Genomic DNA, 57,401 nt, shown 5'->3' on the forward strand with positions numbered 1-57,401 from the left:
CACGCGGGTCCCCCCGACGCCCGTCCCCGACCGCCCGGCCACGCGGCTCCGAGTGTGCGGGGTCCGGCCGCCCCCGCCCGGCCTGTCAGACCCGAGTGCGTGAGGCCCGCCAGCACCCGTCCCCGTGCCCCGGCCCGCGCCTCCGCTCCCCGCTCGCGGGGCCCCAACGCCCCGATGCCCTCAGTGCGGGGGGAGGCGGCCGGCCTCGTGGCTCAGGGCTGCCAGGACCGGGGCGATCAGGGGGTGGGATTCCGCACCGCGGCGGGTTGCCGCGAAGACCCTTCGGGTGGGTGCCGAGCCCGCCACCGGGCGGACCTGGACCTCCTTGAGGTCCATGCCCCGCAGCGCCGAGCGCGGGACGAGGGCCACCCCCGCCCCGGCGCCCACCAGTGCCGTCACGGCGCGGAAGTCGTCCGACGAGTGCACGAACCGGGGCTGGAAGCCCGCCAGTTCGCAGGCCAGCAGGGTCACGTCGTGGCACGGGTTCCCGGGATACTGCCCCACCCAGTCCGCGTCGGACAGATCCGCCAGCGACACCTCGGGGAAGTCGGCCAGGGGGTGTCCCGAGGGGAGCACCGCGTCGAAGGGCTCCGCGTACAGCGGGAGGACCGAGAGCCGGCCGTCGTCGGCGCCCGGGGCGCCGCGGTACTCGACCGCGAGGGCGAGGTCGGCCTCGCCGTCCAGCAGCAGCGGCAGGCTCTGGTCGCCTTCCGCGTCCCGGACGCGCAGGCGGATGCCCGGGCGCTCCTGGGCCAGGCGGGCGATCGCCGGGGCGAGGACCTCGGCGATGCCGGTGGCGAAGGCGGCCACCGTGACCTCGCCCGCCGCACCGCCCGCGTAGGCCGCGAGCTCGGCTTCGGCACGCTCCAGCTGGGCGAGGACCTCGTGGGCGTGCCCGAGCAGGATTTCGCCGGCCGCCGTCAGCCGTACCCCCCGGCCGCTGCGGGTCAGCAGCACGTGCCCGGTCTCCTGCTCCAGCGCCGCGAGCTGCTGGGAGACGGCGGAAGGGGTGAGGTACAGGGCTGCGGCCGCGGCGGTCACCGTACGGTGGTCCGCCACGGCGCGCAGAATGCGCAGCCGGCGGGGGTCGATCACCCCACCATTCTCGCAGGCGGCGCGGGCCGCCCGGGCCGGCGGAGCCGGCGGGCTGCTCAGGCCTTCGCCAGCGCCGAGCGGGCGTCGGTGAAGGCCGCGATCGCGCGTTCCACGTCCGCCGTGGAGTGGGCCGCCGAGAGCTGGACGCGGATGCGGGCCGCGCCCATCGGGACCACCGGGTAGGAGAAGCCGATCACGTACACGCCGCGCTCCAGCAGCAGCTCCGCCATCCTGGCGGCCTCCGCCGCGTCGCCGATCATCACCGGGGCGATGGCGTGGTCGCCGGGGAGGATCTCGAAGCCGGCCTCGGTCATCTTCGTGCGGAAGAGCGAGGTGTTGGCTGCGAGGCGCTCGCGCAGGTCGCCGGCCGACTCCAGCAGGTCCAGGACCTTCAGGGAGGCGGCGGCGATGACCGGGGCGAGGGAGTTGGAGAACAGGTACGGGCGGGAGCGCTGGCGCAGCAGCTCGACGATCTCGGCGCGGGCCGCGACGTAGCCGCCGGACGCGCCGCCGAGGGCCTTGCCGAGGGTGCCGGTGATGATGTCGATGCGGTCCATGACCCCGTGCAGCTCCGGCGTGCCGCGGCCGCCGGGGCCGACGAAGCCGACGGCGTGCGAGTCGTCGACCATGACCATGGCGTCGTAGCGCTCGGCCAGGTCGCAGATCTCGGCGAGCGGGGCGACGTAGCCGTCCATGGAGAAGACGCCGTCGGTGACGATCAGCTTGCGCCGCGCGCCGCCCTCGGTGGCCTCCTTGAGGCGGGCCTCGAGCTCGGTCATGTCGCGGTTGGCGTACCGGAAGCGGCGGGCCTTGGACAGGCGGATGCCGTCGATGATCGAGGCGTGGTTGAGGGCGTCGGAGATCACCGCGTCCTCGGCGCCGAGCAGGGTCTCGAAGACGCCGCCGTTGGCGTCGAAGCAGGAGGAGTAGAGGATCGTGTCCTCCTGGCCGAGGAACGAGGACAGCCGCGCCTCGAGCTCCTTGTGCACCTCCTGCGTACCGCAGATGAAGCGGACGGAGGCCATGCCGTAGCCCCAGCGGTCCAGCGCGTCCTTGGCGGCGGCGACGACCTCGGGGTGGTCGGCCAGGCCCAGGTAGTTGTTGGCGCAGAAGTTGAGGACCTCACCGGGGGCGCCGCCGGCGGTCACCGCGACGGCCGCGTTCTGCGGGGTGCCGATGACGCGCTCGGGCTTGTGCAGGCCCGCGGCGCGGATCTCGTCGAGGGTGGTGCGGAGGTCTTCGCGTACGGACTCGAACATGGGCTTCGGCTTCTCCTTGTGCGGCGGACGAAGGGGGCCGGGCCCCGCGGAGGGGGGAGGGTGGGCGGGGCCCGGCCGGAGGGAGATGGTTCGGTGGGACGGAGTCGAGGGGAGACGGAGGGCGGTGTGCGCCCTCCGGTCCAGGGGCCGGGAGGGCCGTTACGCCGTCCAGTCCAGGATGATCTTGCCGCTGCGGGCGGTGGCCGCCTCGTCGAAGGCGGCCTCGAAGTCACGGTGCGAGTAGCGGCCGGTGATGACCGGGCTGAGGTCCAGGCCGCCCTCCAGCAGCACCGTCATCGCGTACCAGGTCTCGAACATCTCGCGGCCGTAGATGCCCTTGATCGTGATCATCGAGGTGACGACCTTCGCCCAGTCCACCGGGAACTCCTGCGCGGGCAGGCCCAGCATGGCGATCCGGCCGCCGTGCGTCATGTTGTCGATCATGTCGCGCATGGCCTCGGCGCGGCCGGACATCTCCAGGCCGATGTCGAAGCCCTCGCGCAGGCCCAGCCGCGCCTGCGCGTCGGCGATCGTCGCCTTCGAGACGTCGAGCGCGAGCGTGGCGCCGGCCTTCCGGGCGATCTCGAGGCGCTCGGGGCTGACGTCGGTGATGACGACATTGCGCGCACCTGCGTGCTTGGCCACGGCCGCCGCCATGATCCCGATCGGGCCCGCGCCGGTGATCAGTACGTCCTCGCCGACCAGCGGGAACGACAGCGCCGTGTGGACGGCGTTGCCGAACGGGTCGAAGATCGCCGCCACGTCCAGGTCCACGGCGGTCCGGTGCACCCATACGTTCTGCGCGGGCAGGACGACGTACTCGGCGAAGGCGCCGTCGCGCCCGACGCCGAGGCCGACCGTGCTGCGGCACAGGTGGCGGCGCCCGGCCAGGCAGTTGCGGCACTTGCCGCACACGAGGTGGCCCTCGCCGCTGACGAGCGCGCCGGTCTCGATGTCCTGGACGTCAGCGCCGACGGCGGCGACCTCGCCCACGAACTCGTGGCCGAGCACGAGGGGGGTCTTGACCGCGCCCTGCGCCCAGCCGTCCCAGGAGCGGATGTGCAGGTCGGTACCGCAGATGCCGGTGCGCAGCACCTTGATCAGCACGTCGCCGGGGCCGTACTCGGGCTCGGGTACGTCCATGAGCCACAGCCCGGGCTCGGCCTTGTGCTTGACGAGTGCCTTCATGGGGGTGGCTCCAGGCATGCGGAGGGGACGTTGCAACCACTGCGTCGGGTGCGACGTATCGACAAGGACCAATCTGCCGAGCGCGGAGGTGATCAGTCCATCGAGGATTTCTTAAGCGGGTCGACAGCCCAGCTTCACGCCTATGCTCCTCCCGTGAAGGGCTGTGGCCTGGGCAGGGGCCTGCGGCCGGGGCAGGGAATGGGGAGGTGAGGGGCGTGCCGAGTCTGCGCAGCAGAGCGCTGTCGGTCGCGCTGATCGCGGCGGGTCGGCGAAGACGGTTCGCGAGTGCCGAGGCGGTACGCGCGCGGGTGGCCGAGTCGGCCCGCCGGCCGGCGTCGCACCTGCCGCCGCGCTCGCTGGGCCGGGTCGCCGAGGTCTCCCGCACCTTCGTCGGTGCCTGGCCGGTGTACGACGCCTCGCCGCGCGGGGTCGAGCCCGCGGCCCAGGTGCTGTACGTGCACGGCGGCGGGTACATCAACGAGCTGGTCAGGCCGCACTGGTCGATGATCCGGACCCTGGTCACCGAGGCGCAGGCGCGTGTCGTCGTACCGGCGTACATCCTGGCCCCGCGCGGGACCGCGGACCGGACGGTTCCGGTGGCCGCGGACCTGCTCAGCGGGTTGATCGCGAGCGGCGGAGCGGGCGGCACGGTGCTCGTCGGGGACGCGGCGGGAGCCGGGATGGCGCTGGCCGCCGCCCAGCGGCTGCGCGACCGTACGGGGGCGCAGCCGTCGCGGATCGTGCTGATCTCGCCCTGGCTGGACCTGACCATGAGCCACCCGGACCAGGCGGCCATCGAGGCCGCCGACCCGGTGCAGGCGCGGCCGGGGCTGCTGGAGGCCGGCCGGCTGTACGCGGGCACCCTGGCCACCGACGATCCGCGGGTGAGCCCCCTGCACGGCTCCTTCGCGGGACTGGCGCCGCTGACGGTGTTCACCGGCACCCGGGACGTACTGACCACCGACAGCCGGGAGCTGCTGCGCCGGGCTCGTGCGGACGGGGTGGAGGTGGAGTTCCACGAGGAGCCGGGGCTGCCGCACGGGTACCCGCTGCTGCCGGTTCCGGAGGGGCGGGCGGCCCGGGACCGGATCGTGGAGCTGATCAGGTCGGCCGCCGAAGAGTGAAGGCCCGCCGGGCCGACGGGCGGGCCGGCGTGTGGACCGCCCTGTGGGCTGCCGGGTGGGCCGTCACGCCGTGCAGGTCATCAGTGAGCTGATCGGCCAGGCACGGTAGGCGGTCCAGTACGCCTCGTCGCGGGCGCCGTCGGCGGGCGGTGTCCGGTTGGGCTGCCAGCCGACCGTGGAGAAGCCGGCCTCGACGGCGGCCTCGGCGAAGTCGGCGTGCGCCCACTCGCGGAACTCGAAGTCGGCCGGGGGCTGCGTCAGGAACTGCGCCTTCAGCAGCGGCGCGTCGCCTTCGTGGACGCGGTCGACGATCCGTACCCCGTACGGCGACCAGTCGACGTTCGGGTACGCGCCGGCATTGGGCACGATGGCCAGCAGGCGGCCACCGTCGCGCAGGTTGGCCCGGATGGACCGGAACATGGCGTGCAGGGCGGACCGGTCGGTGGCGTAGTTGAACAGGTACACGGCGGTGGCCAGGTCGAACGGGCCCATCTGCGGCAGCTTGGCGGCGTCGGCGACCACGTATTCAATGGGTGCTGCTTCGATGGGTGCTGCTTCGATCGGTGCGGCTTCGAAGGGTGCGGCTTCCATCGATGCCCCTGCGACGGGTGTCCCCTCGGCACGTGCGGCCTCGGCGGGGGCCGACCCGGTGCCGGCGGCTGCTCCCGTGGCCGCCGCCGCACCCACCCCGCGTACGGGACGTACCGCGCCCACCGCACTCTCCAGCGCGCCCACACCGTCCGCGCCGATCACCCCGTGCGCGCGGGCCAGCCGGATCATCTCCTCCGAGATGTCCACGCCGACGGCCCGGCGGGCCCCGCCGCGTGCCAGCAGCCGCGTGTTGTAGCCGTATCCGCAGGCCAGGTCGAGGGTGTCGAGCCCGCGCACCCCGCCGAGCGCGTCGAGCGCCCCGAGCAGGGTGTGCGTGTCGGCCGCCGAGAAGGCCGCCGTGGTCTTCGACTCCACGAACCGCTCGCCGATGCTGTCGTACTGGAACCGCATGCTCTGCCTTCCGTGGCGGGGTGGGACGCCTGCGTATCGTGCCCCGGAGCGCGGCCCGCGAGGACGTGTGCGGCGGCCCGTCCCCCGGACGGGGGAGGCGTTCGGGTCAGTGCGTACGGCGTACGGGGTGTCCGGCGACCGCCGGGAGCAGTTCGCGGGCGCAGCCGCGCAGCCAGGCGTGGGCCGGGTCGGCGTCGTGGCGCGGGTGCCAGGCGATGCCGAACGGCAGGGTCGGCAGGTCGAGAGGGATCTCGAAGGCCTCCAGCCCCAGCTCGGCGGCGAGCGGCACGGCCTGTGAGGCGATCAGGCCGACGAGGTCGCTCTCGCGCAGGATGAACAGGGAGGCTGGGTAGGAGCCGACGCTGCCCACCACCCGTCGGGACAGACCCTGTTCGGCGAGGGCCGCGTCCACCGGGCCCTCCAGACGGCCGCGGCGGGACACGATGAGGTGCTCGGCGGCGGCGAACCGGCGCGGGGTGATCCGGCCCCGAAGCAGCGGGTGGCCGGCCCGGGCGACGCCCATCATGTGCTCGTCGAAGAGGTGCTCGACGCGCACCTCGGGCGACCGGCTGTCCACGACGCCGAGTTCGAGGTCGGCGATGCCCTCGCGCAGGGCCGGGACGTCCACGTGGCTCTCGGACAGGAAGCGCAGCCGGACACCGGGTGCCTCCTTGGCCACCCGGGAGAAGAGCGTGGCCCCGAAGGTGGCTGCGAAGGCGTCGTGGGCCAGCACCGTGAAGGTGCGGGTGAGGGTGGGGAGGTCGACCTGTCCGCCCGTCAGGAAGAGGGCCCGGGCCCGTTCCACGACGGCGCGGACCTCGCCGTGCACGGCGAGGGCGTGCGGGGTCGGGACCATGGTCCGCCCGGCACGGACCAGTACGGGGTCGCCGAGGGCCTTGCGGATCCGGCCGAGGGTGCGGCTCATGGCGGGCTCGGAGAGGTGCAGCCGGGCGGCCGCGCGGGACACGCTCGACTCCTCCAGGAGCACGTCCAGGGCGACGAGGAGGTTGAGGTCCAGCCCGGATTGCGTCACACGCATTCATCCCTTGCAGAACTTGCACTGGAAAGCAGGTCACGCCAACTCTACGGTGAGGCACAGGGGATGGCGCCGACCGCGCTGCCCTCCCCCACACCACTTCACCGTCACCGACTCCCAGGAGGAGCCGTGCTCCGCCATGCCCGCGAACGGGATGCCACCGATCCCGCCGCCGATCCGTCCGCCCCGGCGCCCGCCGCCCTCACCCGGCCCGCGCTGCTCGTCCTGTGCGCCTGCGTACTGGTCGCGCAGGCGATGGTCGCCGCCGTCAACCTGCTGATCCCGCAGCTCGCGGCGTCCGTCCTGCACCCGACCCCCGGCCAGCTGGTCTGGGCGGTCGACGCCTACGTCATCGTGTTCGCCGCGCTGCTGATCCCGGCGGGCGCCCTCGGCGACCGGTACGGCCGCAAGGGCGCGCTGCTGGCCGGGCTCGCTCTGTTCGCCGCGGGCGGGGCGGTCAGCGCGCTCGCCGCGACCCCGGCGGTGCTCATCGCCGGGCGCGGTCTGTGCGGGGCCGGCGCGGCGCTGATCATGCCCGCCACCATGTCCGTCCTGATCCACCTGAGCCCGCCCGAACGCCGCGGCCAGGCGCTGGCCACCTGGACGCTGTCCGCCGGCCTCGGGGGTCTGGCGGGCAACGTCGGGGGCGGCCTGGCCGGGGAGTACCTGACCTGGCGGGCGCTGTTCTGGGCGGTCGTCCCGCTGGGCGCGCTGCTCGCGCTCGCCGTCGCCCGCACGGTGCCGCGCACCCCGGCCCGCGCCGATGCCTCCGTCGACCCGTTCGGCGCGCTGCTGCTGGCCGGGGCGCTCCTCGCCGTCGTCTACGGGATCATCGAGGGGCCCACGTACGGCTGGACCTCGGCGGCGGTGCTGATCGCCTTCGGCACCGGCGCCGCGCTGCTGGCCGCCTTCACCGGCCATGCGCTGCGCGCCGCGCAGCCGCTGCTGGACCCGCGGATCTTCGCCTCGCGCAAGCTGCGCGCCGGGGCGCTCGGCATCGGCGCCGCGTTCTTCGGGCTCTTCTCCCTCTTCTTCGTCAACGCCCAGTACCTCCAGTACGCGAAGGGCTTCTCGCCCGCCGCGACGGGCCTGGCGATCGTCCCGCTCACCGTCGGCATGGCGGTCGTGCCGAAGCTGGGCGCGCGGCTCGCGGAGCGGACCGGGCCGCGGCTGCCGGTCGGTATCGGGCTGGGCCTGATCGGGGCCGGGCTGCTGCTGGTCTCCACCGCCGACGCGGACACCCCGTACGCCCTGTACGCCTGCCACCTGCTGGTGCTGTCGGTCGGCACGGGCCTGTGCGCGCCGTCGCTGACCCTGACGGTGGTCGCGGAACTGCCCGCGCACCAGGCCGGGCTGGGATCCGGGCTGAACACCGCGGCCCGGGAGATCGGCGCGGCGCTGGGGGTGGCGGTGGTCGGCACGGTGCTGGCCTCCCGGTTCCACGGCGATCCGCAGGATCCGGCGCAGATCGGCGCCTTCACGGACGCGATGGGGGTCGCGCTGCGCACGGTGGCCGCCGTGCTGCTGCTGGCGGCGATCGCGGTGGTGGCCGGCTACCGGGACGGCGGGTCCGGCCGCCGGGGCGCGGGGCGCGGGCGCCGGGATGCAGCGTCCGGCGTGGGGGGCGCATGCTGACTGTGTGACGGCGAGAGCGGACAGCGGCCCCGCCACCGACGCCACGGCCCGCGTGCTCGCACGGGCCTGCGTCGATGCGGTGCAGGCCGTCGGCGGGTTTGCGGGCGGTGTCTACCTGCGCTCCGGCGCCGAGGGACCGCTGCTGCTCGCCGTGCTGACGGGCCTGCCCGGAAAGCTGTTCCGCCCGTGGTGGCGGATGCACGTGAACCGCCCGTACCCGGTCGCCGAGGCGTATCGCTCCGGCCAGTCGGTGCACCTGCCCGACGCGGATACGGCCATGCAGCGCTTCCCGCAGATGATGGCCGGACTGCCGTTCCCCTTCGGCTCGCTCTACGAGCCCGTCATGGCCGGGGCGGAGCGGTTCGGGGTGCTGTTCGTCCTGCGGCCCGCGACCCCCGGCTCCTCGGTCGACGCCGCCGACCGGGAGCGGCTGCGCTCCGCCGCGGACGGGCTGGCCGACCGGCTGGCCGCGCTCACCGCGACCGGGGATCCGGTGCTCTGGAAGGGCGATCCGGTGTGCGTACCGCCTTCGGACACGGCGCAGGGCGCGCGCGAGGCGGTGGAGCGGCTCACGCTGTCGGTGCTTTCCGTGGACCGCGAGGGCAGGATCCGCTACGTCAACCACGCCGCCGCACGCCTGCTGACCCTGGGTGCGCCGGAGCTGCGCGGGCGGGTGGTGTGGGAGGCGGTGCCCTGGCTCGGGCAGCCCGCGTACGAGGACCACTTCCGCGGGGTGTTCATGTCCGGCGAGCCGGTGCGCTTCCCGGCCCGGCGCGGCCGACAGCCGGGCGGGGACTGGGTGACGGTGGATCTGTACCCGGGCCCGGACGGGGTGACCGTGACGATCGGCGCGGCCGACCCGCCCGTCTACGCGCCCGGGTCGGTGGTCCGGCCGGGCGCGGGGCTGGGTTCACCGGCCGACCGGGCCTCGGCGCTGTACCGGCCGGTGGCCCTGGCGATCGCGCTGACGGAGGCGGTCACGGCCCGCCAGGTGTCGGCGGTGGTCACCCAGGAGCTGCTGCCCGCCTTCGGCGGCCGCCAGCTGGCGATCTACCTGCTCAACGAGCGGCATCTGCACCTGGCGTGGGAGACGGGGTTCCCGCAGGGCTTCCTCGACCGGTTCGACGGGGTGGCGCTCGATGCCCGGCTGCCGGGCGTGGAGACGCTGACCACGGGCCGGCCGATGTTCTTCGAGTCGATGGAGCACCTGGCCGCCGCGTATCCGGGGATCCCGCTGGACGCGCACATAGGGGCCCGCGCGTTCCTGCCGCTGATCGCCTCGGGCCGGCCGGTGGGCTCGTGCATCCTCGGTTTCGACGCGCCGCGCGGGTTCAGCCCGGAGGAGCGCACGGTGCTGACCGCGCTGGCCGGGCTGATCGCGCAGGCCCTGGAGCGGGCGCAGCGCTACGACTCGGAGGCGGCGCTGGCCCGCGGACTGCAGGCGGCGCTGCTGCCGCACCGGCTGCCGGTGGGCGGGCAGGTGGAGACGGTGGCCCGGTATCTGCCCGGCACCCAGGGCATGGACGTCGGCGGCGACTGGTACGACGTGATCGAGACGAGCGAGGGTGTCCTGGCCCTGGTCATCGGGGACGTCCAGGGCCACGGGGTGGCGGCCGCCGCGACCATGGGCCAGCTGCGCAGCGCCGTACGGGCCTTCACGCTCGGCGGCAGTGCGCCGGAGCAGGTGATGGCGGGCACCAACCGGCTGCTGATCGACCTGGACCCCGGCCAGTTCGCCAGCTGCTGCTACGTGCTGCTCGATCCGGCGTCGGGCCGGGCGCGGGCCGTCCGGGCCGGGCATCCGCAGCCGCTGCTGCGCCACGCGGACGGGCGGGCGGAGGTGCTGGACCTGCCGGGTGGGGTGGTGCTCGGCATCGACGTGGACGCCGCGTACCCGGTGACGGAGCTGCGGCTGGCGCGGGGCTCGGTGCTCGCCCTGTACACGGACGGGCTGGTCGAGGAGGCGGGGGAGGACATCGACCTCGGCGTGGAGCGGCTGCGGGCGGCGCTGGCCGCGGCCCGGCCGTCGCCGCTGACGGAGGCGGCCGACCTGCTGGTGGGCGAGGCGGGGGACTCCGCGGACCGGCCGGACGACATCGCCCTGCTGCTGGCCTTGCGCACGTACGGCGGGCCTGCCGCGAGCGGCTGACCCTGACGGCGTCGCGGGAGCTCTGCCGGGAGCGTTGCGGGATCCCACTCCTTGGGCAGGTGGTGTCGCCCCGGGCACATGTCGGCAAAGCGGAAGAAAATTTGCCCGCGCTCCGCTGCGGTTCCCGCACCCGGACTCTGTGCAGCGTTTACGCGGTCTTAACACTGCCGTGGGGCTGCCGCAGTGCGGCGGGACGATGGAATCCGCAGGGGAACTGCTATTGACCTGCGGATCTCGCAGGGATTCGATGTCGGCCCGGGAGCCACTGAACCACTCTGCTCACCACCGCCTCGGAGGCGATACCGCTCCCGCACCTCAGCTCACCGCACCTGCCGATCGGAACCCCGCACCGATGTCTGAAACGATCAGCGCCCCTCAGGCCCTCGCCCCCGCCACCGGGCCCGTCCCCCAGAAGCTCAAGCGTTCCATCGGCGTCGTCGGCGGCACACTGCTGACGCTCTCGTGCGTGACGCCCGCTTCGACCCTGTTCGTCGTCGTGCCCGACCTGTTCGCCAGCCTCGGCACGTGGACCGCCCTCACGATCGCCATCGGCTCGCTGCTCTGCATCGGCGTCGCGTTCTGCTACTCCGAGCTCGGCACCCTGATCCCCAGCGCCGGCGGCGAGTACGCGATGGTGTCGACCCTCGCGGGCCGGCTGGCCGGATGGCTGGTGTTCGTACTCTCCCTGCTGGTCGTGATGATCGTGCCGCCCGTGATCGCCATGGGCACGGCCGACTACCTCGCGCCGATCGTGCACATACCGGCCCCGGTCGCGGGCGGCGGCGTGATGCTGCTCGCCACCCTCGCCGGCCTTCTCGACCTGCGGGCCAACGCCTGGATCACCGGTATCTTCCTGGTGCTCGAGGTCGTCGCCGCCGCGCTGGTCGCCGTACTGGGCTTCGCGCACAGCGAGCGGGGCACCGGTGCGCTGGTGCACGGCACGGTCGCGGCCGAGGGCGGCGGCACCTCCACGGTGACCGCGATGATGGTCGTCTCCGGGCTCGCCATCGCCCTGTTCATCACCCAGGGCTTCTCGACCGCCGTCTACCTCTCCGAGGAGCTGGAGAACCCGCGGCGCAACGTCGCCCGTACGGTGCTCGCCACCCTCGCCATCTCCACGGCCGTCATCCTGATCCCGGTCATCGCCATCACCGTGGGCGCGCCCGACCTCTCCGCTCTGGCCGAGGGTGACCTCGGCGGGATGGTGACCGCCTGGTCCAACTCGGCCGTCGGCACCTTCGTCAGCCTCTGCGTCGCCCTCGCCATCATCAACGCGGGCATCGTCATGGTGATCCAGAACTCCCGCGTGCTGTTCGCGTCCGCCCGCGACAAGGCCTGGCCCGCGCCGGTCAACCACGCGCTGTCCAAGCTCGGCCGCTTCGGCTCCCCGTGGGTGGCCACCCTCCTCGTGGGTGTCCCGGGCGCGGCGCTGTGCTTCGTCAACCTCGACACCCTGTACGGCGTCACCGGCGTCTCGGTGACCGGCATGTACCTGCTGGTCGCGGTGGCCGCGCTGTTCGCCCGGCGCGGGGCGCACCGCGAGGTGGCCGCCTGGCGGATGCCCCTGTGGCCGGCGGTGCCGATCGTGCTGATCGCCGTACTCGCGTACATCCTGACCCAGCAGGAGACCCAGTACCTGCTGTGGACCGGCGGGATCACCGCCGTGGCCACGCTGTACTGGGCGCTGTACCTGCGGCCGCGGCAGGACAGCCGCTGGCTGGTCAGCATCCCGGAGGACGGCGAGTCCGCCGCGGTCTGACCCGCTCCTCGGCGGGGTCGGCGGGATCAGTTCCCGTCGGCCCCGCCGATGCTGTTGACGGCGGGCCGGCCCAGGGTGATGGCCGTGTTGACCAGGCCGACGTGGCTGAACGCCTGCGGGAAGTTGCCGAGTTGGCGGCCGGACACCGGGTCGTACTCCTCCGCGAGCAGCCCCACGTCGTTGCGTACGGCCAGCAGCCGCTCGAACAGCTCCCGTGCCTCCTTCTCCCGCCCGGTCATGTGGAGCGCGTCGGCCAGCCAGAACGAGCAGGCCAGGAAGGCGCCTTCGTCGCCGGGCAGCCCGTCCACCGACGGGCCCTCGGTGCTGTAGCGGCGGACCAGGCCGCTGCTGCCGAGCTCGGCCCGGACCGCGTCGACCGTGCCGATCACGCGCGGGTCGTCGGGCGGCAGGAAGCCGACCCGCGGGATGAGCAGGGTGGCCGCGTCCAGCTCGCGGGAGCCGTAGTACTGCGTGAAGGTGCCCCGCACGGGGTCGAAGCCGTGCTCGATCACGTCCTGGTGCACCTGGTCCCGCATGGTCCGCCACCGCTGCACGTCGCCGAGCAGCGAGGAGTCGCTCTCCATCGTGCGCACGGCCCGGTCCGCGGCGACCCACGCCATCACCTTGGAGTGCACGAAGTGCCGGCGCGGCCCCCGCACCTCCCACAGACCCTCGTCCGGCCGGCGCCAGTTGCGCTCCAGGAAGTCGAGGAGCGCGAGCTGGATCCGCCAGGCGTGCCGCTCCGCGGGCAGTCCGTTCGACCTGGCCAGGTACAGGGAGTCGAGGACCTCCCCGTACACGTCGAGCTGGAGCTGGTCCACGGCCGCGTTGCCGACGCGGACCGGGGAGGAGGCTGCGTAGCCGCGCAGCCACGGCAGGTCGGATTCGGGGATCCGCCGCTCGCCGGCGATCCCGTACATGATCTGGAGGTCGGCGGGGTCGCCGGCGATGGCGCGCAGCAGCCATTCGCGCCAGGCGCGGGCCTCGTCCAGGAAGCCGGTCTCCAGGAGGGAGCCGAGGGTCAGGGTGGAGTCGCGCAGCCAGCAGTAGCGGTAGTCCCAGTTGCGGACGCCGCCGAGCTCCTCGGGCAGGGATGTGGTGGCGGCGGCCGCGATTCCGCCGGTCGGGGCGTACGTGAGGGCCTTGAGGGTGATCAGGGAGCGGGTCACGGCCTCCCGGTAGGGGCCCTCGTAGGTGCACTGGGCGCTCCACTCGCGCCAGTCGGCGAGGCCCTGCTCCAGCGCCTCGTGCGGGACGCAGGGCTCGGGGCGCGGCTCGTGCGAAGGGTGCCAGGTGAGGACGAAGGCGACCCGCTGGCCGGCGGTGACGGTGAACTCGGAGCGGGTGCTGTTGGCCTCGCCCCAGGTGTGGACGGGCGGCTCGCTGCGGAACCAGAGGGAGTCGGGCCCGGCGACGGCGACCCGGTCGCCGTCGGCGCGCCGGACCCAGGGGACGACGTGCCCGTAGTCGAAGCGCAGGCGCAGCACGCTGAGTACGGTGGCCTCGCCGGAGAGGCCCTCGACGACCCGGATCACATCGGGTGCGCTGTCGCGCTGCGGCATGAAGTCGATGACCTTGAACGAGGCACCGTCCGGGGTGTCCCAGTAGGACTCCAGGACCAGCGAGCCGTCGACGTAGGCGCGGCGGGTGCACTGCTCGCCGGCGGCGCCCCCGGCCGGGGCGATGCGCCAGTGGCCGTTCTCCTTGTCGCCGAGGAGTGCCGCGAAGCAGGCGGGAGAGTCGAAGCGCGGCAGGCACAGCCAGTCGATGGACCCGTCGCGGCCGACGAGCCCGCTGGTCATGAGGTCGCCGATGAGTGCGTAGTCTTCGATGGGTTGTGTCATTTGTGCGCTGTTCCCCCGAATGCCCGGGTCCAATCAGCGTAGGGCCCGGGCACCCTCGTGCGCGCGACTTGGCCGCTTAGTTGCGCACGAGGAGCAGCGCGCTCGCGATGATCACGCCGAGGGCGACGGCGAGGGCGCCGTGGGCCAGGCGGTGGCTGCGCAGGACGGGCAGGAAGCGGTCGGCGGCGTACCGGCCGGGGCCGGTGAGGGCGAGGGCGGCAGCGCCCACGGTCAGGAGGAGCTCGTACTCGATGCCCTTCGGGGCGAAGAACGACCCGGCGCCGTGGACTGCGATCGCGTTGATCATGGTGCCGACGACCGCGGCTCCGGCGAGCGGGGTGAGCAGCCCGAGCACGAGGCCGAGGCCGCCGAGGGTCTCGGTCAGGCCCGCGAGGACGGCCATGGCATCGCCCGACGGGTATCCGCTGGCGGTGAAGAACTGACCGGTGCCGCTGATGCCGCCGCCGCCGAACCAGCCGAAGAGCTTCTGGGTGCCGTGGCCGGCCATGGTGAGTCCGAGGACCACGCGCAGGAGGAGCAGGCCGGCGTCGTGGGCGGGGGTGGAGAGGGCGAGCGGAGCGGCCGGTACGGCAGCGGCCTGCGGCTTCGTCGCGGTGACGGAGGGGCTGGTCATGGGCGGGATCCTTCCGGTCGGGCGGTCCGGGGCGGGGACGGAGTAGTTCAAATTCGAACCGCCAGCCCCGACCCTAACCATTGATTCAAATTGGAACAACCCGTGTACCCTGGGCGCATGGCTGAAACGAGATGGCTGGACGAGCGCGAGATGCGCGCCTGGAGCGGCTTCCTGGCCGCATCCGCCCTGGTGAACCGCCGTCTCGACCAGCAGCTCAAGGACGATTCCGGGCTCTCGCACCCGCAGTACGAGATACTCGTGCGGCTCGCCGCGGCCCCGGACCGCGAGCTGCGGATGACGGAACTGGCCAATGGCCTGATCAATTCGAAGAGCGGGCTGACCTACCAGGTCACCCAGCTGGAGAAGGCGGGCCTGGTCCGCCGCCGCAGCTGCCCTTCCGACGTGCGCGGGGTCTTCGCCGTCCTCACGGACGCCGGCAGCGCCCGCCTGGAGGCGGCCGCGCCCGGTCATGTGGCCACCGTCCGGGAGGCACTGATCGACGTCCTCACCCCCGAGCAGCTCGAGGTGCTCGCGGACGGGCTGGGCGAGGTCAGCCGCCGACTGCGCGAGCACGGCTGACATCACGGCAGACATCACGGCGGATAGGCGGATATCGGCGCCCGACGGGGTATAGGGGTGACATGGACGGAACGGTCTGGCTGACGGTCGTCGCCGTCGTCGCCCTCGGGCTGGCGGTCGCGGCCGGCGTGCTGCTCGTACGCGTCTTCGCGGCGCGGCGCCTGCTGCTCGACGCGGGGATCCCGCTGCGCGACAAGGCGCTCTTCTGGGTCGCGGTGATCTACACCGTCTCGCCCGTGGACCTGGTCCCGGACCCGGTGTACCTCGACGACATCGGCGTACTGCTGCTGGCGCTGCGCTCCCTGCACGCGGCGGCAGGGGCGGTGCGACCCGGCGCGGGCCGTGCCACGTCCGCGGAACCCGTGACGGCCAAGGAGCCCGGCACCGCGTAGGAATCCGGGGACCGGGAGCCCGGCGTCGCCTTCGGCGGCCTGCTGCGACCGGGGACGTCCGAGCCGGCCGAGGGACGTCCGGCCGCGGCTCAGCGGACGCCGCGCGGGCGGAACTGGATGCTGATGCGCGGGCCTACCGCGCGGCCGGACTTGGGCACCGCGTGCTCCATGGTCCGCTGGCAGGAGCCACCCATCACGACGAGGTCGCCGTGCCCCAGGGGCAGGCGCAGCAGGGTGGGGCCGCCGTCGCGGGGGCGGAGGACGAGATCGCGGGGGTCGCCGACCGAGACGATCGCGACCATGGTGTCCTCGGTGGCGGACCGGCCGATGCGGTCCCCGTGCCAGGCGACGCTGTCCCGGCCGTCGCGGTAGAGGCAGAGCCCGGCGGTGGCGAAGGGTTCCCCGAGCTCGGCGGCGTAGTGCCGGGTCAGCGTGTCGCGGGCCTCGGTGAGTGCCGGGTGCGGCAGGGCCTCCCCCTCGTCGTAGAAGGCCAGCAGGCGGGGTACGTCGACCTCGCGCTCGTACATCTGGCGGCGCTCGGCCCGCCACGGCACGTCCTCGGCCAGCCGCTCGAACAGCGTGTCGGCGCCGGAGAGCCAGCCGGGCAGGTGATCGACCCAGGCGCCGGAGCCGAGCGGGGTGCGGCGCAGGTCCGAGAGCGGGCCGAGGCGGATCTCGTCGCCCTGATCGAAGAGGGAGCCCTGGAGGCCGGGGATCGTACGCACGGATCCATCGTAACGCGCCATTCGAACATTCGCTCGATTCAATGGCCGCACGAGCCCTCTGCGGCACCCACTCCCCCGCGAGCGGCCCGTCAAGGTATCGCTAGAGACGCGTTAAGGAGCCGTCAAGACCGTTCGCGGCGGCGCGCCGGGCGTCCGTCGGCAGCAGGGCGTGAGGGGGTACGTCTGCGCAGGTGGGAGGCGGGTTCAGGCCGGAGTTCACTTCTCCGGCCAACCGGAGCAGCCCGCCGGGCGCCACCGTCAGGGACCCGTCAGCATGGGAACGCGCGCGTGCACGAATGATCGAGTTCCGTACGCTTGCCCAGCCGTCGCACCGATGGCCGGATCCAAGCCGTACGAAGGAGCACCCGCGATGGCCACCCCCACCCAGCCGAGTCGCCTGAGGGCATGGCTCCTGGAAGGCCAGACCGACCAGACGAAGCACCGGCCGGGCCATCTGCCGCAGGAGGCGCCGGGCGAGAGCGGAACGTCCGCGACCGCCGACCACGGGCGGCCGTGGTGGCGGGTGATGTGCCTGACGGGCCTCGACTACTTCTCGACCCTCGGCTACCAGCCGGGCATCGCGGCGCTCGCGGCCGGCCTGCTGTCGCCGCTGGCGACGATCGTGCTGGTGGTGCTGACGCTGCTGGGGGCGCTGCCGGTCTACCGGCGGGTCGCGGAGGAGAGCCCGCACGGCGAGGGGTCCATCGCAATGCTGGAGCGGCTGCTGTCGTTCTGGAAGGGCAAGCTGTTCGTCCTGACCCTGCTGGGCTTCGCGGCGACCGACTTCCTGATCACGATCACCCTGTCGGCGGCCGATGCGACCGCGCACCTGGTGGAGAACCCGCATCTGACCAGCACGCTCAACGGCCACCAGGTCCTGATCACCCTGATCATGATCGCCCTGCTCGGCGGTGTGTTCCTCAAGGGGTTCAGCGAGGCCATCGGGGTGGCCGTGGTCCTGGTCTTCTCGTACCTCGCGCTGAACGTCGTCGTCATCGGGAACGGCCTGTGGCAGGTCGTCAGCGAACCGCACGTCATCGGCGACTGGACGCAGGCACTGACCGCCGAGCACGGCAACCCGTTCATGATGATCGCCATCGCGCTCGTGGTCTTCCCCAAGCTGGCGCTCGGCCTGTCCGGGTTCGAGACCGGTGTCGCGGTCATGCCGCACGTCCAGGGCTCCCCGGAGGACACCGAGGAGAAGCCCGCGGGCCGGATCCGGGGCACGAAGAAGCTGCTGACCACGGCTGCCGTGATCATGAGCATCTTCCTCATCACCAGCAGCTTCGTCACCACGCTGCTGATCCCGCCCGCTGCGTTCCAGCCGGGCGGCGAGGCCAACGGGCGCGCCCTCGCGTACCTGGCCCACGAGAACCTGGGCTCCGCGTTCGGCACGGTCTACGACATCTCGACCATCCTCATCCTGTGGTTCGCGGGCGCCTCGGCCATGGCCGGTCTGCTGAACCTCATGCCGCGCTACCTGCCCCGCTACGGCATGGCCCCGCAGTGGGCCCGCGCCCTGCGGCCCATGGTCATCGTGTTCACCCTGGTCGCCTTCCTGGTGACCTGGCTCTTCGACGCCGACGTCGACGCGCAGGGCGGCGCGTACGCCACCGGTGTCCTCGTCCTGATCACCTCGGCGGCCGTCGCCGTGACCATCGCCGCCCGCCGGGCCGGGGAGCGCGGCTGGACGATCGCCTTCGGTGTGATCTCCGCGGTGTTCGTCTACACCACCGCGGTCAACGTCGCCGAGCGCCCCGACGGCGTGAAGATCGGCGCCTGCTTCATCGCCGGCATCATGGCCCTCTCCCTCCTGTCCCGTCTCGCCCGCGTCTTCGAGCTGCGCGTCACCCACGTGGAATTCGACGACATGGCCCAGCGGTTCATCCGCGACACCGCCAACCGCACGATCCGGTTCATCGCCAACGAGCCCGACAACCGGGACCTCGAGGAGTACCGGCAGAAGAAGGCGCAGATCCGCGCGGACAACGACATCCCGGCCGAGGACGACGTCATGTTCGTCGAGGTCACCGTCCTGGACGCGTCCGAGTTCGAATCCGGCATGCGCGTACGCGGCGAAGTCCTGCACGGCCGCTACCGCGTCCTGACCCTGGAGAGCTCCAGCATCCCCAACGCGCTCGCCGCGCTCCTTCTCCACGTACGCGACGAGACCGGCCAGCGCCCTCACATCTACTTCGAGTGGACCGAGGGCAACCCGATGGCCAACTTCTTCCGCTTCTTCCTCTTCGGCCAGGGCGAGGTGGCCCCCGTCACCCGTGAGGTCATCCGCGAGGCCGAACCCGACCGCAACCGCCGCCCCCACATCCACGCAGGCTGACACCGACCCCGGGAGCCGAGCAGCATCAGCAACCCGTCATGGTTCGCGGCTTCCGCATCAGGAACCCGTCAGCGGACCTACCCGGCCCCGCCCTCCCGGCGCTTGTATGGGCGGCGGCAGCAGACCGGATGAGGGGTGGGACGCAGTGCGGCACAGAGTCGTGGTCGGTGTGAGCGGGAGCTCCGGCAGCCTGACGGCCCTGCACCGGGCCGCCGGCGAGGCCCGGGTACGGGGTGCGGAGCTGTGGGTGGTCCTGGCCTGGCAGGGTCCGGGCGGGGACGTCGGGAGCCGCGGCCCGGCCGGCGCCGCGGTGCTGGCCGCCGCCCGGGCCGCGGCCGTGGAGCGGCTGCGGCTGGCCCTCGACACCGCGTTCGGCGCGGGCGGCCCGGGGGTGGTCCTCGAGGGCCACGCCGTACGGGCCACGGCCGGCGCGGCCCTCGTCGACGCGGTGGACGGCCCCGGGGACCTGCTCGTGGTGGGGACGGGGGCTCGCGGCGCGGTACGCCGCCTGCTGCGGCCCTCGGTGGCCCGCTACTGCCTGGCGCACGCACCCTGCCCCGTACTGACCGTGCCGCCGTCCCCGCTCCAGGCCGAACTCGACGCCGTCCACCGGCGCAACGTCTGGCGGCTGCCGCTGGACGCGCGCGAGCTCGCCGAATGAGCCGGACGAGCCGAACGAGCCGGACGAGAGATCCGGCGGCGCGCCCCGCCGCGGCTCCTATGCTTCGCGCAGTCGGTCACTACCCCCGCCAGGGCGCGAGCCCCCACTGCAGCGTGTGCTGAGCCCCCGGTTCGAGACGCACGCGGGCGGTGTCGCGGCGGAAGGCGTCGGGGCCGCAGCTCATCGGCTCCACGGCGACGCTCCGGCGCCGGTGCGGCTCGGGCAGGGTGTCGCCCGTGAACACCTGCACGAACTCCGCCCCTTCGCCGAGCCACAGATCGGTACCGTACGCGCCGTCCGGCTCGGCGAGGCGTACGACGGCACGCCCGTCCGCCTCCCGCCGCAGGTCCGTGAAGGCCGTGTCCAGCCGCTGCGGGCCGATGGGCCGCAGCGCGCCGAAGTCGTTGGGCGTCCCCGAGACCGGCTCGGACGCGACGGGCAGGCCGCGGTCGTCGGTGCGAAGCCAGGTCCGGGCGGGAACGGTGAGCAGCGTGTCGTCGACCGTGCGGGGGCCCACGGCGAGATACGGGTGCTGGCCGACTCCGTACGGTGCGGGGGTGTCGCCGACGTTCCGCGCGGTGATCGTGACCGTCATGCCGTGGCGGTCGAGTGCGTACTCCGCCCGCGCCACCAGGTGGAACGGGTAGCCGGGTTGCGGCCAGAGGGTGGTCGCCAGCACCACGCGGCTGTCCGCCTGCTCGACCGCCTGCCATGACGTCCAGCGCAGCAGACCGTGGATGGCATTGGCGTGTTCGATCTCGTTGACGGGCAGCTGCAGTTCCTGCCCCTGCCACCGGTAACGGCCGTCTCCGATCCGGTTGGGCCACGGCAGGAGGAGCTGTCCGCGTCCGCCCTCGATCGGGTCGTCGGCGTCGAAACCGTCGACGATCGGCCGCTCGGCGACGGCGTAGTCGCGCAGGGCGCCGCCCAACTCCACGACGACGGCGGTCTGCGGACCACAGGTCAGCCGGAACTGGGCACCCGTCCGATGCATGTTCGCCATCCTCGCCGGTGGTGGTGAGGGTTCGGGATCCCGCACACCGGGTGGTTCCATTCCATCACCGCCCGGATTGCGCCGCACCTCGGCCGGGCGTCCCCCGCGGTGGGCGCGCACGCGTCGGCCGGTCTCCCCCGCCGCCGTTGAGCCGTTCGGCTCGGGCAGAGCACTCCATCGGGGCAGCTGCAGTCGTGCCACCGGGCCTTTTCCGGGCCGCGGTGCTCTCGTTGTGGCGCGGACGCCGTGTCCCCGTCAGCACCCAGGGAGAGTGTCAGTGGAAGCCAGCAGCAGTGACCGTGGAACGCTGCTTGTTCCTCAGGTCCTCAAGGGGCAGAAGGCCCTGGTGACAGGGGCGAACTCCGGCATCGGCAAGGCCACCGCGATCGGCCTCGGTCGGGCGGGCGCCGACGTGGTCGTGAACTACGTCTCCGGGCAGGACGCCGCGGAAGAGGTGGTGCGGGAAATCGAGGGATTCGGAGTCCGCGCCTACGCGCACGAGGGTGACGTGTCGCAGGAGGACCAGGTCGTCGACATGGTGGCGCGGATGGTCGAGGAGTTCGGGACCATCGACGTCATGGTCGCGAACGCCGGCCTGCAGCGAGACGCCCCGGTCACGGACATGACCATGGCCCAGTGGAGCAAGGTACTGGACGTCAACCTCACCGGTCAGTTCCTGTGCGCCCGCGAGGCGGCCAAGGAATTCCTGCGCCGCGGCGTCGTGCCGGAGGTGTCCCGCTCCGCGGGGAAGATCATTTGCATGAGCTCGGTGCACCAGATCATCCCCTGGGCCGGGCACGTGAACTACGCCTCCTCCAAGGGCGGCGTACAGATGCTCATGACCACGCTCGCGCAGGAGCTCGCCCCGCACCGGATCCGGGTGAACGCCGTCGCTCCGGGTGCCATCCGCACGCCCATCAACCGCAGCGCCTGGGACACCCCCGAAGCCGAGGCGGACCTGCTGCGGCTCATCCCGTACCGCCGCGTCGGCGACCCCGAGGACATCGCGAACGCCGTGACCGTCCTTGCCTCCGACCTGCTCGACTACGTCGTGGGAACGACGATCTACGTGGACGGGGGCATGACCTTGTTTCCCGGGTTCGCCACCGGTGGCTGAGGCCCGCAGCCCGTCAGCCGTCCGGCACGAACTGCTAAGGCTCAGATGAACAGCGCGATCGCGATCATGGCGGACACCCCTCCGCAGCTGCTCCCTGCCCGCGAGCTCATGGCCTTCACCCTGGCCTCCCACATCCTGCTCGTGCCCTTCGGCGTGGCGCTGCCCGCCATCACCCTCCTGATGCACCACCGCGGGCTGCGCAAGGGCGACGCGGTCGCCCTGCTGCTCGCGCGGCGCTGGTCGGCGGTCATGGCCGTGCAGTTCGCCATCGGCATCGTCACCGGTACCGTGCTCTCCTTCGAGTTCGGCCTGCTGTGGCCGGGCCTGATGGGCAGGTGGGGCGATGTCTTCGGCCTCGGATTCGGGGTCGAGGCGTGGGCGTTCTTCCTCGAGGCGATCCTGATCGCCATCTACCTCTACGGCTGGCGCAGGCTGAAGCCGTGGACGCACTTCTGGCTGGGTGTGCCCCTGCCGCTGACGGCGCTCCTGGGGGCGTTCGGAATCATCGCCGCGAACTCCTGGATGAACACGCCGCGCGGCTTCTCGCTCGACGCGGACGGCAGCCCCGTGGACGTCGACGTCCGCAAGGCGATCTTCACGCCGATGTTCGGCCCCGAGTACTGGCACTTCGTGGCAGGTGTCGTCCTCACGGCGGGCTATGTCGTGGCCGGGGTGTACGCGGTCGGCTGGCTGCGCGGCCGGCGTGACCACTACCACCGGCTCGGCTTCACCCTGCCGTTCACCGTCGCCGCGATCCTCACCCCCGTGCAGTTCATGCTCGGGGACTCCATCGCCCGGTCCGTCTTCCACAAGCAGCCGATCAAGTTCGCCGCCATCGAGATCGTCTGGAAGACCGACACCCACGTACCCGAGTACATGTTCGGACGCCTGCATCCCGACGGGTCGGTCTCCGGCGGGATCAAGATCCCCCAACTGGACTCGATCCTCGCCGGTTTCAGCCCGGACACCCAGGTGACGGGCTTGTCCTCGGTCCCCGCGGGCGACCGCCCGACGGCGACCCAGGCGACGATCGCCCACTGGGCGTTCGACATCATGGTGACGATCGGAAGCCTGCTCGTCCTGCTCGCGCTCTGGTACGGCTGGTGCTGGCTGCGCCGCCGCGACCTGCCGCGCTCACCGTGGTTCTTCCGGTGCGCCGCGGTGGCCGGCGCGGCCTGCCTGGTGACGGTGGAATGCGGCTGGATCACCACCGAGGTGGGTCGCCAGCCCTGGATCGTCTACCAGAACATGCGGGTGTCCGAAGCCGTCACGGACACCCGGGCCTTCTCGTTGTGGGCGATGTTCGGAATCGTCGTCGTGGTCTACACGCTGATCTTCGGCACCTTCCTGGCCGTCCTGCTCAAGATGCGCACCCGTTGGCGGGCCGCCGATGAACAACTGGCCGACGCGCACGCCGCCGGCAGTCCGGAAGGCGACACCCCCTACGGGCCCCGCCGGACGACCGCCGCGGCCGCACCGGATCACGGCACTGCACGCGGTGACGGAGGAGGGCAATGATCCAGGACGTCGTGGCCTGGGTGCTGCTGGCCGCGGTGGCCGCCTACGCGTGTGCCGGCGGGACCGACTACGGAGCCGGGTTCTGGGATCTGTTCGCGGGCGGCGCCGAACGGGGCAAGCGGCCCCGGTGGCTGATCGACCACGCCATGGAGCCCGTCTGGGAGACGAACAACGTCTGGCTCATCTTCGTCCTGGTGATCATGTGGACGGGCTTTCCGGTCCTGTTCCAGACGATCTTCACGGCCATGTGGCTCCCCCTGGCGCTCGCGGCCGTCGGACTCGTCCTGCGCGGTGCGGGCTTCGCCCTCCGCAAGCCCATGACACGCCTCGCGCGCCGCAGGATCTACGGCGCCGCCTTCGCCGTGTCCTCCCTCCTGACACCCTTCTTCCTCGGAGCGGTGGTCGGCGGCCTGGCCACGGGCCGGGTCGCTCCGGGGACGGAGGCGTCCGCCGACGCCTGGGCCAACGGAACCTCCGTGCTCGCCGGGCTGCTCACCGTCGCCGCGACCGCCTTCCTGGGCTCGGTGTTCCTCACAGCCGACGCCCGCCGCTTCGACGCCCCCGACCTCGTCCGCTACTTCCGGCTGCGGGCCTGGTGCAGCCTCGGGGCCGTCGCGGTCCTGGCCGTCATCGGCCTCGCCGTCACCCACCACGACGCGCGCTACGTCTACGAGGGCCTCACCAGCGGCATCGGCCTGGCCCTCGTCCTGGTGGCCGTCGTCAGCGCCGTGGCCACCGCCGGACTGCTGTACCGCACGGCCACGGGCTGGGCGAGGATCACGGCGGTCGGCAGCGTCGCCCTGGTCGTGGTCGCCTGGGGGCTGGCCCAGCGGCCGTACCTCATCCCCACCTCGCTGACCGTGGACCAGGCGGCCGGGGCGCCGACGACACTGCGCTGGCTGCTCCTGGTCACGGTCATCGCGATGGTGCTCGTCGGGCCGCCGCTGGTCCTGCTCTACCGGCTGGACACCAGCGGCGCCCTGCAGCCTCTCGCCGAGAACGACCTGCGGCGCACGGCCGCGAACCGGGATCCGGGCAGCGCCCCGCCGTCCTGACCGTTCCCGGCGGACGGATGCGGTCGTCAGTACTGATGCGGCAAGGGGGCGATTCATGACCTGGCCCGGTCACGAACCGGTGATCGTGGTGGTGCTGGGCGTGTCGGGCGCCGGGAAGAGCGCCGTCGGCCGGGCCTTGGCCGACGCACTCGCGGTGCCGTTCCTGGAGGGCGACGACCTTCACCCCGCCTCGAACATCGCCAAGATGGCCGCCGGCCACTCCCTGGACGACGCGGACCGCGCCCCGTGGCTGCGTGCGCTCGCGGACCGGATACGGCAGTCCTCCCGGTCGGGCCGGCCGCTGGTCGTCGCCTGCTCGGCCCTCAAGCGCGCGTACCGCGACGAACTCCGCGGGGCCGCCCCGGGCGTCTGGTGCGTGTACCTGGCGGTGGACCGCGACACCGCCCGGAGCCGGGTCTCCCGGCGGACGGGCCACTTCATGCCGCTGCGCCTGGTCGACTCGCAGTTCGAGACGCTGGAACCGCTGGAACCGGACGAGCCCGGGGCGACCGTCGACGCCACCGCAGACCCCGAGGTCACCATGGCCCGGACGCGTCGCGCCGTCGCGGGCTTCGGCAGGGGGCCGGCCCGCTGAGGGATCAACCGCCCAGGAGTACGGCGATGTCCCCGGACCGCGGCACCGGACCGCCGGTACGGGTGACGGGCAGCAGCGTGCCGTCCGCACGCACCAGGAACAGCAGATGGTGTCCGGCCGGGACGGGTCCGTGGAGGCGGCGCGTGACGAGGCGGGCGCCCTGGTCGTAGCGGCGCGCGAGCTCCGCTCCGGTCAGCGCGGGGTCGAAGAGCACTTGGCCGCCGGTGTACGGGGCGACGACGCCCTGGGTGTCGGTCGCCGGCCCCAGGCGGTACACCGAGCCCTCGACGCTGCCCTGGAGGTTCATGGAGGCCAGGGCGTTGAAGTCGCTCTCGTCGGTGAGGAGCAGGACTCCGGTGAGGCCCTCCAGCTCGGCGCCCGAGCCGGTGGCCGCGGCGAACAGTTCCCCGGGGGCGAGTTCGAGCCCGGCGGCCCTGATCCGGTCCCGCTGCGCATCGTGCCCCGCCCACATGACGACCTCCAGCCCGGCCGACCGCAGGGCCAGTCCCAGATCGACCACCCAGGGATCACCGCCCACGAGCAGCGGCCGGGAGCGCGACGGGCGCACGACGCCCAGCCGTTTCGCGACCGGCACGGCGGTGAGCCCGTAGACCATGACGGTCGCCACGATCACCACGAACGTGGCGGGAAGGATCTTCGAGGCGCCGCCCACTCCCTCGTCGGCCAGCGTGGCCGAGAACGTCGAGGCGGTGGACGCGGCCACGATGCCGCGCGGCGCCATCCATCCCAGGAACCCCCGCTCCCCGCGCGTCAGATCCGTACCGAGCGACGCGACGGCCGCCACGAGCGGCCGGGTCACCAGGACGAGGACCGCGACGAGAGCCAGCGTCGGCAGCACCACATGGCGCAGCGATTGGGGACTGACGGTGGCCGAGATGGAGATGAACAGGAGGCCGATGACCAGGTGCACCAGGGTCTCGAAGAAGGGGTTGCGGGCGCCCGTGTCGGAGCCGGGCAGGTTCGCCACCGCCAGCCCCATCAGAACGGCGGCGATCAGCCCCGTGTCGTCCCGGATCACATTGCAGGCCGCCGCGACACCGATCACCGCGGCCAGCTGGACCGTGGTGCCCAGCACCGCCCCCGGCCGCAGCCTGCGCAGCAGCTTGAGCACCACGGTCCCCACGATGCCGCCGGCCACGCCCACCGCGACACTGGTGGTGAACTGCACCACCTTGCTGCCGAAGCCGCTGCTGTTCCCGGCCAGCACGCCGTGGAAGACGAGGGCCCCCAGGATGGCTCCCACCGGGTCGATGAGCGTGCCCTCCCAGATGAGGACGTGCTGCAGCCGTTCCGTGGGACGTACGAAGTTGAGCAGCGGTCCGACGACCGTGGGGCCGGACACGATCAGGATGGCCCCGAGCATCACGGCCGCACCGCCCGACATCCCCAGCAGAACGGCCGCGAGCAGCGCCGCCGATCCCGCGGTGAGCAGCCCGCCGAGCCAGATCAGCCGCACCACGACCCGGCGGGTGTGCGCCCTGAACCGCTTCAGGTCCAGGCCGAGCCCGGCGTCGTAGAGGATCACCGCGACGGCCAGCGAGACCAGCGGGGAGAAGGCGGCTCCGAGCAGCTTCTCGGGGTTCACGTCGTCGGTCAGCGCGCCGGCGGTGAATCCGACCGGCAGCAGGACGATCAACGCGGGGATGCGCAGCCGGCTTGCCAGCAGCTGGGAGCCCACGGCCAGGACGACGATCAGTCCGAGGCCCGTGAACACCTGGTCCTGCGACAGGGCGGCGGCTGCGTTCACGGCCCGGCCCGCCGGTTCCGGTGCGCGCTGACACGCTGCCACATCGCCCGCTGGACCTTGAGCGTCCCGGTTCCGACCAGGATCAGTACGACGATGTTGAGCAGCAGTTGGAGCAGGGATCCCCAGGCCTCGTCCCAGCTGGCGAACGCGCACGAGACCCCGATGTCGGCTGCCGCCGGAATGGTGGTGACCGAGATGAAGACGCCGAGCAGTGCGCTGGTGCGGGCTTCGGCGAGCGAGACGATGCCCACGATCCCCGCGAGTACGGCCACGACGACCGAGAAGAAGTTGGGGGTGTTGATCAGGTTCGACACCGGCCTGATCCCGAGGTCGAAGGCTTCCGGCTGGAGGGCGAAGCCGCGGACGAGCAGGCCGAACAGGAAGGTGGCGGCCACGGCCAGCGCAAAGCCCACGAGCAGCGCCACGAGGCCCTGCCGGATGGGCGGCCGGGAACCGTGGTCGATGCCCAGGGCGACGCTGGTGACGGCTGCGTACTCCGGACCGACCACCATGGCCGCGACGATGAGGATCTGCGAGTTGGTGATGATGCCGACCGCACCGATGACACCGGCGATGACCATGAAGAGGTAGAAGCTCGGGGGGTACCGTCCCGCGGCCCGGATCCGGGCCTCCACCTGCTCCCATACCGGCACGCGCAGCCGGGACCCGAGCACCGCGGCCCCCGCTCTGGCCGCGTGATCGGAAAAGGCCGTGTCGATCGGGTCGAGGACGATGGACCCCCGGCGTTCGAGTCCGAGGTCCCGCAGCCCGCGCAGTACCTCGTTCGCGACTCCGGTGAGGACATCGCACACGATGGCGTCTCCGTCGGGGTTCCGTACGCTGTCGGGCTGCAGGGAGAGGTTGAGGACGCACGGCTGGGCGCTCAGCAGGGTCATGACACGACCCGTGAGGTCCGGCGGGCTCACGACCCGGACGTGCAGCATGTCCAAGCGAATCTCCGCGTGTGAGGGGGAGGAGCACGGGTGCGTCGGGCCCGGACAGGCCGCTCGTCCATTAACGCGGCGGCCGGGGGGCTCGGCAAATCGGATGCGGCCGGGCGACCGTCTCAGCGCGCGCCGGCAGCGGGTGTGCCGGATGGTGAGGACATGGGTACGCCCGACGGGATGAGCGAGGCCGGCTTCCGGTCGCTCTATCGTGAACTGCGCAGGACGGCACCCGGTGGTGCCGCACCCCTGGGAGCTCTGGGCACCCTCACCCCCGCACAGACGCTGGCAGCCGTCCACGAAGTCCGCTCCGGCCGCACGGTCTCGCTCGCCGCACCCGTGAACACCCGCCCGGGTCCGGACAACGCCGAACCTGCGGAGCACCGGCTCACCGCGCCCGTCGGCGGCGTCCCGGACCCGGGCGGCCTGCAGTTCGCCCGGGACCGCATCGCCATGAACATCCACGGCGACGTCGACAGCCACATCGACGCGCTCTGCCACGTCATCTACGGGGGCACCCTGCACGGCGGCGTTCCTGCGGCGGACGTACTCTCCCCGGACGGAGCCGGGGCCCTGTCCATCGACCTGGCCCGCGACGGCATCGTGGGCCGGGGAGTGCTCCTGGACATCCCGCGCCTGCACGGCACCCGCTGGCTGGAGCCGGGATCGCACGTGACCGCCGAGGACCTTGCCGCCGCCGAGGCGCGGCAGGGGCTGCGGGTCGGCAGGGGCGACATCCTCCTCGTACGCGTCGGGCACCGGCGAAGGCGTGAGGAGCTCGGCGCCTGGGACTCGGCCGGTGCGCGGGCCGGACTCCACCCGACCGCCCTGCGCTTTCTGGCCGACCGTCAGGTGGCCGTACTCGGCAGTGACGGCAACAACGACACGGCGCCCAGTGCCGCGCAGGGCGTCGCGTTCCCGGTGCACGTACTCGCCATCCACGCCATGGGGCTGCACCTGCTCGACTACCTGCAGTTCGAGGAACTGGCCCCCCTCTGCGAACGGGAGGACCGCTGGTCGTTCCTTTGCGTGATCGCACCACTACGGCTGCCCGCGGCGACCGGTTCTCCCGTCAATCCCATCGCGATCCTGTGACCGGCCGGGCATCCCGGCGTTCCGGCCGGCCCGAGTCGCTGGGCATCCCCGCCGGAGCTACGTTGTAGATGCGATACGGACCCCGACTCACCCGACAGGAGCAGTCATGCTCCGGGGAGGTGGCCCGCATGACCGAGGCGCGGGAGTACGACGTCATCATCATCGGCACGGGGGCCGGCGGCGGCACACTCGCCCACCGCCTGGCGCCCACAGGCAAGCGGATCCTCCTCCTCGAGCGCGGCGACTACCTGCCACGTGAACGGGACAACTGGGACTCGACCCAGGTCTTCGTCAAAGGGAAGTACCGCGCACCGGAGTTTTGGTACGACAAGCACGGAGACCGGTTCCCGCCCGAGGTGAACTACTACGTCGGCGGGAACACCAAGTTCTACGGCGCCGCGCTCTTCCGGATGCGCCCCGAGGACTTCGGCGAAATCCGCCACCATGACGGCGTCTCTCCCGCCTGGCCGCTGGACTACGGCGACCTGGAGCCGTACTACACGCAGGCCGAGCACCTCTACCTCGTCCACGGCCGGCACGGCGAGGACCCCACCGAGGGGCCGGCCAGCGCCCAGTACGCGTACGGGCCCGTGCAACACGAGCCGCGCATCCAGCAGTTGAGCGACGATCTGGAGAAGCAGGGCCTGCACCCCTTCCACCTCCCGATCGGGGTGAACCTCGTCCAGGACGACCGGGGGCGGGCAGCGCACGGCAGCCCCTGCATCCGCTGCGACCGCGTCGACGGCTTCCCCTGCCTGGTCGGCGCGAAGTCGGACGCCCAGGTCATCTGCGTGGACCCGGCCCTGGAACACGCCAACGTCGAGCTGATCACGCACGCCGACGTGCGCCGGCTCGAGACGGACGCCACCGGGCGGAGTGTCACCTCGGTCGTCGCGGAACTGGAGGACGGAACCGTCCGGTTCGCCGCCGGTATCGTGGTGGTGGCCTGCGGGGCCGTCAACTCCTCCGTCCTGTTGCTGCGTTCGGCCGACGACAGGCACCCTCAGGGCCTGGCCAACAGCTCGGACGTGGTCGGCCGGCACTACATGCGGCACAACAACCTGGCCCTGATGGCGGTGTCCAAGGAGCCGAACGACACCAAGTTCCAGAAGACGCTGGCACTGCACGACTGGTACCTGGGCAGCGACGACTGGGACTACCCTCTCGGCGGCATCCAGATGCTCGGCAAGTCCGACGCCGAGCAGATCCACGGCGAGGCACCCCGCTGGGCCGGTGCCGTCACCCCGGACATGCCTTTCGAGGTGCTCGCCCACCACGCGGTCGACTTCTGGCTGTGCGGCGAGGACCTGCCGGCCCCCGGCAACCGCGTCACCCTCGACACGGACGGCGGGATCCACCTCGCCCTCGACGAGAAGAACAACATCGCCGGGCTGAAGCGGCTGCGGCACAAACTGCAGGGCATGCTCGGCCACCTGGGCATGCACGAACACCATCTGCTCTCGCACAGCATCTACCTGCACAAGGGCATGCCCATCGGCGCCACGGCGCATCAGGCCGGCACCGTCCGCTTCGGCCGCGACCCGCAGACTTCCGCGCTCGACGTGAACTGCAAGGCCCACGACCTCGACAACCTCTACGTCGTCGACACGAGCTTCTTCCCGAGCATCGGCGCGGTCAATCCCTCGCTGACGGCCATCGCCAACGCCCTGCGCGTCGGAGACCACCTCGCGGAGCGACTGCAGTGACCGGGACCCGGGCGGACCACCGCTGAGGCTTCCCGAGGAGGAGAATCATGGAACGCTACCCGCCCATCGCCGACCACGGACTCGTGGGGGACCTGCAGACCACAGCTCTGGTGTCGTCCAGGGGAGTGGTCGACTGGTTCGCGGCGCCACGGTTCGACTCCCCCAGCATCTTCGCGGCGCTGCTCGACCACGACAAGGGCGGACACTTCCTGCTCGCGCCGGAACACGACGAAGGGACGTGGAGACAGCTCTACTACCCGGACACCGCGATCGTGGTGACCCGGTTCATGTCCCCCGACGGGGTCGGCGAGACCGTCGACTACATGCCGGTCCTCCAGGGCCGCACCGCAACCGACCGGCACACCCTGGTGCGTGTGATCCGCGCGGTGCGCGGCACGGTGCGCTTCTCCCTCGAATGCCGGCCCCGCTTCGACTACGCGCGGGCACCCCACCAACTCGACCTGGCAGAGCGCACGGCGACCTTCCGGGCACCGGGGGCCTCGGCGTTCCTGCAGGCCACGTTCCCGCTCGAACGCGACGGTCAGGACGTCCGGGCCTCCATCACGCTCAACGCGGGTGAGGCGGAGGCAGCGGTGTTCACCACCGGCGGGGAGGGCAGCGCCGCGCCGCCGCCGCCGGAGCGCGAGAGGATCACCGAGGAGCTCTGGGAACAGGTCGACTACTGGCAGAAGTGGGTGCGCACGTCGCGCTACCACGGCCGCTGGGCGGAGATGGTGTACCGCTCGGCCATCACGCTCAAGCTGCTCACGTACGCTCCCTCCGGCGCGCCGGTCGCCGCCGCGACCATGGGTCTTCCCGAGCAGGTCGGCGGCGAGCGCAACTGGGACTACCGCTACACCTGGGTACGGGACGGCTCCCTGTCGGTACGGGCCCTGCTCGACCTCGGCTTCGTTGAGGAGGCGACCGCCTTCACCCACTGGCTGGGTGACCGCCTGCGCGCCCACGAGGGCCGGGACGGCGAGCCCCTCCAGATCATGTACCGGGTCGACGGTGACCCCAACCTGACCGAGGAGGTCCTCGAGCACTTCGAGGGCTACCGGGGCTCGTACCCCGTACGGGCCGGGAACGCGGCCATGGACCAGTTGCAGCTCGACATCTACGGCGAGGCGCTGTACGCCTTGTCCGAGGCCAAGGAGGTCGTCGTACAGGCCGACTACCAGGGATGGAAGGCCCTGTCGCGGGCCCTGGACTGGCTCGCCGACTCCTGGGACCGGCCCGACGAGGGCATCTGGGAGACCCGGGGAGGCCGCCAGGACTTCACCTACAGCCGCGTGATGTGCTGGGCCGCCTTCGACCGCGGGCTCAAGCTCGCCACCGAGTTCAGCCGCCCGGCCAACACCGCCCTGTGGACCAAGGCCCGCGACGACGTCCTCGAACAGGTCATGGAGCGCGGCTGGAGCGACAAGGAGCATTCCCTGATCCAGCACTACGGCAGCCACGTCCTCGACGCCTCGCTGCTGCTGGTCCCCCGGGTCGGACTCCTCGCGCCGAAGAGCCCGAGCTGGCTGTCCACCCTCGACGCCATGGACCGTGTCCTGGTGTCCGACAGCCTCGTCTACCGGTACGACCCCCAGGCCTCCCCCGACGGACTGCGCGGTTCGGAGGGGACGTTCAGCCTCTGTACGTTCCTCTACGTGGACGCCCTCGCCCGCGCGGGACGGCTGCCGCAGGCCCGCTACACCTTCGAGAAGATGCACACGTACGCCAACCACGTCGGTCTGTTCGCCGAGGAGATCGGCCCCAGCGGCGAGCAACTCGGCAACTTCCCGCAGGCCTTCACCCACCTGTCGCTCATCATGGCCGCGACCACTCTGAACGAGGCGCTCGACGCCATCCGGCGCTGAACCCGCAGCCGTTCCCGCCGGCACGGCGGCCTGGTCCCGGGCAACCGGCTGCTCTACCGTCGCCATCGGGCCCACTGCCCGGAGGCTCACCGGTCGACCCGCTCAGGAGACACACATGCGGATGCTGATCAACAGTCCCGAGACCGTCGTCGCCGATGCGCTGCGGGGGATGGCGGCCGCGCATCCCGAGCTGGACGTCGACGTCGAACGGCGGGTCGTCGTACGGCGGGACGCGCGGGGCGGCGGCAGGGTCGGGGTGGTGTCCGGGGGCGGGTCCGGGCACGAGCCGCTGCATGCCGGGTTCGTGGGGTACGGGATGCTGTCGGCCGCGTGCCCCGGGGAGGTGTTCACCTCGCCGGTGCCCGACCAGATGCTGCGGGCGGCCTCGGCCACTGACTCCGGGCAGGGGGTGCTGTTCGTCGTCAAGAACTACACCGGCGACGTGCTGAACTTCGAGATGGCCGCCGAACTCGCCGAGGAGGACGGCCTGCGGGTCGAGCGGGTACTCGTGAACGACGACGTGGCCGTCACCGACAGCCTGTACACGGCGGGGCGGCGCGGCACCGGGGCGACGCTGTTCGTCGAGAAGATCGCCGGCGCCGCCGCCGAGGAGGGCGCCCCGCTGGAGCGGGTCGCGGCGCTCGCGCGGCAGGTGAACGCGTCCTCCCGCAGTTTCGGGGTGGCGCTCAGCGCGTGCACGACCCCGGCGAAGGGCAGTCCGACGTTCGACCTGCCCGACGGGGAGCTGGAGTTGGGCATCGGCATCCACGGCGAGCCAGGCCGTGAGCGGCGGGCCATGATGCCGGCGCGGGAGATCGCGGAGATCGCGGTGGGCGCCGCGCTGGAGGAGCTGGCGGGGGTCGGTCCGGCGGACGGGCCGGTGCTGGCGCTGGTCAACGGCATGGGGGCGACACCGCTGCTGGAGCTGTACGGATTCCACGCGGAAGTGGCCCGGGTGCTGGCGGAGCGCAGGGTGCCGGTGGCACGGACTCTGGTCGGTAACTACGTCACCTCCCTGGACATGGCGGGGTGTTCGGTGACGTTCTGTCGCGTGGACGAGGAACTGCTGCGGCTGTGGGACGCGCCGGTGCGGACCGCGGCGCTGCGGTGGGGCTGCTGAGAAGGTGAGCGGACGAGGTGAGGAGACGGAATTGCGTGACGCGGAATTCTTCCAACGCTGGATGACGGCCGCCGGGGCCGCGGTGGAGCGCGAGGCGGACCGGCTGACCGAGCTCGACTCCCCCATCGGGGACGCCGACCACGGGAGCAATATGCTGCGCGGCTTCACTGCTGTACGAGCGGCCCTGGAGGCGGAGCCCGCCGCGACACCCGGGGCGGTGCTGCAGCTGGCCGGGCGGACGCTGATCTCGACGGTCGGCGGCGCGTCGGGCCCGCTGTACGGGACGCTGCTGCGGCGCACGGGCAAGGAACTCGGGGAGGCCGCCGAGGTCTCCGACGAGGATGTACGCAGGGCCCTGTATGCGGGGGTGGGCGCGGTGGCACAGCTGGGCGGGGCGGCGCCGGGCGACAAGACGATGCTGGACGCGCTGGTGGCGGGGGTGGCGGCGCTGAGCACCTCGTACCGGGCGGCGGCGGACGCGGCGGAGGGCGGCGCACGGGCGACGGTGCCGATGCTGGCGCGCAAGGGGCGGGCCAGCTACCTGGGCGAGCGGAGCATCGGGCACCAGGACCCGGGGGCGACCTCGGCGGCCCTGCTGCTGGCGGCTCTCGCGGACACGGCCGGTGCGGCGGACACGGCGGACGCCGCATGAGCGCGCCGGCGGTGGTCGGGATCGTACTGGTGTCGCACAGCGCGGTGGTCGCGGCGTCCGTGGCGGACCTGGCACGGGGCCTGGCGGCGGGCGGGCCGGTCGTCCCGGTGGCGGCGGCTGGCGGCACCGCGGACGGCGGCCTCGGCACGAGCGCGGAGCGCGTCGTGGCGGCCGCGCACGAGGTGGACCAGGGGGCCGGGGTCGCGCTGCTGGCGGACCTGGGCAGCTCGGTGCTGACGGTGAAGACGCTGCTGTTGGAGGACGAACTGCCGCCGGGGGCCCGGCTGCTGGACGCGCCGTTCCTGGAGGGCGCGGTGGCGGCGGTGGTCGCCGCCTCCGCGGGCGCCCCCCTGGACGCCGTGGCCGCGGCCGCAGAGGAGGCCTACACCTACCGCAAGACCTGACCGGCAGGCGGGCGGGCCCGTCAGCGGCGGCGGAGGGATTCGATTTCGCGGCGGTCGCGCTTCGTCGGGCGGCCGGTGCCGCGGTCGCGGACGCCGACCACCTCGGCCTCGATGCGCGTCGGCGCGGGCGGGCTGTTGTCGACGAAGCATTCCGCGGCCACCGGCGCACCGACCCGCTTCGTCACCGGCCGCTTGACCACGACGATGCGCTCACGCCCCGCGTGGAACAGCCGTACCTCATCCCCCGCCCGCACCGCCTGCGCCGGCTTCGCGCGCTCGCCGTTGACCTTCACATGGCCCGCCCTGCAGGCGGTCGCCGCGACCGAGCGGGTCTTCGTCAGGCGGACCGACCAGATCCAGGCGTCCACCCGCGCCGTTCCCGTTTCCGCGCCCGTTCCCGTTGCTTCATCAGCCATGCCAAGACTTTAGCGAGCGGTCCCGGCCGAAACGGAATGGATTTCGGCAGATTCGCCAAAGGTATGGCATCTGCCATGTACATCATCCCAATGGAATTGCAAATGCGGGACGCGTGCCCCTACCTTGTCGCACATGCAGTCCTACACCATCGGACAGGCGGCGCGTCTGCTGGGCGTCAGCCCGGACACCGCCCGCCGCTGGGCCGACGCCGGCCGGGTCGCGACCCATCGCGACGACGCCGGCCGGCGACTGATCGACGGCCGCGACCTGGCCGCCTTCTCCGTAGAGGTGGGACAGGGCGCCCACACCGAGGACGACGAGCCGTACACCTCGGCCCGCAACGCCTTCCCCGGCATCGTCACCGCCGTGAAGCTCGGAGACGTGGCCGCCCAGGTCGAGATCCAGGCAGGTCCCCACCGCCTGGTCTCCCTCCTCACCCGTGAGGCCGTCGAGGAGCTCGGACTGGAGGTCGGCATGCAGGCCACCGCCCGCGTGAAGTCCACCAGTGTGCACATCGACCGCACCTGACCCGTCCAGCACCAGTACGCGTCCCCACCCGCTCCGCCCGTCACCGGCGCGGGTCACCACCGCGCGGTCCCGGCACCCGGCCGGCCGCCGACCCGACCGAGGAGCACCCGCTCATGTCCCCGATCCTGAACCGCCGCAGCGCCGTTGCCGCCGCGCTGACCGCCGCCCTCCTCGTACCCGCGCTGTCCGCCTGCGGCAGCAGCGACAAGAAGGCCGCCGCCGACGCCGGCGCTCCGGCTTCCGCCGAGCCCAAGGCCGCGAACCTCACCGTCCTCGCCGCCTCCTCCCTCACCGACGTCTTCAAGACCGCGGGTGCCGCGTACGAGAAGGCGCACCCGGGCACGAAGATCACCTTCTCCTTCGCCGGTTCCCAGGAGCTCGCCGCCCAGGTGAAGCAGGGAGCCCCGGCCGACGCGCTGGTCACCGCCGACACCAAGACGATGGACGGCCTCAAGGCCGAGACCGGCGACGCGTCGATCATCGCCAAGAACCGCCTGGTCATCGCGGCCGGCAAGGGCAACCCGTTCAAGGTCGACGAGCTGAAGGACCTGGCCGACAGCAAGATCAAGGTCGTGCTCGCCGCGCCCGAGGTCCCGGTCGGCCGCTACAGCAAGCAGATCCTCGACGCCCAGAAGATCGAGGTGAAGCCGGTCTCCCAGGAGCCCAACGTCCGCGCCGTGCTGAGCAAGGTCGAGCTCGGTGAGGCCGACGCCGGCCTCGTCTACAAGACCGACACCCTCAAGTCCGGTGACAAGGTCTCCGTCGTGGACATCCCGGACGCCGAGAACGCCGTGGCCTCCTACCCGGCCGCCGCCCTCAAGGCGTCCAAGAACGCCGACGCCGCCGCCGCGTTCGTGGCCTGGCTGAGCACCCCCGAGGCGCAGAAGATCCTCCAGGACGCGGGCTTCCAGAAGGCGTAACCGGCGCCGCGGCAACAGAAGCAGCAGCCGCAGCCGCAGCCGCAGCCGCAAATGATCGAAAGGGACTGCCTGGTCCGGGGGGACAGGCGGTCCCTTTCGGCGTCTCGCCCGCCAGGCCCCCCGTACCCGTCCCCCGTAGGCTCCAGCCAGGAATCCACATGAGCAGACACCGCACCCGCACCCGGCCCCCCGTGACCCTGGCGCTCCCCGCGCTGCTCGCCGTCGCGTTCCTGCTGCTGCCCCTCATCGGCATCCTCACCCGCACCGAGTGGGGCGAAGTCGGCGCCCACCTCACCAGCCCCGGTGTGGTCGAGGCCCTGCGCCTCTCGCTGCTCGTGTCCCTGTGGGCCCTCGGTCTCTCGCTCGTCCTCGGCGTGCCGCTCGCCTGGCTGCTGGCCCGTGTCCCGTTCAAGGGCAAGGCCTTCGTCCGCTCGCTGGTGCTGCTCCCGATGGTGCTTCCACCCACCGTCGGCGGTGTGGCGCTGCTGCTGGGCTTCGGCCGGCGCGGACTGCTCGGGCCCTGGCTCGAGGGCACGTTCGGCATCACGCTGCCCTTCCACACGTCAGGCGCCGTCGTCGCGGCCACCTTCGTCGCCATGCCGTTCCTCGTGATCAGCCTGGAGGGCGCGCTCGGCGGGCTCAAGCAGAGCTACGAGGAGACCGCCGCCTCCCTCGGCGCCTCGCCGGTGCGGGTGTTCTTCACCGTGACGCTGCCGATGGTGGCGCCCGGCCTGATCGCGGGCGCCGCGCTCACCTGGGCCCGTGCGCTGGGCGAGTTCGGCGCGACGATCACCTTCGCCGGCAACCTGCCCGGCACCACCCAGACACTGCCGCTCCAGGTCTACCTGCTGCTCCAGGACCAGCCTGAAGCCGCCACCTCCGTGTCCCTGCTGCTGCTCGTGATCGCCATGGCGGTACTGATCGCCCTGCGCGGCCGCTGGACCGGCACCCCGGTCGCCCGTACGCCCGCAGAGGCTCCGCAGCTGTCGGACGAGGCGGCCGCCGCGGTCCTCGAGGCCGAGCGGACGCCGACAGCCCCGGTACCGGCCGGTCCGGCCTCCGAGGAGCCCGCCGCCGGCGACCTGGCCTCCGGCCCGCCCGGCGCCCCCCACGACGACGGCCGCTGGCCCCTGCACGCCGTCGTCACCGGCTTCAACGAGCTCACCCTCGACGCCGAACCCGGCACCACCATCGCCGTCGTCGGCGAGAACGGCGCCGGCAAGACCACCCTGCTGCGCGCCCTCCTCGGCCTCACCCCGCGCGCCCACGCCGAACTCCGGCTCGGCGACGCCGACGTCACCGCGCTGGCCCCGCACAACCGCCAGGTGGCCTGGGTACCGCAGGACGGCGCACTGTTCCCGCACCTGAACGCGCTGGCCAACACCGCGTACGGGCTGCGTGCCCGCCGGGTGCCGCGCGCCGAGGCCCGCCGCGAGGCGCAGCAGTGGCTGGACCGGCTCGGCGTCGGCCACCTCGCCCACCGCAAGCCCGCCCAGCTGTCCGGAGGCCAGGCCCAGCGCGTCGCCCTGGCCCGCGCCCTGGCCGCCCGGCCCCGCCTGCTGCTCCTCGACGAGCCGCTCGCCGCCCTCGACCAGACCACCCGGGCGCATGTGCGGCACACCCTGCGCACGCACCTGGCCGGTTTCGGCGGGGTCTGCCTCATCGTCACGCACGACCCCGTCGAGGCGGTGTCGCTGGCCGACCGGGTCCTCGTGCTCGCCGACGGGCGCACCCTCCAGGACGCCCCGCCCTCCGAGGTCACCCGCCACCCCCGCTCCCCCTGGGTGGCCCGGATGCTCGGCCGCAACGCCTGGCCCGGCACGGCGTCGGCCGACGGGCTCGTACTCGCCGCCGGGGGCCGGCTGGTGGCGGCGGAGGCGCTGCCCGAGGGGTCCCGGGCGCTGGCGATCATCGGCCCCGAGGCGGTGTCCGTGCACCGCGACCGCCCGGCGGGCAGTCCGCGCAACGTCTGGCAGGGCTCCGTACGGGAGATCACCGCGGTCGGCAGCCGGCTGCGCGTGCTCGTCGGCTCGGCGGAGGCCCCCGACCTGGTCGCGGAGATCACCCCGGAGGCCGCGGCCGAACTGGGCCTGGCCGACGGTTCGAAGGTGTGGACCAGCGTGAAGGCGACCGAGGTCACGCTGGTGGAGCTCTAGAAGGTCTGCCGAACGGCGATCCAGTCCCCCGGGGCGAAGGCGTCCACGCCCACCAGGGTCCGTCCGGTGCGCGGTGCCGCGACGGACAGCACGCCCTCGGAGCGGCCGGCCGTGAAGGCCGGGGCGCCGAGGGTGATCACGGCGGCCCGCTTCCCGGTGGTGCGCCGGAAATCGGCGAGCAGGTGCGCCGTCAGGGCCGTTTCCTTGCGGTCGACGGTGTCCGGCGCGTCCGCCTGTACGACGGCCAGCGCGCCCGTGGCCGGATCCCGGGCGGCGGCCGCCAGAGCCCTGTGCAGGGCCCGCATCCGGTACAGACCGCCGCCGCCCAAGGTGGGCCTGGTGGTGTCGAGCGGCAGAAACCGTACGCCGCGGTGCACGAACTCCGGGCGGTCGGCGCCGGTCAGCACGAAGTCGGCCCCCGCGTCCGCGGTCCCCGCCCCGCTCCCCCCGGCCGGCTCGACGGCGAACCGCCAGGGCCGCGCCCGGACCCCGGACTCGGTGGCCACGATCGGATCCCGGACCACGGGCACTGCGGCGGGCCCCGTGGGCGGGGTCCGGGCGCCGAGCGAGTCGAAGGCCAGCCGTCCGGGGCCCGTCCCCCCGACCGCCGAAAGCCGGGTCACGCTGAGCGGCGGCTCGGCGGTTGCCGGGAGCGCAAGGGTGAGCTCCCGCCAGCCGGTCCAGTCCACGGCGGGCCCGCGCACCGTGACGGCGGCCCCGTCGGCGTCGGCCAGCTCCACCGCGGGCCGGGCCCCCGAGCCGTCGCCGCCGACCCAGAGCGTGAGCGAACGGGCGAGCTCCGGGACGGGGAGGGGCCGGGGCGGTGCGGCGCTGCCCTGGGCGGCGGGCCCGCGCAGGTCCAGGGCGAGCCCCGCACCGGGGTGCCCCTCGGCCGCGGAGGCGCCCGGTCCGGTCCAGTCGGCCACGTCGGCCAGATCGGTGAGCGGGAGCGTCACCAGCCCGACGCCCAGGGGGAGTTCGACGGTGAGGCCGGAGGCGGCGCCGGGCACGCCGGCGGTATCGGGCGCGCCTACGACGCCGAGCGTCCCGGCGCCGCCGGGCATGACGGCCCCGCCGGGCCTGCCGGCCCCGCCGGGCCTGCCGGCCCCGCCGGGCGTGACGGCCCCGCCGGGCATGTCGGCCCCGCCGGGCATGTCGGCGGCAGCAAGCCTGCCGGCGCCGCCGAGCCTGCCGGCGCCGCCGAGCCTGCCGGCGGCACCAAGCCTGCCAGCGGCACCGGGCCTGCCCGCGCGATCAGGCGTACCCGCAGTGCCGCGTGGACCGGAGGCAGCATCAGAGCCTCCGGGAGATCCTGCATGGCCGGGAGGCCTGGGCGCCCCAAAGGCCTTGGCAGCCCCGGAAGACCCGGGCGTTCCGGATACCCCTGAGGGCCCGGGCGCTCTGGCAGCCCCGGGGGGCCCGGGCGCTCTGGCAGCACCAGAAGCCCCGGAGACCCCGCCGCCTGAGGGCCCGGGTGCTCTGGCAGCCCCGGGGGACCCAGGCGCTCTGGCAGCACCAGCAGCCCCGGAGACCCCGCCGCCTGAGGGCCCGGGTGCTCTGGCAGCCCCGGGGGGCCCAGGCGCTCTGGCAGCACCAGAAGCCCCGGAGACCCCGCCGCCTGAGGGCCCGGGTGCTCTGGCAGCCCCGGGGGGCCCAGGCGCTCTGGCAGCACCAGAAGCCGCGGAGACCACAAAAGCCCCGGAGACCCCGCTAGCTCCGGAAGCCCTGGAGACCCCGCCAGCCCTGGAAGCCCCTGAGACCCCGGGAGCCCCGGGAGCCCCAAAAGCCCCGGAAGCCCTGTAGACCCCAAAAGACCCAACAGCCCTGGGAGCCCCAGAGACCCCGCCAGCCCCAAAAACCCTGGCAGCCCCAGAGACCCCGCCAGCCCCAAAAACCCTGGGAGCCCCACCCGTCCGGACCGTCGCGCGGAGGCGGCCCGTGGCCTGTGGGACGAGGGCGGTGACGGTGAAGCCCCCGCGTCCGTCATCGGTGACGCGCCACCGCGACCGGTCGAACTCCAGGGCCACGTCGCGGGGTTCCACGACGGCGGCCGCGCCCTGCGCGTCGTACCCGGTCAGCCTGAATCCCGCGCTCTCCCCCTGCTCCGCGAGTCCGATCCGGGCCTGCGTGGGCCGGATCCGGGTCAGCGGGCCGAGGACCTCGAGCGGGAGCGCGCCGTGCGCCGTCGTGCGCCGGGCGTGCGCCGTCGCACGGCCGGGGCGCACGGCGTGGAACACCCCGGCGGAGTCGACCGTGCCGGCCCCGTCGGCCGACCACACCGGCGAGCCCTGCGCCAGGCCGAGCAGCGCGTCGTACCCGGTGGCCGTGAGGGTCCGGGTGAGCCTGGGGAAGACCCGGGTGAGGTCCTCCGTGGTGCCGCCGACGGGTTCGACCCGGTAGCCGGCGGTCCGGCCGGAGCCCGCCGGGGCCGTGAGGACGAGCCCGTTGGCCACGGACCGCAGCCGCCCGTCCGACGGGGAGTTCTCCAGCGCGAGCGCCGTCGCCCCGCTCAGGCCGGCGAGCAGGGTCGAGGAGCCGCCGCCGTCGAGGTTCAGGGCCTCGTACGCGCCGAGCCGGTGCATCAGGGCGCCCAGCGCGGTCAGGGTGAGACCGCCGCTGTCCCGCTGGCGGCCGTCCACCGTGAGGATCCGCAGCCGCCGCCCGTCGCGCGAGAACCCGACGGCCGTGCGCGGGGCGGCGGTGTTGTTCGGTTCGCCGTCGTGGTTCTGCGGGACGCCGGCCACGACGAGGGCCTCGCGCCCGCCGACGGCCGCTGCCGGGACCGGTCCGGCGTCCGGGAGGGCCCGGGCGGCGACGGCCACGGCGTCCCCGGGGCGCAGGGCGGCGAGTTCGGCAGCTGCCGCACCGCCGGTGGCGCTCAGCACGGTGGTGCCGGGTGCGGGGTGCTCCCGGCGGGCGGGGCTGCGTACCGGCGGGGCGGCCGTCGTGACCCGGCCGTCCCGGACCGCCACGGCGGTGCCCAGGGCGGGCAGTTCCGTCCCCGGCCAGTCGGCGGTGTACGCGGCGAGGCCCTCGGCGGGCGGCCGGGCCGCGTTGTACCCGGCGAGCGGGCGCACCGCCCCGCCGGGCAGGGTGACGCTCCCGTCGAGTGCGATGCGCAGGACCCGCCCGAGGCCGTCGGCGCCGAATCCGACAGCCGGGGCCGCGCCGGGCCCCGGGGTCGCGGAGTGCAGTAGCCGGCCACCGCCCAAGCCTGTGCCGAGCGGTGCGCCCGTACCGCGGATGTCGAAGAAGTCGCCGTTCACGGCGGCGACGACGCGCCGCCCCGGCCCTGCGGGATGGCGGGCGGCGGCCTCGGCGACGGTGGCCGGTCCGTGGCCGCCCAGGTATTCGGCGCGGACGCCGCCGCGCCCGCCGAGGTCGACGAGGAGCTCGTCGATCCGCAGCCAGCGGTCGGCCTCCAGCCGGTCGTACGACTCCAGGCGGATCCCGGGGGCGATCTGCCGGCCGGTACGGGCGGTCTCGATGCCGTCGGCCTGCGCGGCGGCGGACGCCTCGGCGGGGCCGGCCAGGGCCACGGCGAGCAGGACGGGCAGCAGCGGACGGAGGCTCAGCACCCAGGCAGGATCGGCCACTCGGCCCGCTCCGGGCGGGCACGACCGTGCGTGCCCCGCGGTTTCAGCCATTCGCCCGGTCACGTGGGGCGCGGGCTCCCGCTCCGGGCCCGGATAAGGATTTGGCGGCCGGATGCCGGGCTGGCATGGTTCGGACGTGTCCCGCCGCAGGTCAGCAGGGCATCCGCTTCTTCGTCGCATGTTCCCGTGGGGGGTACACACCGCATGTCCTTCAACGAGCCGCCGGGCCCGCCGACTCCACCCCCGTCGCAGCCCCCGGCCCCGGCCGGAGTCCCGGCCGCGTCACCGGCCCCGGCCCTCGCCGCCGCACCGTCGCCGTCGTCGTCGCCGTCGCCGTCGCCGTCGCCGGAGCAGCAGCCGCCCACCGCGCAGCCGTACCCGCAGCAAGCACCGCCGCAGCCGTACCCGGCTCAGCCGTACCCCGGCCCGCAGCCCTATCCCGGTCAGCCGTACGCCGGTCAGCCGTACGCCGGTCAGCCGTACGCGGGTCAGCCGTACGCGGGTCAGCCGTACGCGGGTCAGCCCCAGCCCGGGTACCCCGCCGGACCGTACCCGGGCCCGGCGGGGTACCCGGGGCCTCACCCCACCACCGATGTGCTGCGCTCGCCGCGGGGCCTGGCGGTCGCGCTCACCGCGCTGCTGTCGGTCACGGCCGTGGTCAACCTGTTCTCGGCCGGCATCAGCGGTTACGTCTTCTCGCTCATGCAGAGCGTGATCGCGGACCCGGCGAAGGTCGGCGACAGCACGCTCGAGCAGGGGGACGTCCTGACCGGCATCGCCGGCGTACTCCAGTTCCTGATGCTGCTGGCGACGGCGGTCGTCTTCGTCGTCTGGTTCCACCGCGTGCGCGTGAACGGCGAGATCTTCGACCCCAACGGCTTCTCGCAGACCCGCGGCTGGGCCGTCGGCAGCTGGTTCATCCCGTTCGGCAACCTCTTCCTGCCGTTGCGCATCGCGAAGCAGATCTGGGCCGCCAGCACCCAGCGCGGGCCCGACGGCTCCTACCGCGAGGTCTCCGCCGCGCCCCTGAACGCCTGGTGGGCGCTGTGGGTCGGCTCGCTGGTGCTCGACCGCGTGTTCGGCCAGATGTACAAGCGGGCCGAGACCCCGGAGGCGCTGCGCGCGGCGTCCGCCGTGGGGATCTTCACCGACCTGTTCACGGTCGGCGCCGCCGTCCTCGCCATCGTCTTCGTCCGCAAGCTGACGGCCCTGCAGACCACCAAGGCGGAGCAGGGCCCGTACGCGGCCGTCTGAGCCCACGGGCCGAACCCCGCCGGGCGTCCCTCACGGCGCCGCGTGCCCCGGGGCGGCGAACTCACACCACACGCACTTCCCGCCGCCCCGGGGCTCCACGCCCCATTCCTCCGCGAGCTGGTCCACCAGCAGCAGGCCGCGCCCCGACACCGCCCAGTCGCCCGCCTCGCGCCGGTGCGGCAGGGCGCTGCTGGAGTCCTCGACCTCGATCCGGATCCGGCCCTCCGCGGTCAGCCGCACGTTGACGTGGCCGCCGCCGTCGGTGTGCACGAGGACGTTGGTCATCAGCTCGTCCGCCGCCAGTTCGATCTCGTCGGCCCGTTCCGCGGCGCCCCAGGCGGCCACCGCAGCCCGGATCAGGTGGCGGGCCATCGCCGGGCCCTCGGGGTCGCCCGGGGTGAGCCGCAGGCGCAGCGGGCCGCCACCGCGCGGGGTGGGGGTGCCGCGGCGGCGCAGCAGGAGCAGGGCCATGTCGTCCCCGACGCCCGCGTCGCCGACGAGGTCGCACAGGACGTCGGCGAGCTCCTCGACGTCGACCGGGCCGCTGTGGACCGCTTCCATGAGTTCGCGGATGCCGGCCTCGTGGTCGCCGTCCGGCCGTTCGAGCAGGCCGTCGGTGCACAGCACCAGGGTGTCGCCGGGGTGCAGTTCGAGGCTGGTGACGGGGTACCCGGAGCCGGTTCCGGACTGCTCGCGCGCGGGTAGCCCGAGCGGGAGTCCGCCCGCCACCTGGACCCGGTGGCAGGTGCCGTTGCCGCGCCTCACCACCGGGTCGAGGTGGCCGGCGCGGACCATCTGGAGCATGCCCGTGTTCAGGTCCACCTCGGCGTAGGTACAGGTGGCGAAACGTTCCGTCTCGAGCTCCCGCAGGAAGGCCGAGGCCCGGGCCATGGCCGTGCCGGGCGTGTGCCCCTCGGCGACGTAGGCCCGCAGTACGATCCGCAGCTGGCCCATGACGGCCGCCGCGTCCGTGTCGTGCCCCTCCACATCGCCGATCATCACCCCGACCCGGCCCTCGCCGAGCGGGATCACGTCGTACCAGTCCCCGCCGATGTCCCGCCCCATCCGGGCGGCCCGGTACCGTACGGCGATCCGCGCGCCCGGCACCTCCGGGATCCGGCGCGGCAGCATGGCCCGCTGCAGGCCCTCCGCGAGGTCGTGCTCCTGCTCGAACAGGATGGCGCGCTGGAGGCTCTGCGCGATGCCGCTGCCGAGTGCGACGAGCAGGTTCCGCTCCTCTGCGGTGAAATCACCGTCCCGCTGGTACAGCAGCCCGAGCGCGCCGATGGCGCGGCCCTGGGCGATCAGCGGCAGGTAGACGCCGCTGCGCACGGCCAGCGGCTCGATGTACGGCCAGAGGTCCGGGTAGCGGTGCTGGAACTCCTCGCGCGAGCCGAGGAACACCGGCTGCAGGTTCCGTACGGCCTCGCTCATCGGGAACTGCGCGTCGATGCGGGTGTACTCGATCTCCGGGACGTACGAGCCGAGCTGCCCCTCCGCGACGAGGTGGATGCGGCCGCCGTCGACGATGCCGAGCATCACGCTGACCGCGCCGAGATGGCCGAGGGCCTCGGGGTCCTTCAGGACGTCGGTCACGTCGTTGACGGTGCGGGCGTGGGCCAGGATGGCGCTGGTCCGCTCGACGACACCGGTCATCCGGCGCCGCCCCTCCGCCTGCTCCCCGCCGGCGCCGGGCTCGCCGGGGTCGTGGGCCGCGTCGCGCAGGATCCCGATGATCCGGTACGGGCGGCCGTTCGCGTCACGCAGGATGTGGCCCTGGACGTGGGTCCAGGCCGGGGTTCCGTCGCGGCGCCGGGTGCGGACGTACGCCCCGTAGTGGCTGCGGCCGTCCTTGAGCGCCTGCGCCACCCGGGCGTCGAGCCGGACCTCCTCGCCGGGCGACACCCGCGTGCGCAACCCCTCCGGGGTCCCGCTGAACTCCTCCGGGCGCAGGTCGAGGACCTCGAGGGCGGTGGGATCCAGATGCATCTGCCCACTGTCGAGGTCCCAGTCGAAAGTGCCCATGCGATTGAGCGCGAGGCTCATGTCCGGCTGCGCGGGCCAGTCGACCTCGGGGCTCGCTCCCCTTTCGGCCATGCAGCCAGGGTCTCACCGTTCCCGCACGTATGCCCGCCCGCGTCAGGTCCCGGCGTCGCCGCCGGCTCCGGGCCGCTACGTGGCGGGAGACGGGGTCGGGGTGCCGGCCGGGGTCGTCGCGTCCGTGTCAGCCCCGGGCTCGTTCTTCCGCTGCTTCAGCTCCGGCGCCACCGGGGACGGTGGAGCCGGAGACGGTGGTTCCGCCGAGCTCGGCGGGGGCGCCGGCGCGGAGGACACGGACGCGGAGGCGGTCACCGGCGCCTTCGAGGACGCGGGCGCCGAGGCGGGCTGCGAGACGGACGGCGTGACGGACCCGGACGGCGCCTTGAACTCCCTCGGCGTCGGGGTCGGCGTCAGGGTCGGCGTCGAGGTCGGGGTCGGCGTCGGCGTCGGCGATTCGGGCTTGAGCGGTGCCTTGGACGCGGGCTCGGACGGGGACTCGGAGGGGCGCCCGGAAGGGAACTCGGTCTTCGTCGGCGATTGTGCCGGGGACGGCGAGGCCTTCGTGACCGACGGGCTCGGCGGCACCGGCGTGATCGGCGGCTTCGGGATCACGGGCGGCGGCACGGGCTTGTCGTGCTCGGCCCGGTGGTCGCCGCGGTCGCGCTCGAACCAGTGCCGGTCGTGGCGGTCGTAGATGACGAACTTCTGGACGACGGTCGCCGACGGCGCGACGGCGACCACGTTCTTCGGCTGGTACGAGCTCCACGGCTCACCGGACCGCTTCGGGTTGCCCTTCAGCGCCACCGGCGACCCGAGCGGGTTGCCGCACGCGCACCGCACCCGCGGCACCCCGCGGGCATCGACCAGCACCGCCGTCCCGGCCTGCAGCACCGCCTGGTAGCCGGTGGCCTTGCCGTCGCGGTAGCCGTGGTTGGTGACGCGGGTGTCCATGCCCAGCTGCACCGGGGTGAGCGAGCGCAGGTAGCCGGGTACGGTCCCCGGCTGGATGCCGAGCGCCGAGGCGAACGCGCTGTTCTTGGCGGGCTGGGCGGTCAGCACCTGGATCTGCTTCTCGACGTCGCAGCTGGCCGTTGCCTTCGTACCGCCGTAGAGGCCCGGAGCCGCGCCGCTGACGCTGCGCGTGACGATGGTGCCGGTGGTGGGCGCCGCGCTCTGCGGCGGAGGCGGTGTGGTGGTCTGCGGCGGTGGGGTGGCCTCCTTCGCGGCGGTGGACTCCGTGAACGGGTCCGGGCCGGACACGGCCGCGGGCTGCAGGAACACCTCGCCGCCGGCGGTGGAGGTGCCGCTGGGCCGGGTCAGGACCACGGCGAGGGCCACCGCGGCGGCCACCGCGACGAGCGCGGTGGCCAGTCGGGGCACGGACCGCCACCAGGGGCCGCCGGACGGTGGCCCCGGTGGCGTGCCTCCGGGCGGAGCCGGCGGCGGGGGTGGCGGCGGCCCCTCCCGCCCGCCCGAGAGGGGGCCGGAAGGGGGACCTGCGGGGCGCTCGGCCGACGGGGGTATGGACTGCGTCGGCTGTTGCGGCTCCCGGCCGGAGGGTTGCGTGGTCACGTGCCCTTCTTCCCGGGCGGAGGAGTTCCGGCTCCTGCGTCGCCTCCACCGCTCGGACACGGAGGCGACGCGGACACGGAGATGGCTCGGACACGGAGATGCCGGGATTTCCTGCACTCCTGCGGACCATTGTCTGCGCCGCTCGGGTGGTGGCCGCAAGCCGAGCGTGCCTACGGTGGCAGCGTGAGCAGTCCGTCAGCACCGAGTTCGCTACCCGGGGGCTCCGCGAGGGCATGGCGGGACGCCCTCGTCGCCGTCGTGGCGGGCTTCGCGGTGATGGCCGCGGTCGCCGCGGCGGGACTGGCCTGCGCGGGCGCGACCGATCTGCCCGACGGGGCGTTCCCCCGGGTGGTCGCGGCGGTCGTCGTACTGGCGGCCGGCGGATCCGTCGAGGTGACCGGCGCGGCCGGCTTCCTGGCCGACGCCCACGCGAGCCTGTCCGTACTCCCGCTCTCGGTGAGCCTCGCCGGGGCCCTCACGGCCGGCTCGCTCTTCCTGCGCCCCCTGCACAACCGTGCGGTGACCCGGCCGGGCGAACTTGCGGCCCGTGCCGTCCCGTTGGTACTGCTGTGGCTGTTGGCCCTCACCGGCACCGCGTTCCTCGCCCGCCAGACCTTCGGCATCTCCGCCGGCGACTCCCCCGTCGCCGAACTCGGCGAACTCCTCGACTCCTCCCCGACGGTCGGCTTCAGGGCCGCCGTGCCCACGACCCTCTTCTTCGGACTGCTGTGGATCCTGGGCCTGTTGCTCATCGCCCTGCTGATCTCGCGCCGGGCGCCGCTCCCGGCCCGGCTGGTCCGCTTCCACGCGGCGGTGCGGCCCGCCGCCTTCGCCACCGTGGCGCTGCTCCTCGCGTACGTCGTCATCGGCCTCGGTGTCGGCGTGGTCGTGGCCCTCACACAGGGCCACGCGGCCCGGACCTTCGCCGTGATCCTGCTCGGTCTGCCGAACCTCGCCTGGCTCGCGCTCACCCTGGGCCTCGGCGGGGCCTGGGAGGGCCGGGTCGAGGGGCTGTTCGGGCTGCCGATGCCGCAGCTGCTGGACCAGGTGCTGCGCGGGCCGGACCTGTCCCAGGTCGACGTGGGCTCCCTCGCGCAGCAGGACTCCCGGGCCTGGTGGCTGGTGGCCGTAGCCGCCGTGCTGCTGCTCGGCGCGGGCTTCCTGGCGGCCGTACGCTCCCCCGCGCACGTCCGGGCCTGGCAGCACGCGCTCCACCTGGGCGTGGCCCTCGCCCTCGCCACCCTGACGGTGTGCCTGCTGACCTCCCTCGAGGCCCGGTTCGGGCTGTCCCTGCTCGGCATCGGCGACGTCGGGTGGCTCGGCGCGAAGACGGAGCTGCGCCCCGAGCTGTGGCGCAACGTGGGCCTCGCCCTCGTCTGGGGCGCGCTCGCGGGCTTCCTCGGAGCCCTGCTGGCCCGTCCGGTGCACCGCCGCGGTCTCGTCGAGAAGCCGCCCGAGACCATCGCCCGCTGAGCTCACCCCGTCCCGCCGCCTGCCGATCCCTCGTACGGCCCGGGCTCACGCACCCTCCGGCGGTGACACGACCTGCGTCGGTTCGCGCCCTTCATGTCCGGGCTCCCGTCCTGGTTCCCGGCCGGGTTCGCGCCCGGGTGCACCGGGTGTCCGCCCGCCTGCCGTTGCCGTGTCCACCCTTGCGCCGGGCGATGCCCTGCGTTCCGTCTGCGGGGCCGGCGGCTCCGGCTCGGGCGAGTCCCCCGGTCCTGTGCCGACCGCGTACGTCGTGAGGCGGGTCCCGTCGCCGTACATCCAGCGGCCGCTGGCCTCTTCGTACAGCCAGACGGCCTCGTCGTCGACCACGATCCCGACCCGCAGACCCTGGGTCGCCCGCCGGAAGCCCTCGCTGTCCGTGCGCCCGGCGGCGAGTTCCTGGGCGGCCTGCCGGTAGCGCTGCAGGGTCTCGGCGCCGTGTGCCAGCAGTGGCAGCGGGTCCTCCTCGGCGTGCGCGATCGGCCGGCCGCCGGTCGGCGGTGGCTCGGGCACGGCGACCAGGAGCCGTCCGTCCACCCAGGCGGACCACCCGTTGGCGCACAGGATCTCCCCCCATTCCCCGCGCCGGGACAGGAGTTGCACGGGCAGGAAGGGGTCCAGGGGCACGGTGGGCCTGGAGACGTCGGGCTCTTCCCAGGCGGGCAGCCCCTCACGGGGGACCACGTGCGTGGGCTGGAAGTCGAAGGGCCCGGTCAGGTTGGCCATCGACGCCTACTTTCGCATGATCGTGGGCTCGTGGCGGCGCAGCAGCCGCAGGACCAGCACTCCGAACAGTACGGACAGGCCCACGAGCATCCCGAGATCGAGCAGCCACACCCCGGCGCTGTGTGCGAACAGCGGATCGTCGGTGAGCTTCCCCGGCACGATCGCGCCGAGGTCGATGGTGCCGGCCATGGCGCCGAGCGCCCACCGGGACGGAACGAGCCAGGCCAGCTGCTCGATCACCGGCACGCCGTTCAGCTGCAACAGTGCTCCGCAGAAGACCACCTGGACGATGGCGAGGAGGACCAGCAGCGGCATGGTGACCTCCTCCTTCCGGACCAGGGCGGAGACCAGCAGGCCGAGCATCATCGCGGTGAAGGACAGCAGGGCGACGGCGAGGGTGATTTCGGCGAGGGGCGCGAAGAAGACCCCCTTGCCGCCGGGGGCGTTGGTCTTCACTCCGTAGAGGCCGACGAGCGTCATCACCACGGCCTGGGCCACGGTGACGGCGCCGAGCACCACGACCTTGGACATCAGGTACGCGGACCTGGACAGGCCGACGGCCCGTTCGCGCTGGTAGATGACACGTTCCTTGACCAGTTCCCGTACGCCGTTGGCGGCGCCCGTCAGCACGCCGCCGACGCACAGGATGAGCAGGGCGTTGATCGCCGTCTCCTTGGTGAGGGAGCTGCCGGCCAGGGCCCGGGTCATGGCGCCCATGACGAACGGCAGGGCGATCATGATGACGAGGAACGTGCGGTCGGCGCTGAGCGCGGCGGCGTAGCGGCGGACCAGTGTGGAGAGCTGGGAGCCCCAGCTCTGGGCCTTGGGCGGCGGGGCGGCGAAGCCGGCCGCCCCGGACCGGTCCTCGTCGAGCCGGGGCTGCCGCGTGGCGTTCTGTACGTACGTGCGGTGCTGCGGGGAGGTGCGGTACTCCCCCGCCCAGTCCCGGCCCTGCTGGTTCTCGAAGGCTTCGAAGGCCTCGGGCCACTCGGCGAACCCGAAGTAGCCGAGGGTCTCCTCGGGCGGCCCGAACCAGGCGATGCGCCCGCCCGGGGCGAGGACCAGCAGCCGGTCGCAGACGTCGAGGCTGAGCACGCTGTGGGTGACGACGATGACGGTGCGGCCGTCGTCGGCGAGGCCGCGCAGCATGTGCATCACGGAGCGGTCCATGCCGGGGTCGAGGCCGGAGGTGGGCTCGTCCAGGAAGAGCAGGGAGGGCTTGGTCAGCAGTTCCAGGGCGACGGAGACGCGTTTGCGCTGGCCGCCGGAGAGGCTGTGGATGGGCTGGTCGGCGCGCTGCCCGAGGCCGAGTTCACCGATCACCTCGTCGACCCGGGCCTGGCGCTCGGCCCGTGCGGTGTCCTGCGGGAAGCGCAGTTCGGCGGCATAGGCGAGGGCGCGGCGGACGGTGAGCTGCGCGTGCAGGATGTCGTCCTGGGGGACGAGGCCGATGCGGCTGCGCAGCTCGGCGTAGTCGCGGTAGAGGTCGCGTCCGTCGTACAGGACGCTGCCGTGGTCGGCGGGGCGCAGTCCGGTGAGGGCTCCGAGGAGGGTGGACTTGCCGGCGCCGCTGGGGCCGACGACGGCGAGCAGGCATTTGGCGCCGACGGGGAAGGAGACGTGGTCGAGGAGGGTCTTGCGGCCGCGGTCGACGGAGACGGCGAGGTCCTGGACGTCGAGGGAGACCTCGCCGGTGTCGAGGTACTCCTGGAGCTGGTCGCCTACGAGGCAGAGGGCGGTGTGGCCGATGCCGACGATGTCGCCCTCGGTGACGGGGGCGCGTTCGATGCGGGCGCCGTTGAGGAAGGTGCCGTTGTGGCTGCCGAGGTCGATGATCTCGTACGCGCCGTCGGCGAGGGCATGCAGTTCGGCGTGACTGCGGGAGACGACGAGGTCGTCGATGACGAGGTCGCTGTCGGGGGCGCGGCCGATGCGCACGGCGGTCCGGGTGGGCAGCGGGCGCACGGTGGTGGGGCGGCGGAAGGTGCCGGTCAGGGACGGGGTGGACACCGAGGACGGCCTGGAGCCGGCGGCCCCGCCGTCCGGGACCGGGCCGAGGCACCGGGCGCGCGGGCCGTCGGAGGCGTTGCCGAAGCGCAGCTCGCTGCCGACGCCGATGCTCCACTCGTGGACACGGTGGCCGTCGACCCAGGTTCCGTTGGTGCTGTGCTCGTCCTCCACGGTCCAGTGGTCCCCGTCGGGGCGCAGGACCGCGTGGTGCCAGGAGACGCGGGCGTCGTCGAGGCAGATTTCGCACAGGGGGTCCCGGCCGACGTGGTAGGTCCGGCCCGGGCTCATCGCGGTGGAGCCCGTGTCGGTTTCCAGAACGAGCTCGGGTGCGGTCGGCACACCGGGGCGCTGGACCATGAGCAGATTTTCCCACGATCCGACCGGTCCAGCATAACCACAGGTCAGCGGCCTCTTATGGGTAATGACAACGGTCCCCGTTGCAGCCTTTGCCCATTGCGTCACGGTGCGCTTCACTTCACGCGTCGGAACCGAACACACGGGGGACGCGATGAGTGGGCACGACCACGCGCACGACGACCACGGCCACGCCGCCGGCCACGACCACGGCGGCCACGGCCACGGCGGGCACAGCCACGGCGTCTCCGCTGACGCCGACCGGCGCTGGCTGGCCATCGCGCTCGGCCTGATCGGCGCGTTCATGGCGGTCGAGGTGGTCATCGGCATCGTCGCCCAGTCCCTGGCTCTGATCTCCGACGCCGCCCACATGCTCACCGACGCCGTCTCGATCGTCCTCGCGCTGATCGCGATGCGGCTCGCGGCCCGCCCGGCGCGCGGCGGTTTCACGTACGGCCTCAAGCGCGCGGAGATACTCTCCGCCCAGGCCAACGGGCTCACCCTGCTCCTGCTCGCGGCCTGGCTGGCGTACGAGGCGGTCCGGCGGCTGATGGACCCGCCGGAGGTGGCGGGCGGGCTGGTCCTCGTGACGGCGCTCGCGGGCATCGTCGTGAACGTGGCGGCCGCGTGGTGCATCTCCAGGGCGAACCGCTCCTCGCTCGCCGTCGAGGGCGCCTACCAGCACATCCTGAACGACCTGTTCGCCTTCATCGGCACCGCCGTCGCCGGCCTGATCGTGCTCACCACGGGATTCGTCCAGGCGGACGCGATCGCCACGCTCGTCGTCGTGGTGCTGATGGTCAAGGCGGGCTACGGGCTGGTCCGCGAGTCCGGCCGGATCTTCCTGGAGGCCGCGCCGGCGCACGTGGACCCGGACGCAGTGGGCGACCGGCTCGTCGGGCACCCGCCGGTCACCGAGGTGCACGACCTGCACATCTGGACGATCACCTCCGGGCAGGCGGCCCTGTCGGCGCACGTGCTCGTCGAACCGGCCGGCGACTGCCACGCCGTACGCCGCGACCTGGAGCGGCTGCTGGACAAGGAGTACGGGATCACGCACACCACCCTCCAGGTGGACCACGTACAGGAAGCCCTGCTCAGCGTCGGCCGCCCGGGCGAGGACCCGGGCGACCCGCATTGCGTGGACGCCCACGGCCCGGTGCACCGGCAGGGCCCGCACGACCACTGACGGCTGATCCGCGGTGGTGCCGGTGGCCGATCGCCGGTGACCGCGCTGACCCGCCCGCCCACGGGGCATACATGCACGCATGACGCAGAAGCGCAGCGCCGGACTGCTCCTGTTCCGCACGGCCGCCGAGCCCGCCGGCCCGGCGGAGGACGCCGTCGAAGTACTCCTCGGCCATATGGGCGGCCCCTTCTGGGAGCACAAGGACGACGGGTCCTGGGCCATCCCCAAGGGCGAGTACGAGGCGGACGAGACCCCGCTCGACGCGGCCCGCCGGGAGTTCACCGAGGAGATCGGCCTGCCGCCGCCGGAGGGCCCGTACCTTCCGCTGGGCGAGCTGCGGATCCCGGGCGGCAAGCTCGTGACGATCTGGGCCGTACGGGCCGATCTCGATCCGGCGCTGATGGTGCCCGGGACGTTCACGATGGAGTGGCCCCCGCACTCGGGGCGGACGCAGGAGTTCCCCGAGCTGGACCGGGTGGCCTGGTTCACTCCACCCGTGGCCGAAAGCAAGCTGACTCCCTCTCAAATTCCCTTCCTGGAGAGGCTGTTGGGGCTCCTGAAGGGTTGACCTGACCTTGACTTGCCAACAAACCCCACCCGCATGGACATTGCACATATGACGAACGTCGTGCTGGTGGGAACCCTGGACACCAAGGGTGTCGAGTACGGCTGGCTGCGCGAGAGACTGCTGCGCACCGGCGTCGAAGTGATCATGGTCGACACAGGCATCATGGGCGAGCCCCGGGTGCCCGCGGACGTACCGCGCGAAGCGGTGGCCCGGGCAGCGGGAACGGAACTGTCGGAACTGCGCGCGGCCGCCGACCGGGGCGCGGCCGTGACCACGATGGCCAAAGGCGCCGAGGCGACACTGCTACGCCTGCACACCGAGGGCCGGCTGCACGCGGTGCTCGCCATCGGCGGCAGCGGCGGCACCTCCATCGCCACCCGGGCGATGCGCGCGCTGCCGCTGGGCGTGCCGAAGCTGATGGTCTCGTCCATGGCGTCCGGGGACGTGGCCCCGTACGTCGGATCCTCGGACATCGCGATGATGTACAGCGTCGTGGACATCGCGGGGATCAACAGCATCTCCGCACCGGTCCTGGCGAATGCGGTCGAGGCGGCCACGGGGATGGCCAAGGCCTTCGAACGGGCCTCCCGTGAGCTGCACCGCCCGGCCCGGCTGGGCGCCGGCTCCCGGCCGCTGATCGCGGCGAGCATGGCGGGCGTCACCACCACAGGGGTGGACGCCGCCCGCGAGCACCTGACCGAACTCGGCTACGAGGTGCTGGTCTTCCACGTCAGCGGCACCGGCGGCCGCACCCTGGAGACCCTGGCCGGGCAGGGCATCTTCGCGGGCGTGCTCGACCTCACGCTCAGCGAGCTCGCCGACGACCTGTGCGGCGGCATCCTCACCGCCGGCCCCGACCGGCTCAGCGCAGCCGGGCGGGCCGGGATTCCGCAGGTGGTGAGCCTGGGGGCGCTGGACATGGTGAAGTTCGGGCCGCTGGAGACCCTGCCCGAACGGGCCCGCTACCGGCGGGTCCACGTACACAACCCGTCCATCACGGTGATCCGTACGACCCCCGCCGAGTGCGCGGAGCTCGGCCGCCGGGTCGCCGCCAAACTCCGCGCGGCGACCGGCCCCACGGCCGTCTGCGTCCCACTCCGCGGACTGTCCACGCTCGGTGCGCCGGGCGGTACCTACCATGACCCCGACGCAGACCGGGCCCTGTTCTCGGCGCTGCGTGAGGGGCTGCGCGGCAGCTCCGCCAGGCTCTACGACTACGACACCCACATCAACGACCCGGACTTCGGGCGGGCGGCGGCCGACCGGCTGCACGCCATGATCGGCGCGGCACGGGCCGCGGCCTGACCGCCGCCTGACCGCCGCCTGACCGCCGTGCGAGACGCCCGGCAGGGTTGGGAACCGGCCGTGGCGGAAACCGTGTCCCTGGGTGTGGCCGGTCGGCGTGCGACCGGGCCTGGGGCTCGGTGACGCCACGGACGGGGGCAGACGATGAAGAACGTGTGGACGGTGCCCGGCTACGCGCAGGTCCGGGAGCTCGGCTCGGGTGGCAGCGGCCGCGTGGTCCTCGCCGTCCACGAGGCCACGGGCACGCCGGTCGCGGTGAAGTACCTCAGCGACCGGCTGCGCGAGGACCCGGCGTTCGTCGGCGAGTTCCGGGCCGAGGCCCGGCTGCTCGGCGGACTGGACACGCCGTACGTGGTCCGGTTGTACGAGTACGTGGAGGCGCCCGACGGCGCCGCCATCGTGATGGAGCTGGTCGACGGGATCTCCCTGCGCGCGCTGCTGAAGCAGGCCGGGCAGGCCGATCCCGAGGCCGCTCTGGTGGTGCTGAAGGGCTCGCTGCTGGGCCTGGCCGCGGCGCACCGGGCGGGCGTCGTCCACCGCGACTACAAGCCCGAGAACGTACTGGTCGCCCCCGACGGCTCCTCGAAGCTGGTGGACTTCGGCATCGCCGCGCGCCGCGGTACGACGCCCGGGGTGGCCGGCACACCGGCGTACATGGCCCCCGAGCAGTGGCAGGGCCGGCCGGCCTCGCCCGCGGCCGACGTGTACGCGGCGACGGCGACGTTCTTCGAGTGCCTGACCGGCCGCAAGCCGTTCGCCGGGGAGAACTTCGCGGAGCTCGCCGTCCAGCACATAGAGGCGCCGGTCCCGGAGACCGAGGCCCCCGAGCCGGTGCGCCCGCTGATCCGGCGGGGTCTGGCCAAGGCCCCGGAGCAGCGGCCGGAGAACGCCGAGGCGTTCGTGGCGGAGCTGGAGGGCGTGGCGCTCGCCGCGTACGGGCCGCACTGGGAGGAGCGCGGGCAGCGCAAGCTCGCGGCGCTGGCCGCGCTGCTGCCGCTGCTGTTCCCCTCGGCGGGCGCCCCCGCCTCGGGGACCACGGCGGTGGCGACGACCACGATCGCGAGCCCCTCGCGCTGGGCCCCGGGCCGGCGCGGCCTGCTCGCGGGCGGCGCGGCGCTGGTCCTGGGCGTACTGACGGCGCTCACCTACAGCGCGGTCGGCGGGGAGCCCGGCGGGGCTTCGGCGCTGAACGCGTTCGCGACGTCGAGCGCGAGCCCCGGCGGTGCTGGCCCCGCACCGGCTCCTGGCCCGAGCGTGTCCGCCTCTCCCTCGCCGTCCCCCTCCCCCTCGCCGTCCCCGTCCGCGTCGCCGTCACCCACCCCCACCCCGAGCCCGAGCTACTCGCCGACGGTGACGCCCACGATCACGGCGCCGACGACGAAGCCGCCCACCACCCCGCCGCCCTCACCGAAGCCGACGGTGGTCGTCGGCGCGGTGTCCGTCACCGTCCGCGAGACGGGGCCCTCTCTCGGCCAGGCGACCGTGACGGTCGAGGCGAAGGGCACCGCTCCGGTCACGGTGGTGCTCGAATGGTTCACCGGCAACGCGGAGGGGAAGCTGGGCACGCCCGACGGCGCGCCGGACACCCTCACGTACCAGCCGGGCGCCGCCGCGCCGCTCGTCAAGGCCCACACCTTCACCGGCCGGGGCTGCTACTGGGGCGTGCGGGCCACCACCAAACCCGCCGCCGGCGGCGGTTCCTCGATCTCCCAGGTCTTCATCAGGCGGTGCACGATCTCATGAGCGACAGCGACGACGACTACAGCGCCACCGTCCTCGGCAGCCACTGGTTCAGCGGGCCGCCGCAGCCGCAGGAGGCCGTGCCCGACCGGATCGAGGGGTCGGTGCTGCGGTTCGGACCCGGGGTGACGGCCGCCATGCCGGCGCCGTTCCCCGTGGTCGCGGAACCGGTGCCGGCCCGCCGGCGCGGGGAGTGGCGCCGGTACACCCTGGCCGCCGTCATCCTGCTCGCGGTGCTCGCGTACCTGGCCTGGCAGCGGTACGGCCCGGCCATCGAGGTACGGGACGTGCGGGTCGCCGCCGCCGACCCGCAGGGTCCCGGCTGCGATTCCGCCGCCGACGTGGTGGCCGTCGTACGGACCAACGGGCGGCCGGGGACGCTCACGTACCGGTGGATCCGCTCCGACGGCACGCAGTCGGAGCAGCTCACCGAGCGGGTGCCGCGCGGGAGGAAGGAGGCCCGGCTGCACCTGCTGTGGACCTTCCAGGGCCGGGGCACGTACGCGGCCGAGGCGAAGCTCCAGCTGGTCTCGCCCGGGCAGCGCACCGCGGCGACGCAGTTCACGTACCGCTGCCCCGGCTAGCGGGCGGCGGGCGGGACCGACGGCCCGGTGGCGGCGGGACCAACGGCACCGTCCTTCCGGCCGAGGCGGCCACGGCAGCGGTGGCCGTCCGGCCGAAGCGCGCGCACCCCGCCCGCTGGTTGACTCGTATGCGTTGACGAGGGCTCAGGGACGCCCTCCGGCACCCCTGCGCGTCACGTTCCAGCCGGCGAACACCCCGACCGGAGCGTGGCCGTCCCGCACGGATGCCAGTCCGCGCGGGAGGCCCGCAGCCGCTTTGGGGAGTGACTGCGGGCCATCCTGCCGACCTGTCCGTGGCAGGTCGCTCAACCCCCGTTGATTCAAAACCTGGCGTGGGCGGTGATGTCCGCCTCGAACTCGCCCGTCATCGCAGGGGTCACCGTCGGCCTGCACTGCGCGACCGCCGCCAGGTAGTCCTGCGTGGAGGCCCCGAGCTGGGCCGCCGCCGCGCCGCGTGCGCCCACCGCCTCCAGGTCCCGCTCGAACGACACCTGCGCCGCGATCCGCGCCGCGTGCTCGATGTCGGCCGGGGTGAACAGCTCGCTCGCCGCCACCAGGGCCGTCACGTCCACGTCGGTGCGGCCCGCCGTGTAGCGGGACCAGATCGCGGCGCGCGCCCCGGCGTCCGGGGTGCCGATCGGGATCAGGTAGTCGAAACGCCCGGGCCGCAGGAACGCCGGGTCCAGGGAGCGGATGGAGTT

General features: G+C 73.3%; 47 protein-coding genes (1 of these 47 only partly in view). 28 read left to right on the plus strand and 19 right to left on the minus strand.

The window, feature by feature from the left end:
* Positions 1-180: 180 nt before the first annotated feature.
* The 3 genes from ACZ5WG_RS05655 to tdh form a co-directional block, all read right to left on the minus strand.
* Positions 181-1,095, minus strand: coding sequence for a LysR family transcriptional regulator (locus tag ACZ5WG_RS05655; protein ID WP_468720893.1), 915 nt, complete (start codon positions 1,093-1,095; stop codon positions 181-183).
* A 56-nt stretch (positions 1,096-1,151) separates the two neighbouring features.
* On the minus strand, positions 1,152-2,354 hold the full coding sequence (locus tag ACZ5WG_RS05660; RefSeq protein ID WP_468720894.1) for a glycine C-acetyltransferase: 1,203 nt from the start codon (positions 2,352-2,354) through the stop codon (positions 1,152-1,154).
* Between the two features lie 159 nt (positions 2,355-2,513).
* Entirely contained in the window at positions 2,514-3,542 is a 1,029-nt protein-coding gene (tdh, locus tag ACZ5WG_RS05665; RefSeq protein ID WP_030295467.1) for an L-threonine 3-dehydrogenase, read from the minus strand.
* A gap of 215 nt (positions 3,543-3,757) precedes the next feature.
* On the opposite strand from tdh, the gene ACZ5WG_RS05670 reads away from it, so the two are divergent.
* Positions 3,758-4,666, plus strand: a complete 909-nt coding sequence (locus ACZ5WG_RS05670) for an alpha/beta hydrolase fold domain-containing protein (protein WP_468720895.1) — start codon at positions 3,758-3,760, stop codon at positions 4,664-4,666.
* A gap of 63 nt (positions 4,667-4,729) precedes the next feature.
* On the opposite strand, the gene ACZ5WG_RS05675 is transcribed toward ACZ5WG_RS05670, so the two are convergent.
* Both ACZ5WG_RS05675 and ACZ5WG_RS05680 read right to left on the minus strand, forming a co-directional pair.
* On the minus strand, positions 4,730-5,668 hold the full coding sequence (locus ACZ5WG_RS05675; protein ID WP_468720896.1) for a class I SAM-dependent methyltransferase: 939 nt from the start codon (positions 5,666-5,668) through the stop codon (positions 4,730-4,732).
* Positions 5,669-5,774: 106 nt separating this feature from the next.
* The gene (locus ACZ5WG_RS05680) at positions 5,775-6,707 is read right to left on the minus strand and encodes a LysR family transcriptional regulator (protein ID WP_468720898.1); all 933 of its coding nucleotides are present in this window, start codon (positions 6,705-6,707) and stop codon (positions 5,775-5,777) included.
* Between the two features lie 63 nt (positions 6,708-6,770).
* Here ACZ5WG_RS05680 and ACZ5WG_RS05685 point away from each other — a divergent pair, with 63 nt between their 5' ends.
* The 3 genes from ACZ5WG_RS05685 (at position 6,771) to ACZ5WG_RS05695 (ending at position 12,247) form a co-directional block, all read left to right on the plus strand.
* A complete protein-coding gene (locus ACZ5WG_RS05685; protein WP_468720900.1) occupies positions 6,771-8,339 on the plus strand; it encodes an MFS transporter in 1,569 nt (522 codons plus the stop codon).
* A 4-nt stretch (positions 8,340-8,343) separates the two neighbouring features.
* Complete coding sequence (locus tag ACZ5WG_RS05690; protein ID WP_468720901.1) at positions 8,344-10,488, plus strand: GAF domain-containing SpoIIE family protein phosphatase; 2,145 nt, start codon at positions 8,344-8,346, stop codon at positions 10,486-10,488.
* 352 nt (positions 10,489-10,840) lie between these two features.
* On the plus strand, positions 10,841-12,247 hold the full coding sequence (locus ACZ5WG_RS05695; protein ID WP_468720902.1) for an APC family permease: 1,407 nt from the start codon (positions 10,841-10,843) through the stop codon (positions 12,245-12,247).
* Between the two features lie 26 nt (positions 12,248-12,273).
* Here the strand turns inward: ACZ5WG_RS05695 and ACZ5WG_RS05700 are convergent, their stop codons facing one another.
* Positions 12,274-14,091, minus strand: a complete 1,818-nt coding sequence (locus tag ACZ5WG_RS05700; RefSeq protein ID WP_468720904.1) for a glycoside hydrolase family 15 protein — start codon at positions 14,089-14,091, stop codon at positions 12,274-12,276.
* A gap of 76 nt (positions 14,092-14,167) precedes the next feature.
* Entirely contained in the window at positions 14,168-14,725 is a 558-nt protein-coding gene (locus ACZ5WG_RS05705) for a DoxX family protein (protein WP_468720905.1), read from the minus strand.
* 117 nt (positions 14,726-14,842) lie between these two features.
* On the opposite strand from ACZ5WG_RS05705, the gene ACZ5WG_RS05710 reads away from it, so the two are divergent.
* Both ACZ5WG_RS05710 and ACZ5WG_RS05715 read left to right on the plus strand, forming a co-directional pair.
* Entirely contained in the window at positions 14,843-15,304 is a 462-nt protein-coding gene (locus tag ACZ5WG_RS05710) for a MarR family winged helix-turn-helix transcriptional regulator (protein WP_468720906.1), read from the plus strand.
* 62 nt (positions 15,305-15,366) lie between these two features.
* The gene (locus ACZ5WG_RS05715; RefSeq protein WP_468720907.1) at positions 15,367-15,696 is read left to right on the plus strand and encodes a YkvA family protein; all 330 of its coding nucleotides are present in this window, start codon (positions 15,367-15,369) and stop codon (positions 15,694-15,696) included.
* Positions 15,697-15,785: 89 nt separating this feature from the next.
* On the opposite strand, the gene ACZ5WG_RS05720 is transcribed toward ACZ5WG_RS05715, so the two are convergent.
* Entirely contained in the window at positions 15,786-16,421 is a 636-nt protein-coding gene (locus ACZ5WG_RS05720) for an alpha-ketoglutarate-dependent dioxygenase AlkB (protein ID WP_468720908.1), read from the minus strand.
* Positions 16,422-16,791: 370 nt separating this feature from the next.
* On the opposite strand from ACZ5WG_RS05720, the gene ACZ5WG_RS05725 reads away from it, so the two are divergent.
* A complete protein-coding gene (locus ACZ5WG_RS05725; protein ID WP_468720910.1) occupies positions 16,792-18,759 on the plus strand; it encodes an APC family permease in 1,968 nt (655 codons plus the stop codon).
* A 145-nt stretch (positions 18,760-18,904) separates the two neighbouring features.
* Positions 18,905-19,420: a universal stress protein gene (locus ACZ5WG_RS05730; RefSeq protein ID WP_468720911.1), complete on the plus strand. Its 516-nt coding sequence runs from the start codon at positions 18,905-18,907 to the stop codon at positions 19,418-19,420.
* A 79-nt stretch (positions 19,421-19,499) separates the two neighbouring features.
* Here the strand turns inward: ACZ5WG_RS05730 and ACZ5WG_RS05735 are convergent, their stop codons facing one another.
* Positions 19,500-20,414 carry an aldose 1-epimerase family protein gene (locus tag ACZ5WG_RS05735; protein WP_468720912.1) on the minus strand — a complete coding sequence of 305 codons (915 nt, stop codon included), beginning with the start codon at positions 20,412-20,414 and terminating at the stop codon, positions 19,500-19,502.
* Between the two features lie 277 nt (positions 20,415-20,691).
* Here ACZ5WG_RS05735 and ACZ5WG_RS05740 point away from each other — a divergent pair, with 277 nt between their 5' ends.
* From ACZ5WG_RS05740 to ACZ5WG_RS05755, 4 genes are read left to right on the plus strand one after another with little or no spacing between them, the layout of a single operon-like run.
* Positions 20,692-21,531 (plus strand): SDR family oxidoreductase, encoded by an 840-nt coding sequence (locus ACZ5WG_RS05740; RefSeq protein WP_468720913.1) that lies wholly within the window; start codon positions 20,692-20,694, stop codon positions 21,529-21,531.
* 45 nt (positions 21,532-21,576) lie between these two features.
* Entirely contained in the window at positions 21,577-23,049 is a 1,473-nt protein-coding gene (locus tag ACZ5WG_RS05745; RefSeq protein WP_468720915.1) for a cytochrome ubiquinol oxidase subunit I, read from the plus strand.
* Positions 23,046-24,104, plus strand: a complete 1,059-nt coding sequence (locus ACZ5WG_RS05750; protein WP_468720917.1) for a cytochrome d ubiquinol oxidase subunit II — start codon at positions 23,046-23,048, stop codon at positions 24,102-24,104. Before ACZ5WG_RS05745 ends, ACZ5WG_RS05750 begins: the two co-directional genes overlap by 4 nt.
* A 55-nt stretch (positions 24,105-24,159) precedes the next feature.
* A complete protein-coding gene (locus tag ACZ5WG_RS05755) occupies positions 24,160-24,699 on the plus strand; it encodes a gluconokinase (RefSeq protein ID WP_468720918.1) in 540 nt (179 codons plus the stop codon).
* A gap of 4 nt (positions 24,700-24,703) precedes the next feature.
* Here the strand turns inward: ACZ5WG_RS05755 and ACZ5WG_RS05760 are convergent, their stop codons facing one another.
* Both ACZ5WG_RS05760 and ACZ5WG_RS05765 read right to left on the minus strand, forming a co-directional pair.
* The gene (locus ACZ5WG_RS05760) at positions 24,704-26,449 is read right to left on the minus strand and encodes a cation:proton antiporter (RefSeq protein WP_468721450.1); all 1,746 of its coding nucleotides are present in this window, start codon (positions 26,447-26,449) and stop codon (positions 24,704-24,706) included.
* A gap of 14 nt (positions 26,450-26,463) precedes the next feature.
* A complete protein-coding gene (locus ACZ5WG_RS05765; RefSeq protein WP_468720919.1) occupies positions 26,464-27,417 on the minus strand; it encodes a DUF389 domain-containing protein in 954 nt (317 codons plus the stop codon).
* Between the two features lie 156 nt (positions 27,418-27,573).
* Here ACZ5WG_RS05765 and ACZ5WG_RS05770 point away from each other — a divergent pair, with 156 nt between their 5' ends.
* From ACZ5WG_RS05770 to ACZ5WG_RS05795, 6 genes are all read left to right on the plus strand, one after another.
* Positions 27,574-28,506: a cyclase family protein gene (locus tag ACZ5WG_RS05770; RefSeq protein WP_468720920.1), complete on the plus strand. Its 933-nt coding sequence runs from the start codon at positions 27,574-27,576 to the stop codon at positions 28,504-28,506.
* Positions 28,507-28,634: 128 nt separating this feature from the next.
* Positions 28,635-30,212 carry a GMC oxidoreductase gene (locus tag ACZ5WG_RS05775; RefSeq protein WP_468720922.1) on the plus strand — a complete coding sequence of 526 codons (1,578 nt, stop codon included), beginning with the start codon at positions 28,635-28,637 and terminating at the stop codon, positions 30,210-30,212.
* Positions 30,213-30,259: 47 nt separating this feature from the next.
* Complete coding sequence (locus ACZ5WG_RS05780; protein ID WP_468720923.1) at positions 30,260-32,077, plus strand: glycoside hydrolase family 15 protein; 1,818 nt, start codon at positions 30,260-30,262, stop codon at positions 32,075-32,077.
* 115 nt (positions 32,078-32,192) lie between these two features.
* A complete protein-coding gene (gene dhaK / locus ACZ5WG_RS05785) occupies positions 32,193-33,197 on the plus strand; it encodes a dihydroxyacetone kinase subunit DhaK (RefSeq protein WP_468720925.1) in 1,005 nt (334 codons plus the stop codon).
* 31 nt (positions 33,198-33,228) lie between these two features.
* Positions 33,229-33,849, plus strand: a complete 621-nt coding sequence (gene dhaL, locus ACZ5WG_RS05790) for a dihydroxyacetone kinase subunit DhaL (protein WP_468720927.1) — start codon at positions 33,229-33,231, stop codon at positions 33,847-33,849.
* Entirely contained in the window at positions 33,846-34,253 is a 408-nt protein-coding gene (locus ACZ5WG_RS05795) for a PTS-dependent dihydroxyacetone kinase phosphotransferase subunit DhaM (RefSeq protein ID WP_468720929.1), read from the plus strand. Before dhaL ends, ACZ5WG_RS05795 begins: the two co-directional genes overlap by 4 nt.
* A gap of 20 nt (positions 34,254-34,273) precedes the next feature.
* Here the strand turns inward: ACZ5WG_RS05795 and ACZ5WG_RS05800 are convergent, their stop codons facing one another.
* Positions 34,274-34,669, minus strand: a complete 396-nt coding sequence (locus ACZ5WG_RS05800) for an RNA-binding S4 domain-containing protein (RefSeq protein WP_266631846.1) — start codon at positions 34,667-34,669, stop codon at positions 34,274-34,276.
* A gap of 133 nt (positions 34,670-34,802) precedes the next feature.
* On the opposite strand from ACZ5WG_RS05800, the gene ACZ5WG_RS05805 reads away from it, so the two are divergent.
* The 3 genes from ACZ5WG_RS05805 to ACZ5WG_RS05815 all read left to right on the plus strand — a co-directional run bounded on the left by ACZ5WG_RS05805 (position 34,803) and on the right by ACZ5WG_RS05815 (position 38,274).
* The gene (locus tag ACZ5WG_RS05805) at positions 34,803-35,198 is read left to right on the plus strand and encodes a TOBE domain-containing protein (protein WP_266631845.1); all 396 of its coding nucleotides are present in this window, start codon (positions 34,803-34,805) and stop codon (positions 35,196-35,198) included.
* Between the two features lie 113 nt (positions 35,199-35,311).
* Positions 35,312-36,118 carry a molybdate ABC transporter substrate-binding protein gene (gene modA / locus ACZ5WG_RS05810; RefSeq protein ID WP_468720931.1) on the plus strand — a complete coding sequence of 269 codons (807 nt, stop codon included), beginning with the start codon at positions 35,312-35,314 and terminating at the stop codon, positions 36,116-36,118.
* Between the two features lie 158 nt (positions 36,119-36,276).
* Positions 36,277-38,274: an ABC transporter permease gene (locus tag ACZ5WG_RS05815; RefSeq protein WP_468720933.1), complete on the plus strand. Its 1,998-nt coding sequence runs from the start codon at positions 36,277-36,279 to the stop codon at positions 38,272-38,274.
* Here the strand turns inward: ACZ5WG_RS05815 and ACZ5WG_RS05820 are convergent.
* On the minus strand, positions 38,271-41,852 hold the full coding sequence (locus ACZ5WG_RS05820; RefSeq protein ID WP_468720934.1) for a phosphodiester glycosidase family protein: 3,582 nt from the start codon (positions 41,850-41,852) through the stop codon (positions 38,271-38,273). The two genes, ACZ5WG_RS05815 and ACZ5WG_RS05820, sit on opposite strands and share 4 nt — an antisense overlap.
* Before the next feature lie 300 nt (positions 41,853-42,152).
* Positions 42,153-42,452, minus strand: a complete 300-nt coding sequence (locus ACZ5WG_RS05825) for a pentapeptide repeat-containing protein (protein ID WP_468720935.1) — start codon at positions 42,450-42,452, stop codon at positions 42,153-42,155.
* Between the two features lie 120 nt (positions 42,453-42,572).
* Here ACZ5WG_RS05825 and ACZ5WG_RS05830 point away from each other — a divergent pair, with 120 nt between their 5' ends.
* On the plus strand, positions 42,573-43,124 hold the full coding sequence (locus ACZ5WG_RS05830) for a DUF4328 domain-containing protein (RefSeq protein WP_468721452.1): 552 nt from the start codon (positions 42,573-42,575) through the stop codon (positions 43,122-43,124).
* A gap of 30 nt (positions 43,125-43,154) precedes the next feature.
* Here ACZ5WG_RS05830 and ACZ5WG_RS05835 read toward each other — a convergent pair whose 3' ends face one another.
* The gene (locus ACZ5WG_RS05835) at positions 43,155-45,221 is read right to left on the minus strand and encodes a SpoIIE family protein phosphatase (RefSeq protein ID WP_468720936.1); all 2,067 of its coding nucleotides are present in this window, start codon (positions 45,219-45,221) and stop codon (positions 43,155-43,157) included.
* A 75-nt stretch (positions 45,222-45,296) separates the two neighbouring features.
* Positions 45,297-46,688, minus strand: a complete 1,392-nt coding sequence (locus ACZ5WG_RS05840) for a DUF6777 domain-containing protein (protein ID WP_468721454.1) — start codon at positions 46,686-46,688, stop codon at positions 45,297-45,299.
* Positions 46,689-46,919: 231 nt separating this feature from the next.
* On the opposite strand from ACZ5WG_RS05840, the gene ACZ5WG_RS05845 reads away from it, so the two are divergent.
* A complete protein-coding gene (locus ACZ5WG_RS05845) occupies positions 46,920-48,209 on the plus strand; it encodes a streptophobe family protein (protein WP_468720937.1) in 1,290 nt (429 codons plus the stop codon).
* Between the two features lie 45 nt (positions 48,210-48,254).
* Here ACZ5WG_RS05845 and ACZ5WG_RS05850 read toward each other — a convergent pair whose 3' ends face one another.
* Both ACZ5WG_RS05850 and ACZ5WG_RS05855 read right to left on the minus strand, forming a co-directional pair.
* Complete coding sequence (locus ACZ5WG_RS05850) at positions 48,255-48,950, minus strand: hypothetical protein (protein ID WP_468720939.1); 696 nt, start codon at positions 48,948-48,950, stop codon at positions 48,255-48,257.
* A gap of 6 nt (positions 48,951-48,956) precedes the next feature.
* Positions 48,957-51,317 carry an FHA domain-containing protein gene (locus ACZ5WG_RS05855; RefSeq protein WP_468720940.1) on the minus strand — a complete coding sequence of 787 codons (2,361 nt, stop codon included), beginning with the start codon at positions 51,315-51,317 and terminating at the stop codon, positions 48,957-48,959.
* 151 nt (positions 51,318-51,468) lie between these two features.
* On the opposite strand from ACZ5WG_RS05855, the gene ACZ5WG_RS05860 reads away from it, so the two are divergent.
* The 5 genes from ACZ5WG_RS05860 (at position 51,469) to ACZ5WG_RS05880 (ending at position 56,700) form a co-directional block, all read left to right on the plus strand.
* Positions 51,469-52,503, plus strand: coding sequence for a cation diffusion facilitator family transporter (locus tag ACZ5WG_RS05860; protein WP_468720941.1), 1,035 nt, complete (start codon positions 51,469-51,471; stop codon positions 52,501-52,503).
* A gap of 79 nt (positions 52,504-52,582) precedes the next feature.
* A complete protein-coding gene (locus ACZ5WG_RS05865; protein WP_468720943.1) occupies positions 52,583-53,071 on the plus strand; it encodes an NUDIX hydrolase in 489 nt (162 codons plus the stop codon).
* Positions 53,072-53,119: 48 nt separating this feature from the next.
* On the plus strand, positions 53,120-54,376 hold the full coding sequence (locus tag ACZ5WG_RS05870) for a Tm-1-like ATP-binding domain-containing protein (RefSeq protein ID WP_468720944.1): 1,257 nt from the start codon (positions 53,120-53,122) through the stop codon (positions 54,374-54,376).
* Positions 54,377-54,520: 144 nt separating this feature from the next.
* On the plus strand, positions 54,521-56,119 hold the full coding sequence (locus ACZ5WG_RS05875; RefSeq protein WP_468720945.1) for a serine/threonine-protein kinase: 1,599 nt from the start codon (positions 54,521-54,523) through the stop codon (positions 56,117-56,119).
* Complete coding sequence (locus ACZ5WG_RS05880) at positions 56,116-56,700, plus strand: hypothetical protein (protein ID WP_468720947.1); 585 nt, start codon at positions 56,116-56,118, stop codon at positions 56,698-56,700. The genes ACZ5WG_RS05875 and ACZ5WG_RS05880 overlap by 4 nt, the downstream gene beginning before the upstream one ends.
* 320 nt (positions 56,701-57,020) lie before the next feature.
* Here the strand turns inward: ACZ5WG_RS05880 and ACZ5WG_RS05885 are convergent, their stop codons facing one another.
* Positions 57,021-57,401, minus strand: the end of a protein-coding gene (locus tag ACZ5WG_RS05885) for an ATP-binding protein (RefSeq protein WP_468720948.1). 909 nt of this gene lie beyond the right edge of the window; 381 of the gene's 1,290 nt are visible here — the last part of the coding sequence; its start codon lies beyond the right edge, outside the window; the stop codon is at positions 57,021-57,023.

The sequence above is a fragment of the Streptomyces sp. NPDC032745 genome (assembly GCF_055579465.1).

Bases quoted from the DNA above. Each gene is read 5' to 3' on its own strand.
- ACZ5WG_RS05660 (WP_468720894.1), bottom strand. From the start codon at position 2,354: ATGTTCGAGTCCGTACGCGAAGACCTCCGCACCACCCTCGACGAGATC.
- tdh (WP_030295467.1), bottom strand. From the start codon at position 3,542: ATGAAGGCACTCGTCAAGCACAAGGCCGAGCCCGGGCTGTGGCTCATG.
- ACZ5WG_RS05675 (WP_468720896.1), bottom strand. From the start codon at position 5,668: ATGCGGTTCCAGTACGACAGCATCGGCGAGCGGTTCGTGGAGTCGAAG.
- ACZ5WG_RS05680 (WP_468720898.1), bottom strand. From the start codon at position 6,707: ATGCGTGTGACGCAATCCGGGCTGGACCTCAACCTCCTCGTCGCCCTG.
- ACZ5WG_RS05685 (WP_468720900.1), top strand. From the start codon at position 6,771: ATGGCGCCGACCGCGCTGCCCTCCCCCACACCACTTCACCGTCACCGA.
- ACZ5WG_RS05695 (WP_468720902.1), top strand. From the start codon at position 10,841: ATGTCTGAAACGATCAGCGCCCCTCAGGCCCTCGCCCCCGCCACCGGG.
- ACZ5WG_RS05700 (WP_468720904.1), bottom strand. From the start codon at position 14,091: ATGACACAACCCATCGAAGACTACGCACTCATCGGCGACCTCATGACC.
- ACZ5WG_RS05705 (WP_468720905.1), bottom strand. From the start codon at position 14,725: ATGACCAGCCCCTCCGTCACCGCGACGAAGCCGCAGGCCGCTGCCGTA.
- ACZ5WG_RS05710 (WP_468720906.1), top strand. From the start codon at position 14,843: ATGGCTGAAACGAGATGGCTGGACGAGCGCGAGATGCGCGCCTGGAGC.
- ACZ5WG_RS05715 (WP_468720907.1), top strand. From the start codon at position 15,367: ATGGACGGAACGGTCTGGCTGACGGTCGTCGCCGTCGTCGCCCTCGGG.
- ACZ5WG_RS05725 (WP_468720910.1), top strand. From the start codon at position 16,792: ATGGCCACCCCCACCCAGCCGAGTCGCCTGAGGGCATGGCTCCTGGAA.
- ACZ5WG_RS05735 (WP_468720912.1), bottom strand. From the start codon at position 20,414: ATGCATCGGACGGGTGCCCAGTTCCGGCTGACCTGTGGTCCGCAGACC.
- ACZ5WG_RS05745 (WP_468720915.1), top strand. From the start codon at position 21,577: ATGAACAGCGCGATCGCGATCATGGCGGACACCCCTCCGCAGCTGCTC.
- ACZ5WG_RS05750 (WP_468720917.1), top strand. From the start codon at position 23,046: ATGATCCAGGACGTCGTGGCCTGGGTGCTGCTGGCCGCGGTGGCCGCC.
- ACZ5WG_RS05755 (WP_468720918.1), top strand. From the start codon at position 24,160: ATGACCTGGCCCGGTCACGAACCGGTGATCGTGGTGGTGCTGGGCGTG.
- ACZ5WG_RS05770 (WP_468720920.1), top strand. From the start codon at position 27,574: ATGGGTACGCCCGACGGGATGAGCGAGGCCGGCTTCCGGTCGCTCTAT.
- ACZ5WG_RS05775 (WP_468720922.1), top strand. From the start codon at position 28,635: ATGACCGAGGCGCGGGAGTACGACGTCATCATCATCGGCACGGGGGCC.
- ACZ5WG_RS05780 (WP_468720923.1), top strand. From the start codon at position 30,260: ATGGAACGCTACCCGCCCATCGCCGACCACGGACTCGTGGGGGACCTG.
- dhaK (WP_468720925.1), top strand. From the start codon at position 32,193: ATGCGGATGCTGATCAACAGTCCCGAGACCGTCGTCGCCGATGCGCTG.
- ACZ5WG_RS05795 (WP_468720929.1), top strand. From the start codon at position 33,846: ATGAGCGCGCCGGCGGTGGTCGGGATCGTACTGGTGTCGCACAGCGCG.
- ACZ5WG_RS05800 (WP_266631846.1), bottom strand. From the start codon at position 34,669: ATGGCTGATGAAGCAACGGGAACGGGCGCGGAAACGGGAACGGCGCGG.
- ACZ5WG_RS05805 (WP_266631845.1), top strand. From the start codon at position 34,803: ATGCAGTCCTACACCATCGGACAGGCGGCGCGTCTGCTGGGCGTCAGC.
- modA (WP_468720931.1), top strand. From the start codon at position 35,312: ATGTCCCCGATCCTGAACCGCCGCAGCGCCGTTGCCGCCGCGCTGACC.
- ACZ5WG_RS05815 (WP_468720933.1), top strand. From the start codon at position 36,277: ATGAGCAGACACCGCACCCGCACCCGGCCCCCCGTGACCCTGGCGCTC.
- ACZ5WG_RS05830 (WP_468721452.1), top strand. From the start codon at position 42,573: ATGCAGAGCGTGATCGCGGACCCGGCGAAGGTCGGCGACAGCACGCTC.
- ACZ5WG_RS05835 (WP_468720936.1), bottom strand. From the start codon at position 45,221: ATGGCCGAAAGGGGAGCGAGCCCCGAGGTCGACTGGCCCGCGCAGCCG.
- ACZ5WG_RS05850 (WP_468720939.1), bottom strand. From the start codon at position 48,950: ATGGCCAACCTGACCGGGCCCTTCGACTTCCAGCCCACGCACGTGGTC.
- ACZ5WG_RS05855 (WP_468720940.1), bottom strand. From the start codon at position 51,317: ATGGTCCAGCGCCCCGGTGTGCCGACCGCACCCGAGCTCGTTCTGGAA.
- ACZ5WG_RS05860 (WP_468720941.1), top strand. From the start codon at position 51,469: ATGAGTGGGCACGACCACGCGCACGACGACCACGGCCACGCCGCCGGC.
- ACZ5WG_RS05865 (WP_468720943.1), top strand. From the start codon at position 52,583: ATGACGCAGAAGCGCAGCGCCGGACTGCTCCTGTTCCGCACGGCCGCC.
- ACZ5WG_RS05870 (WP_468720944.1), top strand. From the start codon at position 53,120: ATGACGAACGTCGTGCTGGTGGGAACCCTGGACACCAAGGGTGTCGAG.
- ACZ5WG_RS05875 (WP_468720945.1), top strand. From the start codon at position 54,521: ATGAAGAACGTGTGGACGGTGCCCGGCTACGCGCAGGTCCGGGAGCTC.
- ACZ5WG_RS05880 (WP_468720947.1), top strand. From the start codon at position 56,116: ATGAGCGACAGCGACGACGACTACAGCGCCACCGTCCTCGGCAGCCAC.